This window comes from Pseudomonas sp. FP597 (assembly GCF_030687435.1).
GTDB classification, from domain to species: domain Bacteria; phylum Pseudomonadota; class Gammaproteobacteria; order Pseudomonadales; family Pseudomonadaceae; genus Aquipseudomonas; species Aquipseudomonas lactucae.
This window is the reverse complement of the sequence record NZ_CP117432.1, coordinates 2815979-2872962: the sequence shown is the minus strand read 5'-3', so window position 1 is coordinate 2872962 and position 56984 is coordinate 2815979. Positions and strand designations below refer to the sequence as shown.

General features: G+C 58.8%; 54 protein-coding genes and 2 pseudogenes (2 of these 56 running past the window's edge). 25 read left to right on the top strand and 31 right to left on the bottom strand.

Features of this window, described 5'->3' with window-relative positions; genetic code table 11:
- The 7 genes from PSH66_RS13465 to PSH66_RS13435 all read left to right on the top strand — a co-directional run.
- Positions 1–391, top strand: the 3' portion of a protein-coding gene (locus PSH66_RS13465) for a pirin family protein (RefSeq protein WP_078824347.1). 332 nt of this gene lie to the left of the window's left edge; 391 of the gene's 723 nt are visible here — the last part of the coding sequence; its start codon lies off the left edge, out of view; its stop codon occupies positions 389–391.
- 143 nt (positions 392–534) lie between these two features.
- Positions 535–960, top strand: coding sequence for a hypothetical protein (locus PSH66_RS13460; protein ID WP_305429347.1), 426 nt, complete (start codon positions 535–537; stop codon positions 958–960).
- A 173-nt stretch (positions 961–1133) separates the two neighbouring features.
- On the top strand, positions 1134–1676 hold the full coding sequence (locus tag PSH66_RS13455) for a thioesterase family protein (RefSeq protein ID WP_141064472.1): 543 nt from the start codon (positions 1134–1136) through the stop codon (positions 1674–1676).
- A gap of 304 nt (positions 1677–1980) precedes the next feature.
- Positions 1981–2709: a winged helix-turn-helix domain-containing protein gene (locus tag PSH66_RS13450; protein ID WP_078732861.1), complete on the top strand. Its 729-nt coding sequence runs from the start codon at positions 1981–1983 to the stop codon at positions 2707–2709.
- The gene (locus PSH66_RS13445) at positions 2702–3394 is read left to right on the top strand and encodes a hypothetical protein (RefSeq protein ID WP_003173494.1); all 693 of its coding nucleotides are present in this window, start codon (positions 2702–2704) and stop codon (positions 3392–3394) included. Before PSH66_RS13450 ends, PSH66_RS13445 begins: the two co-directional genes overlap by 8 nt.
- A gap of 32 nt (positions 3395–3426) precedes the next feature.
- Positions 3427–3999: a winged helix-turn-helix domain-containing protein gene (locus PSH66_RS13440; protein ID WP_003173493.1), complete on the top strand. Its 573-nt coding sequence runs from the start codon at positions 3427–3429 to the stop codon at positions 3997–3999.
- 247 nt (positions 4000–4246) lie between these two features.
- Entirely contained in the window at positions 4247–5638 is a 1392-nt protein-coding gene (locus PSH66_RS13435; protein WP_042944550.1) for an undecaprenyl-phosphate glucose phosphotransferase, read from the top strand.
- 87 nt (positions 5639–5725) lie between these two features.
- On the opposite strand, the gene PSH66_RS13430 is transcribed toward PSH66_RS13435, so the two are convergent.
- From PSH66_RS13430 to PSH66_RS13340, 19 genes are all read right to left on the bottom strand, one after another.
- Positions 5726–7816: a YjbH domain-containing protein gene (locus PSH66_RS13430; protein ID WP_305429345.1), complete on the bottom strand. Its 2091-nt coding sequence runs from the start codon at positions 7814–7816 to the stop codon at positions 5726–5728.
- Positions 7813–8544 (bottom strand): capsule biosynthesis GfcC family protein, encoded by a 732-nt coding sequence (locus PSH66_RS13425; RefSeq protein WP_370694850.1) that lies wholly within the window; start codon positions 8542–8544, stop codon positions 7813–7815. The genes PSH66_RS13430 and PSH66_RS13425 overlap by 4 nt, the downstream gene beginning before the upstream one ends.
- Before the next feature lie 32 nt (positions 8545–8576).
- Positions 8577–9236, bottom strand: coding sequence for a YjbF family lipoprotein (locus PSH66_RS13420; protein ID WP_305429343.1), 660 nt, complete (start codon positions 9234–9236; stop codon positions 8577–8579).
- Between the two features lie 14 nt (positions 9237–9250).
- Positions 9251–10363 (bottom strand): polysaccharide biosynthesis/export family protein, encoded by a 1113-nt coding sequence (locus PSH66_RS13415; RefSeq protein ID WP_017527342.1) that lies wholly within the window; start codon positions 10361–10363, stop codon positions 9251–9253.
- Positions 10364–10450: 87 nt separating this feature from the next.
- Positions 10451–10684, bottom strand: coding sequence for a hypothetical protein (locus tag PSH66_RS13410; protein WP_305429341.1), 234 nt, complete (start codon positions 10682–10684; stop codon positions 10451–10453).
- 430 nt (positions 10685–11114) lie between these two features.
- Complete coding sequence (gene rfbD / locus PSH66_RS13405) at positions 11115–12008, bottom strand: dTDP-4-dehydrorhamnose reductase (protein WP_305429340.1); 894 nt, start codon at positions 12006–12008, stop codon at positions 11115–11117.
- A 2-nt stretch (positions 12009–12010) separates the two neighbouring features.
- On the bottom strand, positions 12011–12550 hold the full coding sequence (rfbC, locus tag PSH66_RS13400) for a dTDP-4-dehydrorhamnose 3,5-epimerase (RefSeq protein WP_003173486.1): 540 nt from the start codon (positions 12548–12550) through the stop codon (positions 12011–12013).
- The gene (gene rfbA / locus PSH66_RS13395) at positions 12547–13425 is read right to left on the bottom strand and encodes a glucose-1-phosphate thymidylyltransferase RfbA (protein ID WP_305429338.1); all 879 of its coding nucleotides are present in this window, start codon (positions 13423–13425) and stop codon (positions 12547–12549) included. The genes rfbC and rfbA overlap by 4 nt, the downstream gene beginning before the upstream one ends.
- A 51-nt stretch (positions 13426–13476) precedes the next feature.
- On the bottom strand, positions 13477–14544 hold the full coding sequence (gene rfbB / locus PSH66_RS13390; protein ID WP_305429337.1) for a dTDP-glucose 4,6-dehydratase: 1068 nt from the start codon (positions 14542–14544) through the stop codon (positions 13477–13479).
- A 68-nt stretch (positions 14545–14612) separates the two neighbouring features.
- Positions 14613–16019, bottom strand: coding sequence for a mannose-1-phosphate guanylyltransferase/mannose-6-phosphate isomerase (locus tag PSH66_RS13385; protein ID WP_017527337.1), 1407 nt, complete (start codon positions 16017–16019; stop codon positions 14613–14615).
- A 53-nt stretch (positions 16020–16072) separates the two neighbouring features.
- Positions 16073–17179 (bottom strand): DUF1972 domain-containing protein, encoded by a 1107-nt coding sequence (locus PSH66_RS13380; protein ID WP_305429335.1) that lies wholly within the window; start codon positions 17177–17179, stop codon positions 16073–16075.
- On the bottom strand, positions 17172–18317 hold the full coding sequence (locus PSH66_RS13375) for a glycosyltransferase family 4 protein (protein ID WP_305429334.1): 1146 nt from the start codon (positions 18315–18317) through the stop codon (positions 17172–17174). Before PSH66_RS13375 ends, PSH66_RS13380 begins: the two co-directional genes overlap by 8 nt.
- An 18-nt stretch (positions 18318–18335) precedes the next feature.
- Positions 18336–19400, bottom strand: coding sequence for a polysaccharide pyruvyl transferase family protein (locus PSH66_RS13370; RefSeq protein WP_305429333.1), 1065 nt, complete (start codon positions 19398–19400; stop codon positions 18336–18338).
- The gene (locus PSH66_RS13365; RefSeq protein ID WP_305429331.1) at positions 19397–20572 is read right to left on the bottom strand and encodes a teichoic acid transporter; all 1176 of its coding nucleotides are present in this window, start codon (positions 20570–20572) and stop codon (positions 19397–19399) included. The genes PSH66_RS13370 and PSH66_RS13365 overlap by 4 nt, the downstream gene beginning before the upstream one ends.
- Positions 20573–20592: 20 nt before the next feature.
- Positions 20593–21618, bottom strand: coding sequence for a glycoside hydrolase family 5 protein (locus tag PSH66_RS13360; RefSeq protein WP_305429330.1), 1026 nt, complete (start codon positions 21616–21618; stop codon positions 20593–20595).
- Positions 21619–21643: 25 nt separating this feature from the next.
- A complete protein-coding gene (locus tag PSH66_RS13355) occupies positions 21644–22921 on the bottom strand; it encodes an O-antigen ligase (protein WP_305429329.1) in 1278 nt (425 codons plus the stop codon).
- Positions 22912–24075, bottom strand: a complete 1164-nt coding sequence (locus PSH66_RS13350; protein ID WP_078732847.1) for an acyltransferase — start codon at positions 24073–24075, stop codon at positions 22912–22914. The genes PSH66_RS13355 and PSH66_RS13350 overlap by 10 nt, the downstream gene beginning before the upstream one ends.
- Before the next feature lie 204 nt (positions 24076–24279).
- Positions 24280–26508 carry a polysaccharide biosynthesis tyrosine autokinase gene (locus PSH66_RS13345; protein ID WP_305429326.1) on the bottom strand — a complete coding sequence of 743 codons (2229 nt, stop codon included), beginning with the start codon at positions 26506–26508 and terminating at the stop codon, positions 24280–24282.
- A 44-nt stretch (positions 26509–26552) separates the two neighbouring features.
- Complete coding sequence (locus PSH66_RS13340; RefSeq protein WP_065878763.1) at positions 26553–26942, bottom strand: low molecular weight protein-tyrosine-phosphatase; 390 nt, start codon at positions 26940–26942, stop codon at positions 26553–26555.
- A gap of 413 nt (positions 26943–27355) precedes the next feature.
- Between PSH66_RS13340 and rfaH the strand changes: the two genes are divergently transcribed.
- From rfaH to PSH66_RS13325, 3 genes are all read left to right on the top strand, one after another.
- Positions 27356–27865, top strand: coding sequence for a transcription/translation regulatory transformer protein RfaH (rfaH, locus tag PSH66_RS13335; protein WP_141064485.1), 510 nt, complete (start codon positions 27356–27358; stop codon positions 27863–27865).
- 165 nt (positions 27866–28030) lie between these two features.
- On the top strand, positions 28031–28339 hold the full coding sequence (locus PSH66_RS13330; protein WP_305429322.1) for a phosphomannomutase: 309 nt from the start codon (positions 28031–28033) through the stop codon (positions 28337–28339).
- 206 nt (positions 28340–28545) lie between these two features.
- A complete protein-coding gene (locus tag PSH66_RS13325) occupies positions 28546–29628 on the top strand; it encodes an LLM class flavin-dependent oxidoreductase (RefSeq protein WP_003173470.1) in 1083 nt (360 codons plus the stop codon).
- 355 nt (positions 29629–29983) lie between these two features.
- Here the strand turns inward: PSH66_RS13325 and PSH66_RS13320 are convergent, their stop codons facing one another.
- Both PSH66_RS13320 and PSH66_RS13315 read right to left on the bottom strand, forming a co-directional pair.
- Positions 29984–30778 (bottom strand): class II aldolase/adducin family protein, encoded by a 795-nt coding sequence (locus tag PSH66_RS13320; RefSeq protein WP_003173468.1) that lies wholly within the window; start codon positions 30776–30778, stop codon positions 29984–29986.
- Positions 30779–30885: 107 nt separating this feature from the next.
- On the bottom strand, positions 30886–31791 hold the full coding sequence (locus PSH66_RS13315; protein ID WP_305429320.1) for a LysR family transcriptional regulator: 906 nt from the start codon (positions 31789–31791) through the stop codon (positions 30886–30888).
- A gap of 213 nt (positions 31792–32004) precedes the next feature.
- Between PSH66_RS13315 and PSH66_RS13310 the strand changes: the two genes are divergently transcribed.
- The 6 genes from PSH66_RS13310 to PSH66_RS13285 all read left to right on the top strand — a co-directional run bounded on the left by PSH66_RS13310 (position 32005) and on the right by PSH66_RS13285 (position 38797).
- A complete protein-coding gene (locus PSH66_RS13310) occupies positions 32005–32616 on the top strand; it encodes a cysteine dioxygenase (protein WP_003173466.1) in 612 nt (203 codons plus the stop codon).
- Positions 32613–34193 carry a rhodanese-related sulfurtransferase gene (locus tag PSH66_RS13305; protein WP_305429318.1) on the top strand — a complete coding sequence of 527 codons (1581 nt, stop codon included), beginning with the start codon at positions 32613–32615 and terminating at the stop codon, positions 34191–34193. The genes PSH66_RS13310 and PSH66_RS13305 overlap by 4 nt, the downstream gene beginning before the upstream one ends.
- Positions 34194–34293: 100 nt before the next feature.
- Positions 34294–35268, top strand: coding sequence for an ABC transporter substrate-binding protein (locus PSH66_RS13300; RefSeq protein ID WP_003173464.1), 975 nt, complete (start codon positions 34294–34296; stop codon positions 35266–35268).
- 11 nt (positions 35269–35279) lie between these two features.
- On the top strand, positions 35280–36635 hold the full coding sequence (locus tag PSH66_RS13295; protein WP_003173463.1) for an LLM class flavin-dependent oxidoreductase: 1356 nt from the start codon (positions 35280–35282) through the stop codon (positions 36633–36635).
- Between the two features lie 36 nt (positions 36636–36671).
- Positions 36672–37841 carry an acyl-CoA dehydrogenase family protein gene (locus tag PSH66_RS13290; protein WP_141064491.1) on the top strand — a complete coding sequence of 390 codons (1170 nt, stop codon included), beginning with the start codon at positions 36672–36674 and terminating at the stop codon, positions 37839–37841.
- The gene (locus PSH66_RS13285) at positions 37838–38797 is read left to right on the top strand and encodes a D-isomer specific 2-hydroxyacid dehydrogenase family protein (RefSeq protein ID WP_141064492.1); all 960 of its coding nucleotides are present in this window, start codon (positions 37838–37840) and stop codon (positions 38795–38797) included. Before PSH66_RS13290 ends, PSH66_RS13285 begins: the two co-directional genes overlap by 4 nt.
- Here PSH66_RS13285 and PSH66_RS13280 read toward each other — a convergent pair.
- From PSH66_RS13280 to PSH66_RS13260, 5 genes and pseudogenes are all read right to left on the bottom strand, one after another.
- Entirely contained in the window at positions 38784–39665 is an 882-nt protein-coding gene (locus tag PSH66_RS13280) for a LysR family transcriptional regulator (RefSeq protein WP_003173458.1), read from the bottom strand. The two genes, PSH66_RS13285 and PSH66_RS13280, sit on opposite strands and share 14 nt — an antisense overlap.
- A 180-nt stretch (positions 39666–39845) precedes the next feature.
- On the bottom strand, positions 39846–40463 hold the full coding sequence (gene ycaC / locus PSH66_RS13275; RefSeq protein WP_141064494.1) for an isochorismate family cysteine hydrolase YcaC: 618 nt from the start codon (positions 40461–40463) through the stop codon (positions 39846–39848).
- Between the two features lie 28 nt (positions 40464–40491).
- Entirely contained in the window at positions 40492–42330 is a 1839-nt protein-coding gene (locus tag PSH66_RS13270) for an amidohydrolase (RefSeq protein WP_003173454.1), read from the bottom strand.
- Entirely contained in the window at positions 42327–42917 is a 591-nt protein-coding gene (locus PSH66_RS13265) for an antibiotic biosynthesis monooxygenase (RefSeq protein ID WP_003173453.1), read from the bottom strand. Before PSH66_RS13265 ends, PSH66_RS13270 begins: the two co-directional genes overlap by 4 nt.
- Positions 42918–43058: 141 nt before the next feature.
- Positions 43059–43529, bottom strand: a pseudogene (locus PSH66_RS13260) (Lrp/AsnC family transcriptional regulator).
- A gap of 123 nt (positions 43530–43652) precedes the next feature.
- On the opposite strand from PSH66_RS13260, the gene PSH66_RS13255 reads away from it, so the two are divergent.
- Together PSH66_RS13255 and PSH66_RS13250 are read left to right on the top strand one after the other, a co-directional pair.
- A complete protein-coding gene (locus PSH66_RS13255) occupies positions 43653–44873 on the top strand; it encodes a methionine gamma-lyase (protein ID WP_305429313.1) in 1221 nt (406 codons plus the stop codon).
- A 52-nt stretch (positions 44874–44925) separates the two neighbouring features.
- A pseudogene (locus tag PSH66_RS13250) lies at positions 44926–45063 on the top strand (toxin-antitoxin system HicB family antitoxin); the annotation flags it as partial.
- Here the strand turns inward: PSH66_RS13250 and PSH66_RS13245 are convergent.
- The 4 genes from PSH66_RS13245 to PSH66_RS13230 form a co-directional block, all read right to left on the bottom strand.
- Positions 45064–46236, bottom strand: a complete 1173-nt coding sequence (locus PSH66_RS13245) for an MFS transporter (RefSeq protein WP_305429312.1) — start codon at positions 46234–46236, stop codon at positions 45064–45066.
- A gap of 40 nt (positions 46237–46276) precedes the next feature.
- Entirely contained in the window at positions 46277–47632 is a 1356-nt protein-coding gene (locus PSH66_RS13240; RefSeq protein ID WP_141064496.1) for an MATE family efflux transporter, read from the bottom strand.
- A 237-nt stretch (positions 47633–47869) separates the two neighbouring features.
- Positions 47870–49033 carry a hypothetical protein gene (locus PSH66_RS13235; protein ID WP_003173446.1) on the bottom strand — a complete coding sequence of 388 codons (1164 nt, stop codon included), beginning with the start codon at positions 49031–49033 and terminating at the stop codon, positions 47870–47872.
- Positions 49034–49238: 205 nt separating this feature from the next.
- Positions 49239–50057 carry an IclR family transcriptional regulator gene (locus tag PSH66_RS13230; protein ID WP_003173445.1) on the bottom strand — a complete coding sequence of 273 codons (819 nt, stop codon included), beginning with the start codon at positions 50055–50057 and terminating at the stop codon, positions 49239–49241.
- 240 nt (positions 50058–50297) lie between these two features.
- Here PSH66_RS13230 and PSH66_RS13225 point away from each other — a divergent pair, with 240 nt between their 5' ends.
- The 7 genes from PSH66_RS13225 to PSH66_RS13195 are packed head-to-tail and all read left to right on the top strand — an operon-like array spanning position 50298 to position 56737.
- On the top strand, positions 50298–51326 hold the full coding sequence (locus PSH66_RS13225; RefSeq protein WP_305429310.1) for an ABC transporter ATP-binding protein: 1029 nt from the start codon (positions 50298–50300) through the stop codon (positions 51324–51326).
- Positions 51323–52168: an ABC transporter permease gene (locus PSH66_RS13220; protein ID WP_003173443.1), complete on the top strand. Its 846-nt coding sequence runs from the start codon at positions 51323–51325 to the stop codon at positions 52166–52168. The genes PSH66_RS13225 and PSH66_RS13220 overlap by 4 nt, the downstream gene beginning before the upstream one ends.
- A 4-nt stretch (positions 52169–52172) precedes the next feature.
- Positions 52173–52967 carry an ABC transporter permease gene (locus PSH66_RS13215; protein WP_003173442.1) on the top strand — a complete coding sequence of 265 codons (795 nt, stop codon included), beginning with the start codon at positions 52173–52175 and terminating at the stop codon, positions 52965–52967.
- Positions 52967–53257 (top strand): (2Fe-2S)-binding protein, encoded by a 291-nt coding sequence (locus PSH66_RS13210; RefSeq protein WP_003173441.1) that lies wholly within the window; start codon positions 52967–52969, stop codon positions 53255–53257. Before PSH66_RS13215 ends, PSH66_RS13210 begins: the two co-directional genes overlap by 1 nt.
- On the top strand, positions 53254–54597 hold the full coding sequence (locus PSH66_RS13205) for an NAD(P)/FAD-dependent oxidoreductase (RefSeq protein WP_305429309.1): 1344 nt from the start codon (positions 53254–53256) through the stop codon (positions 54595–54597). The genes PSH66_RS13210 and PSH66_RS13205 overlap by 4 nt, the downstream gene beginning before the upstream one ends.
- Positions 54594–55691 (top strand): FAD-binding oxidoreductase, encoded by a 1098-nt coding sequence (locus tag PSH66_RS13200; RefSeq protein ID WP_305429308.1) that lies wholly within the window; start codon positions 54594–54596, stop codon positions 55689–55691. The genes PSH66_RS13205 and PSH66_RS13200 overlap by 4 nt, the downstream gene beginning before the upstream one ends.
- Before the next feature lie 14 nt (positions 55692–55705).
- On the top strand, positions 55706–56737 hold the full coding sequence (locus tag PSH66_RS13195; RefSeq protein WP_003173437.1) for an ABC transporter substrate-binding protein: 1032 nt from the start codon (positions 55706–55708) through the stop codon (positions 56735–56737).
- On the opposite strand, the gene nadE is transcribed toward PSH66_RS13195, so the two are convergent.
- A protein-coding gene (nadE, locus tag PSH66_RS13190; RefSeq protein ID WP_003173436.1) for an ammonia-dependent NAD(+) synthetase crosses the window boundary here: on the bottom strand, positions 56738–56984 show its end. It continues 563 nt past the right edge of the window; only the last 247 of its 810 coding nucleotides appear in the window; the start codon falls outside the window, past its right edge — the gene reads right to left on this strand; the stop codon is at positions 56738–56740.

Genomic DNA, 56984 nt, shown 5'->3' with positions numbered 1-56984 from the left:
GGTGCACTTTCTGCAAATCTGGATCGTGCCGTCCGTGGCCGGCGCCGAGCCGCGTTATCAACAGGAGCACTTCAGCGAGGCGCAAAAACGCGGGCGCCTGCAACTGATCATCTCGCCGGACGGCGCCGACGGCTCGCTGAGCGTACGCCAGGACGCGCGGGTGTATGCCGGGCTGTTCAACGGTGATGAAGCCGCCACCCTCGACCTGCCGCCCAATCGCCATGTGTACCTGCATGTGGCCCGGGGCAGCGTGGAAGTCAACGGTCAACGCTTGCAGGAAGGCGACGGTGCGCGCATTCGCGATGAACAACTGATCCGCCTCAGCCACGGCGACGATGCCGAGGTGCTGGTGTTCGACCTGCGCCCTCAAGAACTGCCGCAGATGCCATGACGCCCCGCGATGGCTCTTCGAAGCGGGCCATCGCTGACGTCGATAGTCACCATCAGCGCAATGAAGTTCTCTTAAAAAATGCAACGCGTAACATCAAACCCATACCCGGCAACACCTACTTAAAACACTTGGAGCACACACTCATGAAACGCCAAATCTTGCTTAGCCTTGCTTTCTCGGTACTCGCTGCAAACGCATTTGCCCACCCGGTTGTTGCAGAAGGTGGCGCGGACCGCCTGATTGAAAGTCGTGTTGCTGAAAGCGGGGCCGATCGCCTGCAAGGCAACCGTGTCGCTGAAGGCGGTGCCGATCGTCTGCAGGAACGTGGCTTGGCCGAAGGCGGCGCGGATCGTCTGCAGGAACGTGGTCTGGCCGAAGGTGGCGCCGATCGTCTGCAGGAACGTGGTCTGACTGAAGGTGGTGCCGATCGTCTGCAGGAACGTGGTCTGGCTGAAGGCGGTGCGGATCGTCTGCAGGAACGTGGTCTGGCCGAAGGTGGCGCCGATCGTCTGCAGGAACGTGGTCTGGCTGAGGGTGGTGCCGATCGTCTGCTGGACAACCGCGCCTGACCCGCCCTGTTCGCGGAGCACCCCAAACCGGCCTGATCAGCCGGTTTTTTTTCGTCTGTTCAACCGGGAATAACCCAACTGCGCACTGCGCCGTAAATATGTCATTTACGGACCTACCTCCATCACCGCCAGGTCCTTACAGTGCTGCCTTGATCAACTGGCAGGCCTCTTTTATGAATCTCTGGTTTCGTTTGCTATACATGCTGTGCCGCCGTCCATGGCGCAAACCTGCACATGGCCTCGCCACCACCGTGGTGCGCATGCGCGTGTGGCCGCTGGACCTGGACATAAACCGACATGTCACCAACGGCCGCTACTTTTCCCTGGCGGATGTCGCACGGATGGATTTCGTCCTGCGCACCGGGGCCTTTCGCGTTGCGTTACGCCACAAGGCGCTGCCCATCGTCGGCGACACCTGGGGTAAATTCCGACGCGAATTAAAGCTGTTCGAGGCGTTCGAGGTACACACCCGCATGCTCGGCTGGGATTCCAAGTGGAGCCTGATGGAACACCGTTTTGTCAGCCGTGGCCGCGTAGTCGGCGTGGTCGTGATGCGCGGACTGTTCCGCTCGGCCAAGGGCACTCTGCCTCCCGCTGAGTTTGTGCGCGAACTGGGCCTGGCGCAGGATTCACCACCGATGCCGCAATGGCTCAAGGACTGGGCTCAGAGTTGCGATGAGATGAGTGGGCAATTGCGGGCAGAGGAGCACGCCTGAAGAGACCATTCCCTGGAACGCCTGCCCTCTAACGACTTGCGCTCCGCAACGGGCAAGACTGAACCTTGCACCGTGTAAAAATCGTTGGGACTAAAATACTTAGCGAACATTCCAAGTATGCACTAGCCTATTGCTTAAGTTCAGGTAACCCCCCCTCGCAACAACCCTTTAACTTTCTCGCCCCCCGAAAAAAGCACGACAAATGTTAAAATTTGTCACTTTTTACCGTATTCAATTCGATTAGTATCTAAATGCTAGCAGCTATTGAACTGTCGGCCATGCATGCAAGAAAAGGGAGTGGGTTATGCATTTTTCCAATGTCCTCGCTATTGCACGGACTCAATCGAAATCGGAGGACTTTCGGCAGTTGATAGCTCGGACTGTACCGAATGATTTAAAAGTCGACACACGCTGCTACTGTCAACTAACTGACGCCAAAGAAAAACACGGGCATTACCATGCCGTCATTATAGAAATCGATACGCCCTCTGCCCTCAATCAAACGCTGGACATTATAAGAAAGACTCGGAGCGACAACCCGGGCTGTACTATATTTGTCGTTGTGACGTTTGCATCCACCTTGAGCAAGACAAAATACTACCTGGCCGGCGCTGATTATTGTGTCAAGGTGGTAGAAACTTCTCCTGAAAAAAAACTAAGCCTATTTGATGCTTTTCTAAGTGAAAACGCTCGTCTCAATTGCTGCGGTCTGATGCTCGACCAAGATCGCATGTGTCTTTTTGGCGAAGGCAAAAAACTGGAAATATCCTTTGTTGAAATGAAGGTACTGGAAGCCCTCATGCAGAACAGGCTCCTTAGTCACAATGAAATAGCCGAAGTCATGGGTCTTAATACCAAGCATTACGACTCCAGAGCGCTGGAAAAGTCTATCAGCCGTCTGCGCAGTAAAATCAAGGCGCACTACGGTGACAACATCATCCAGAACATTCGCGGCTATGGCTACAAACTCAGCCGAGGACTTATCCACACCAACCATTTCCAACCCATCGAGGAGAGGCCGAACCGTGAATAGCGAACAACTATCCCCTGCAGACGTTGTGCACTTCACGATAACCCGACAGGCCATCGTCGAGCGTAGCCAAGCATTGTGGGGCAGTGAAATCGCCGTATCCGGCACAGGGGATCGCGTGCAACTTGACAGCGCCTATAGCCAAGCGCTGCAACATACCCTGCCGCGCCGCAAAACACCCCAAGTTGTCAGTCATAGGCTTGTGAAGATAGATCAGGCTGCGTTAATGAACGAAGCTCTGATAAAAGACATTTTTCACGTGGCTCAGACACTGGAAAAACAAGGGCATGCCTTTACGCTCAGTATCGACAATCCGCTGGACACGCTGCCAGGGCCCGTAGAACGCAGGGCAATGGTACGCCAACTGTATAGACTCAAAGACCAGAACTGTATCAATTTGGCTTATGACAACTACACACTCGATACAAAACCCGGTGACCTTTTAACCGATCTGAAACTGTACGACTACATCAAAATGCCCCTCCCGGACTCGGCCCTTCGGCTTAGCCTGAACACCCGCTCCGGTCTGTTCGATCGGCTCTACGACCACATGCTGGAATTGATCCATGCCACCCGAGTGCGCTTTATCGCCAAAAATGTCGAGTTTTTCGATAGTGCAATGTTGGCTAAAAATTTGCCATTCGAATACTTTCAGGGTGGCTATTACTCACCTGCCGACCGTTTATAAAAACCTGCCTTTTTCCGATCTTGGTAGACACTATGAGCTCTCTCAAAAAATACGCTTTCCCCCCCACACTTCCCGCTATCGCACTGCAGGACTTTACGCCCAATGCAGAAATGTTCCACTACGACTTGAATGCGCTGGCCACGCACACCCTCACCTTGCCTTCACAGCCGTTTGACGCTATGCGGCAGGAGTCAAGAATGCCAACGCCCAAGACCGCTGATGGCCCGCCTAATACCCACACACGTCCTGCGGACAAAAAACCCGAAAGTACTCATCTATATCCCCAGGACATCTGGCTGCTTACCCAACATGATCGAATACTGGTCAAAGGCGACCTGCGTATTTCGTTGACCACCATCGAATCGGCGCTGATAAAAAAAATGCTGCACCACGAAGAACGCGTGGTCAGTAAGGAAGAGTTGATCCGTAATATAGGCCGCGAGCCGGACCACTACCGAGGCTTGGAGATGTGCCTCAGTCGTTTGCAGGAAAAGTTCAAGCGGGTCAATGATGGCGAACGCCTATTCCGCGCGGTCAGAAACCGTGGCTATTGCCTCACGCAGAAAATCAAGAAGCCGTTAGAGCTGAACCCATCGCGCCGTTAATATAATAAAAAATACAGGTCCTATCACGCACCCCACCTATTACCACCCTCTTATACCTGCCCATTTATAACACACTTCTTGATAACAGCATGTTCCTCACTTTGTTATAAGTCGTCAGCCACTGACCCCGACCGTTCATTACTATCCATGGGTACGCGCTTGCGCGTGCCTGTCGTTTTAATGCGCTTATACCGCAACTTAATTAAACCCTGCCACTACGTGCGTGGTCGCCACCGGGAGCAGAACTATGCTGAACAATACTAGAATGCATCGCAACCTGACCCCCAAGGGTCTGACGTTCTGGGGCCAATGGACGCTTGCGTCAGGCTTGGTCGTTGCAGTGTTGTTTATGTTGGTATTTTTAAAGACAGGCCAACTTGAGCACAACTATCGAGTGCTCGCCGCCTTTACAATACTGGCGTCCCTCCCAGCCTACAGCCTGTGCGATGTATACAGCAAAAGAGATGATTATGCCGTGGGCTTGGGACGGCTGTTCATGGGTTGGCTGTTGACGGTGGGCATATTATTTGCGGTGGGCATAGCCTGCGAAGCAGGCACACTGTTCCCACTGGAAACGTTATTACTGTGGGCCGCACTGAGTTATCCGTTACTAGCCCTGTGTTATATCCCCTTGCACAGCCTGTCACGCTATTACCACCGCCAACTTCATGAGCGGCAAAAGTCATTGATCGTGGGAAACGGAAAACTTGCCGTGGACCTGGCCCGAACCCTCTCTCGCCAAAAACGCTCCCCATTGGTGGGCTTGGTCGGCTGCTACGCCGAAGCGGTCGAAGGCGCGCAGCCGCAGATACTCGGTGATCTGCCGCACTTGCCGCAATTGATCCGGCAACACGGCATTCGTCGGCTCTATATCACCCACTCGCTGCAGGAAGCCACGCACATCGAGGCGTTGTACCTCAACCTGCTGGACATCAGCGTGGATGTGATCTGGGTACCCGACCTCAATAACATGCTGCTACTCAACCATTGCGTGGCCGAAGTGGATGGGCTGCCGGCGATTTTCCTCAATGAAAGCCCGTTGACCAGCCGCCCCACCGCCGCCCTGAGCAAGTCGCTGCTGGACAAGAGCATCGCCTTGCTGGCGATCATCGTGCTGAGCCCGGTGCTGTTGCTGTTCGCCCTGCTGATCAAGCTCACCTCGCCAGGCCCTGTGATTTTCAAGCAGGAACGTCATGGCTGGAATGGCGAGGTGATCAAGGTGTGGAAGTTTCGCTCGATGCGCGTGCATGACGACCATGAAGTGCGCCAGGCCAGCCGCAATGACTCGCGGATCACCCCGGTAGGCCGGTTTATCCGCCGCACCTCCATTGATGAGCTGCCGCAGTTGTTCAACGTGTTGCAGGGGCATATGGCCCTGGTCGGCCCACGGCCCCACGCTATTGCGCACAACGACTACTACTCGGGGAAAATTCTTGCCTACATGGCCCGCCATCGGATCAAGCCCGGCATCACCGGCCTCGCCCAGGTCAATGGCTGCCGGGGCGAAACCGAGACCCTGGAGAAGATGCAACGGCGCGTCGACATCGACCTGCACTACATCAACAACTGGTCGCTGTGGCTGGATATCAAGATCCTGGTGAAGACGCCGTTTACGCTGCTTTCAAAAGACATCTACTGATAACGGCCAAAGGTGGGAGGGAGCGTGCTCCCTCCCACCTTTTTTATCCGCGTTATCCGCGCGGCAGGCTTGCTCGCTTCAGCCTGTCTACTCGGTGATCTTCTCGAAGTTGTTGTAGAACCGCCCGCTGTCACGCCCCTCTGTCATCGTGTGCAATGAGTAGGCACGGTTGAGGCGTGCCCCGCCATCGCGGGTCAGGGGTGACCAGACTATATTGGCGCGACGCATCGTCGAGGTACTCATGAATTCGTCGAACGGGATGGAAATATAGATCCCTTTGTCGAAACTGCCCTCGCCGTAGTCCGCCTTCGAGGCGGTCGTGAGTGTGACCCATGCGCCAAATCTCACGCCGTTCTTGAACTCGCGCGACAGATCCACGGTGGATCCCCAATCACGCGCCAGATAACGCCCGACACTGACAGCCGCCTGCACATCACCCGGCAGTTCGGTGTAGCTGGTGACATGGCCGGTCACCGTTTGATAGTCACGCAGCCCGAACCCCTGGTTGAAGTCACGCTGGCGCACGACGTTCACGTCGGCGCCCACTGACCAGCCTTGCCCCACGGGCCGATAAAGCACTTCGCCGCCGACCCCGGCGAACATGGATTCCAGATAACCGCCGTAGACCATGCCATACAGGTTCTGATCCAACTGCACCGCATGGTTGAGCTGGAACGTCGGCATCGTTACGTCGGAGGTGGTCAGGTACTTACGCAGGTCGGTGCGCACGCGCGGCAACCCGCTCGGCGCATCGTAGGTGAACTTGTCATAGTTGTTGTACAGGTTCGCGCTGAGCATGCCGCTCCACCAGATATCGCGGGTAAAACGGTACTGCGCGTCGGCATCGGCGCTGAACTGATAGAGCAACCCGTCAGGGCCGCCGATGTTCTGTTTGTAGCCCAGGCCAACGCCATAAGTAAACGGGTCCAGGGCCTGGGTATAGAGGGTTGTCTCCCGATGGGCGAGCGCCGGATTGACCTCAGTTGCCCGGTGGAGATCCTGCAGCGGCCGATCATTTTTGAGCACCGCGCGGAAGGTGTCACGCGGCACGCTGGTCTCTTCTATCGACATGTCGTAACGCTGATCGACCAGGGTGAACCATTCGACGTCCTGGTTAACGCTGTTGTCGAGAATTCGGCTAGCCCGCCCTACCGCCTTGGCCGGGTTGAAGTAACGGGACTGTTCGCCATACACCAACAACTCCGGACCGCGCTGGGCAATGCGCTTGACCTGGTAGCCGGCGTTTTGCTGCAACCGGCTGGACACATTCGCCCAGTTCACCTGATCCAACGGGGTCGACGGCACCTGCGGCGGCAGCGGTTCGGCAGGAGAGTCATAGGTTTTGACGGGGGCCTTGCGGCTGAAAAAGTTGGTGTGCAAGGTAATGCCGAACATCGCAGTATTGCCGCGTTCCCAAGCCGCGCTCAGGTCGACGCTGTCGGCCAACTTGTAGACGACGCCGACGTTGATCGGCAGGTCTTGCTTGATCGGGTTGTCCAGCGGCTCATTCTTGTAATCATTGCCTTCGTATTCAAGTTTCAGGCTCAGCGGCTCCCAGGGGGTCTGATAGGCAATCCCGGCAAACAACGAGGGGTGGCCCCTGAAGTAAGCGTTGGTGTTCACTTCACCCGCCCTGGCCACATCCGCATCGCTTTGCGGCCGGTCGTTGAATTGGCTGCCCACTATCGCCAGCGGGTTGCTGAAATCGCCCCGGTTGCCCAAGTAACCCCAGGCAAGACCCAGGCTGAAATCAAGGTCGCCGTAACGCTTGTTGGCGACGAAATACTCGCTGGAGAACAAGCCTGTCCCGCCGATGTCACGGGCGCCGATTGCGGCTTGCGGAGCCCAGTGGCTCTCCTCCCAAAGCCGCGCTTTCACATCGATGGCCTTGTCCTTGAAGCTTTGATTGCCGCTCAACGCCTCCGGGCCGTACTGCCGGTTAGTGATCGCGGTATAGCGGAACGAACCCTCCAGCCAATCAAAGGGCTGGAAGGAAAAACTGTAGCGCGAATAGGGGTCTGTACGACTGGCGGTAGCGCTTAATTCCCCGACAGGCGCCATGCGCGCGGTGGGTGTCTGCAACAGACCGACACCGCCAAAGTCATTTTGGGTGTAGCGCGGTTCGCCATGAACCAGCCCACACGGCAAGAGCAATGCAGCAGCAAAACGTAGCTTCAAGGGGCCACCTCAGCCAAGGGTTGAGTGGCGAGAAACTCGGCCAACTGTTCATTGAGTTCAGGTGTCGGCGATTGCAGATCATCACTTCGGATAGGCACCAGGATCCGGCTGCCGGGGGCAGGCATAACACCTTCCTCATGGTTCCATGGCGCCACGCCCAGGCGCCTCACGTGGCCATCGGGCTGAATCAACCACACATAATCGCTTTGGGCGTCGCTGAGAATCGCGCAGCGCCGGGCGTACACCCAGGCTTCTTGCGCTGCGGCATAAGGCACCTGACAGGTCTGCTCCACCGCTCCCCACACTTCGACGGTGGACGGCCGAGCCGGATAAATCAGGCGGTCGCCCTCATCGAGCGGGCTATCAAGCGCAAACCCTACCTCCAAGGCGATCGGATCAAGCACCGCAACCTGGCGCCCGGTAACCGGCAACCGCTCCACTTGCTTATACAAACGCGCGCTCAATGCAGCGCGAGTGTCACGCCCTTCCAGCAAGGCGACTTGCTGCAGCAATTTCAGATCGAACAACACCCCGGCCTTCAAGCGGGCCTGCGGGCCTTCCAGGGAACGGTGCAGCCACGCGGCGCCCAACCAGTAACTTTCGGCGTTGGGCTGGGTTGCAAGGATCACGTCCCGCAGACGTGTGCCGGGTTGGATGGCGAGGTTGCCGGGGTTTCGGACATCGCCGCTGACGGTGATGTCGGCCTGGCTTACCCCCGTGGCGAACATGCACGCGCCGAGCAATAAAAGGCTTGGATACTTCACCGGACAGCCTCCCGATCAGGGCGCAATTGCACTATTTTCAGAAAAATCTGCGGCGTCAGGTGCTGCTCGCTTTGCATGATGAAACCGTCCTGGGGGTCCACCCAGTAACGATTGGTCGCGCGAAAATCCAGGCCGGGTATCGCCACCTGCTCGTCGATTCGCAGCAAGGCGTAGTCCCTGTTCAGAATCCGGATAGGTTCGATGTCGTGCCTGCTGAAACGGCTATTGACGCTAAGGCCGACGCGGTAGCCTTGGTAGATATCGATCCAGCGCGTGCTGGTATGCCCGTCGTGCAGATGCTGCAAACCGCGCTTGAACGGCGACTCACCATCAAAGCGCGTGCCATCGAGCGACACCCCCAACCCGACCGTGCGCACCACCAGGCCGTCGCGCATCAGCAACACCTGATTGCCGGATGCGAGCCAGAACTGCAGGTCGCCACGTCGACGCGCCATGGCCATCACGCCCTCGCTGGTAACGGTCGTCACCAGAATTTGCGGATACGGCACGGCCGCTATCTGGGCCGGAGTCAACTCCAGCGAGGCAGGCCCCTGGGCGGACGCTTTGAACGTGTCCCATGAAGCCTTCATCAAGGGGTTGCACCCACACAGCAGTAGCGCCGTCGTCAGAAAGGCACCGGTATGCAAAGTTTTCACGGATTGACTAAGCCTTATCTGCTGTTGGCTTCACTGAGATTGTTGACCGAACTGGCTCCGGTCCCGAGGACACTGGCCGTAGGCAGAAGCTGGCTGATCAGGCGGTTCCAGCGGGTCACGCCGGCCGGGCCGACATACACGATATCTTGCGGTTGCAGGTCGAAACGGGTGGCCAATACCAGGGCGGACGGCGATTCGGCATTCAGTTGGAACACCTGGGCCGGCTCGGTTTCCAGATTGCCCGCGCCTCGGATCACGTAAACCGCGTTGCCATTGGAGGTGGTCTGGTTCAAACCGCCCACGGTGCCCAACGCATCAGACAAGTTCATCGACTTGCTCTTGAAGCTCAACGCCCGGGGTTGGTTGACCTCCCCCATTACGTAGATCCGTTTGAGGTCGTTGTAAGGCAAGTACAACTGGTCACCGCCTTTGAGGTAGACCTTATGCAGTGGCGAATCCCGGCGATTGAGGGTGTCCAGGTCCAGCGTGTATTCGCGACCATCGCGCGTCAGTGTCAGCCCGGACAGGTCAGCATTCATCGGGTCTACCCCTGCGGCGCCGATAGCTTCCACCACGCTCAGCGCATTGGTAGTGATCGACTGTTGACCCGCTTTTGCCACGGCACCGGACACCACCACTACCTGGCTGGCAAAGCGCAAGACACTGACATCCACCTGAGGGCTTTCCACAAACTGTGACAGTCGCTCGGCGATATACGCCCGTAGTTCTTCGATGGTTTTGCCGGCGGCCGGGACATTGCCGATATAGGGGTAAAACAGCGTGCCATCCGGCCGCACCAGACGGCCGTTGGCATCCAGTTGTTGTTGCGGGCCGGAAGGCGCCGTCAACTCGGGGTGATCCCACACCGTAATAAACAACAAGTCATTGGCGCCGACGCGATAACCGCCCGGAATATACGACAGCAGTTCGGGGGCAACCGTCTCGCGAACATGCAGGGCGGCATCCATGGCAATCAGCTTCGGCGTGATGGGTATAAGCTCCACCCGGCTACTCTCGGGAGAGCCGTCACGTGTCAATTGACTGGTGTCCATATGTTGGCCAGGGGAAAACATACAGCCGTGCAAGGTAATACTTGCCAGCGTCACAGCAAAAAGCCTTCGGGTCATAATGGCACTACACTAGTCGGGGACAAGTCCAAACAAGATCACCCAGAAGGTTCTGAGTGATCTTGAACAACACACTTCGCAGGGGGTTCAACGGGTACCCGTAGTTCCGGTGGTGCCCGAGGTCCCTGTGGTTCCGCCATTGGAGCTTCCTCCGGAGCTTGATGCCGCCGCCACGGCGCCGGCTACCACCACCGCCGCCACCACGGTCTCACCGACCGTGACAGCGCCTACCACCGGGGTGCTCAAGCTTAGGGGCTCTTCAGCCGCCCATACGGCGGTGCTCATTAAAACCAGCAAGCTGGCGGTAAACAGTTTCTTCATAGCAGACTCCTCCTCAACATCAACAAGTTGATATTAAGAGACGGTAATGGAACAGCAGGTATATAGACTTTGGCGTATCAGCCGAACACACTCGGCCATGCGCCAGTCTCGTTTGGAGCATGTCATTTATAAGTGCTGCATGCCATACAACAGCACTTTCCATGCGTCACGCACAGGCCGCAGAACCCGTCGCGAACATTGAACAGTTTTACGGATATTTGCGGACGTTCAGCGCTATAACAGCGATGTTACGCGCAATGTTGCAGCCCCCAGCGTCCGAGCCAGCCGCCCCACTGTTATTATTCGTCAGCCTTACCGAAACGGCGTTCTGTTAAATAATGATATTCACGCGTACCGCGACAGAAAATAACATTCGCTCGTGAAAACCCAGTATTAACAGGCGCAAGTATCACTGCCCTGACTGGGCAGTTTAGATAACGAGTGATGCACTTCCCAGTTGTTGCAATACCTGTTGCAGCTCTACCTTCCAACTGCGCGTTGACACCCCATAATCCTGTTCGAGGGTCTGGCAATCCAGCACGGACCAGCCCGGACGTTTGGCTTGCGTCGGGAACTCGGCGGAGGTAATCGCCTTCAACCGAGGTTTCTTTTCAAGCAGCGCCTCTGACCGCGCCTGGTTGAAAATCTCTTCTGCAAAGTCATACCAGGTGCAAGCAGGCGCGCCGCTGTAGTGGTACACGCCCCATTTGAGCATGCCGTCGCGGCAAAAAATCGTCGCCAGCGCCCACAGGGTGTCGGCAATACTGCCGGCGGAAGTCGGGCAACCACGCTGGTCCGCGACGACGGCCAGCTCATCGCGTTCACGTCCAAGGCGAAGCATGGTTTTAACAAAGTTGTTGCCATGCGCGCCGAACACCCAACTCGTTCGCAAAATCACATGGCGCGAACAATGCTGCTGCAGCTGCTGCTCACCCGCCAGCTTGCTGGCACCATAAACGCCTGAAGGTGCGGTGACGTCACCCGGTGTATAGGGGAGCGTGTGGTTGCCATCGAATACGTAATCGGTAGAAATGTGCAGCACGGCAATACCCTGTGCCTGCGCTGCACGCGCCAAGTGCGCAACACCATCGCGGTTCACCGCATAAGCCCGCTCGATATCGCTCTCAGCCTTGTCTACAGCGGTATAAGCCGCCGCATTGATCAACAGTTGCGGCTTGATCCGCGCCAGGACCTCCTCGACCTGAACCGAGTCACTGATATCCAGCTCACCCGAACCATAGCCAATCACGCTGAACCCGGACGGTGCCCTGAGCAGCAGCTCGCGCCCGACCTGCCCCTGTGCTCCGGTGACGATTACACGCATGGTCATTCTCCGCTCAGCAAAGCGCGCAAGCGCGGGTGGCGCTGATCTTTTTCCGATAACAAAGGCGACCCCAGAGGCCAGGCGATGCCCAGGTCCGGGTCATTCCAAAGAAGCCCACCCTCGTCTTTCGGGTCATACAGATCGGTGCATTTGTATTGAAAGTCGGCGGTATCGCTCAACACGCAAAAACCGTGGGCATACCCTGGCGGTACCCACAATTGGAGATGGTCCTCGGCGGTCAATTCAACCGCCACGTGTTCACCACAGGTCGCAGACGCCGGGTCGATGTCTACGACCACATCGTAGACCGCGCCTCGGGTCACCCGCACTAACTTGCCTTGAGGACGGCTGCGTTGGAAATGCAGCCCACGTAACACGCCCTGTGCGGAACGCGAGTGGTTGTCTTGCACGAACGGCTGTTCAATCCCAATGTCGCGATAACGCTGCTGCTGGTAACTCTCCAGAAAGAACCCGCGGGCATCACCATAAACGCGGGGTTCGATAATCAGCACACCGGGCAACCTGGTTTTGATGACATTCATTTCGCAGGCTCCGAAGCGAGTACCTGTGCCAGGTATTGGCCATAACCGGTTTTGCGTAAATCCGTGGCTTGTCTATTCAGTTGCGCCGCCGACAACCAGCCCTGGCGGTAGCCCACTTCCTCAAGGCAAGCCACTTTCAGCCCTTGGCGTGCTTCCACGGTCTGAACGAAATGCCCGGCCTCCATCAAGGAGTCATGGGTGCCGGTGTCGAGCCACGCGAACCCACGCCCCAGCACGCTGACGTGCAAATCCCCACGCTGCATGTAAGCGTTGTTCACGTCGGTGATTTCCAGCTCGCCACGCGTTGAGGGCTTGACCTGCCTGGCAATGTTCACCACGTCGTTATCGTAAAAGTACAGGCCCGTGACCGCGTAATTGGACTTGGGACGCTCAGGCTTCTCTTCAATGCTGATCGCCTTGCCGTGGCTGTCGAAGTCGACCACGCCAAAACGCTCGGGGTCGCTGACACGGTAGCCAAAGACGGTAGCGCCGCTCTTGCGCTGGGACGCTTCATGCAGCAACGCGCTGAAGCCGTAGCCATAGAAAATATTGTCGCCCAATATCAGCGCAACATTGCTGTCGCCGATAAAGTCTTCGCCGATGATAAACGCTTGCGCCAAACCATCCGGGGACGGCTGTTCGGCATAACTGAGCTCAATGCCGAAAGAAGAACCATCGCCCAGCAGGCTTCGAAAACTGGGTAAGTCTTGCGGCGTCGAGATAATTAATATCTCGCGGATACCGGCCAGCATTAAAACCGACAACGGGTAATAGATCATCGGCTTATCGTAGATGGGCAGCAGCTGTTTGGAGACGCAGCGGGTAATGGGATGCAAGCGCGTGCCGGAACCGCCCGCCAGAACAATGCCTTTCATGGAGTGCTTCCTTTTTGAAAATGTCGATGGGTGAGGCAGTGTTTAACCAGTTCAAGCGTTCTGACCCAGGCGCTCCGGCCGGTACTGACCATTGAGTACGCGTTGCCACCACGTCTTGTTTTGCAAATACCACTGGACGGTTTTGCGTATACCGCTTTCAAACGTTTCGTGAGGCTGCCATCCCAGCTCACGCGCAATCTTGCCGGCATCAATGGCGTAACGAAGATCGTGACCTGGCCGATCTTTAACAAAGGTGATCAAGTCACGATAACGTTCCACGCCGGCCGGTTTGTCGGGCGCCAACTCTTCGAGCAGCGCGCAAAGCGTTTCCACGACTTCAATATTGGTTTTCTCGTTGTGGCCGCCAATATTGTAGGTTTCGCCGACCGCGCCCCGGCACAGGACTTCACACAGCGCACGCGCATGATCTTCAACAAACAGCCAGTCCCGCACCTGCAAACCATCGCCATATACCGGCAGCGGCCGGCCATGAATGGCATTCAGAATCACATGGGGGATCAACTTTTCGGGGAAGTGATAAGGACCGTAGTTATTTGAACAATTGGTCACCAGCACGGGTAAGCCATACGTACGCTGCCAGGCCCGAACCAAATGATCCGAACTGGCCTTGGACGCTGAATAGGGCGAGCTGGGCGCATAAGGCGTGGTTTCCGTGAACAGGCTATCGGGGCCGTCCAGGTCGCCATAGACCTCGTCTGTCGAAACGTGGTGGAAGCGAAACCGGTTTTTTTCGTCAGGCGCCAACGCACTCCAGTAGCGCCGGGCCGCTTCAAGCAACGTATATGTCCCGACAATGTTGGTCCGGATAAAGTCAGCGGGGCCATCGATAGAACGATCGACATGGGATTCCGCCGCCAGATGCATTACCGCATCCGGGCGAAATGTCATGAAAATCTGCTCCAGTGCCGGGCCGTCCCCTATATCGGTTTTAAAGAACTGATAGCGCGACGAGTTTTCGACACTGGCGAGTGAATCGGTATTGCCCGCATAGGTCAGTAAGTCGAGGTTCGCGACGCTATGGTTTTCATTTATCAGGTGGCGGACCACGGCTGATCCAATGAAACCGGCGCCACCGGTAACGAGGATTTTTTTAAACATGAGTGAAGATCCTGAGGGTGGAATAAAACTCGATCGAGCCCCGTTATTGATCATCGGATCGCCGGCGCTCACGCTCGGCCATATTTATCTTCAAAGCGCACGATGTCGTTCTCACCCAGATAGGAACCGGACTGTACTTCGATCAGTTCAAGCGGGATCACGCCCGGGTTTTCAAGCGCATGCACCTGACCGATAGGGATGTAAGTGGACTGGTTTTCAGTGACCAAGTAGGTCTTCTCTCCGTTGGTCACCTTGGCCGTACCGCTCACGACGATCCAATGTTCCGCCCGGTGATGATGCATCTGTACCGAAAGCTTGGCGCCGGGTTGCACAGTGATACGTTTGACTTGGTAGCGGTGACCTTTGTCTATCGAGTCATACATGCCCCAGGGGCGATAGACCTCGCGGTGATTGACGTACTCGTGCCGGGCGGATTGCTTGAGCCGCTCGACTATTTTCTTTACGTCCTGTACCTGGTCTTTGTGCGCGACAAGGATCGCGTCATTGGTTTCGACAATGACCAAGTTCTCGACACCGACCGTTGCAATCAGGCGGCTGTTGGCGTGAACGTAGGTGTTGAACGTATTCTGGGCAACGACATCGCCCTTCAATACGTTGCCTTCGGCATCTTTGACGAACGTATCGGCGAGCGCGGACCACGAGCCGATATCACTCCAACCGGCGTTCATCACGACCATGACCGCGTCTGCGGTGCGCTCCATCACCGCGTAGTCAATGGAGTCTTCGGGGCAAGTAGCAAACACATCACGGTCAACTCGGGTGAAGCTCGAATCCCTGGAACCGTTGTTCAGCGCCTCACTGCAAACAGAAAGGATCTGCGGGCAGAACTTCTGCAGTTCCTCCAAATAACGGCTGGCACGAAACAGAAACATGCCGCTGTTCCAGAAGAATGTTTTGGCCAACAGGTATTGTTGAGCCAGATCCAAGTCCGGCTTTTCGACAAAACGGTTCACGCGAAAGCCGCACTCGCCGACAGGCTCGCCCTTCTCGATATAGCCGTAGCCGGTTTCCGCATACGTCGGAACAACGCCGAAGGTGACTAACTTACCGTCCAGGGCCAATGGGAGGGCGCAGTTGATACTTGCTTGAAACGCTTGCACATCCTTGATGGTGTGGTCCGCCGGCAAGATCAACAGCAAGGGGTCCTCCCCATCGGCAGTGGCCTGCAATGCCGCCAATGCCAGCGCCGGCGCCGTATTACGGCCGACGGGTTCAAGCAGTATATTCGCGTCTTCCAGCCCCAACTTGCGCAGTTGTTCAGCGGCCAGAAAGCGATGTTCTTCGTTGCAAACAAGCCTGGGTGTCCGTACATCCAGCCCCTTCAACCTCTGGATAGTGGCCTGAAGAAGAGAGATGTCAGTGTCCACCAACGATAAAAATTGCTTGGGGTTTAATTGACGCGACAACGGCCACAGGCGCGAACCCGTGCCTCCAGATAAAATCACCGGAATCATGTGACACCTCATCGAAAAGTAAACGTCAGGATCAGCTTGAAATGATCAACGGCTCAGGCGGGATACCATTCAATTAACAGCTGTTCATAGGCACTCAACACCTGCTCCCACTTGAAGCATTCGGCAAACCTGGCCGCACCGGCTTGTTTCAATGCCAGGGTGCGTTGTGGGTCTTCCAATAGTTCATCGAGTAATCGAGAAAGCGCCTGGCTATCGGAAAAATACGCAGCGCCCCCACCCACTACCCAGCGGTTGAAGGGGTTGTCGTGCGCAATGATTGCGCAACCGGCGCCCAACGCCTCGACCAGAGAGGGGTTGGTTCCGCCGACACGATGACCGTGCAGATAAAAACGGCTGAAATACCTCAGCGCCTGGACGACTTTGGCGTCGTAGATAGCCCCTGGAAAGACCACTTCAGCGCTGGCCGCTTCCATCACTTTCTTATGGTATTCATTGGTACTCGGCGTGAAGTTTCCAAGCACCACCAGTTTGTGCTGCCTGACGCTCGCACTGAATGCCTGGACCATCTCATAAAAAGAATTTTCCGGTTCGGGCCTGGCGATAATAATCGAGAAGTGATTTGGCTCCAGCGCAAACGTACTTAACACCTCAGCCGCCGCCGACGTCACTTCATCTCCTCCGTAGGGAATCATGGTGATCTTGTCGGCACTGACCCGCGTCGCAAGATGTTCCTTAATTCTTGGGTGGTCGGCCACCAAGTGGTTACCGATCCAGCAACCGGCTCTTTCGTTCAACCAGAACCACGCCTTGGCTATCTTCCCCCACTTCTGCCGATGCCACTCGATACCGTCCATATTAATAATATTCACTTGGCCTTTGAGCCGCTGAAGGCTATTGAAAACAGCGGTGTTATAGCCCAGCGTCAGAAACAGGCCGCGCTCACCCAGCGCGTGCCAAACAGCCTTCAAGTCGAATATAACCGTGCCCAACGCACCCTCCCGAGACACCGGGATATGAACACGGCGGATACCGTTCCATTCTGTTTCAGTGACGCTGCCCGTGCCGCTTTCCTGGCAGTAAACCGTGATGCGCCAACCTTTAGCCTGCAAATACACCGCTAACTTTTCGGCAAATGTCTCGAAGCCGCCGTGCTGCGCCGGGATACCTCTTATTCCAAGAACCAGCAAATGCCTACTCATAGTTTTCGAACACCTTAATATGCTGACGCGCGACCAGTGACCAATCATGTTTTTCAACCATCGTGGTGCGAGCGCGCTGCGAAATGTGCCGCGCAGTGCTGGAACCCAGCGCGTTGATTATTTGTTGCGCCAAATCGTGCGGGTTATCCGTTTCAAACAGAAACCCGTTTTCATTTTCGTCGACAACCTCGACCATCGGCGGTAACCGTGAAGACACCGTAATACAGCCATACGACATGGCCATCAGCAGTACGCCACTTTGATAAATTTTCTTATAGGGAAGGACCACAATATCGGCGGCAGAATAATAAAAGTCGACATCCTCATCCTTGATGTATCGAATATGCGGAATAACCACGTCAGAGATGTTGTTCGATTTTATTAAACTCTCATAACCCTGGAATGAATCCTTCCACACCTTGCCGGCAATCAATAGCACCGCCTGGGGCTCACGCTTGGCGACGATCTGCATCGCGTTCAACAGTACATCCAACCCCTTTACTTTTTTTATCTGACCAAAAAAAAGTATGATTTTCTTATCTTCAGGCAGCGTCAGACGCCGACGCGAAATGACGCCCTCGCGCCGTTTCACGAAGGGCAGATAATTACCATGGGGAATGACGGTGATGTTCGTCTTCAGACCTTGAGCAGCAAGCACCCCCTGCAACTCGCGCCGCGAGAATTCGTTATGCACAATAAATTCCTGCGGGGCCCGCAGGATGGCCGCATGGGTGCGGGTCAGAGACGCGCCTGCAAAAGACTCGACATCATGAATGGTTGCAATGATTTTTATCCGGCTCAAGCGCAATAACCTGCAGGTGATCAACTCCAGTAGCGAATATTGAAAAAAATGCAGGTGGCAGGTTTTTCCACCCTTTTTCTTGATATCCACGATCGACCTGAGCAAGGCAACGATGAAGCGAGCGAACCTCAGGAATTTATTGGACTGACCATACACACCCTTGAAAAATTTATTGATCGTGAAATTGTTCGAACTCTGCTCCTGCGACTCGGGACACGTATACAGATTGACGCAGGCATCATTCCAAACCAGCCCTTGTCCGAGGCCGGTATTGTAGTAATTCATTCCGCCATGCCCGCCAACCGGTTCAATGATGAAATAAGCCAATTGCCCCATGAGAAAGTCCTTATCCGCTTAATTTAACAACCGATATATTTCGCTGATCGTCGACTGCGCCCGTTGCCTCTGCGTAGTGGCAACCGCACTGACACCCACCGTGTAAGTCGGTATAAATTCGTCTATCGCACCGCGCTCAATCAAATACGTCTCGGTCTGAGTCTCTGCGGTAAATTTCTTATTTTTGTCTGAGTAGTTGTATAGGGAAAACGGCGTACCTAACGAATACGCAACCACAGCAGGATGCAGCCGCGCCGTCAGTATGTGCCGAGCCCCTTTTATATACGCCATGGAGCGGTCGATATCCGAACCGACGATGTTGAAAACCGTAAAGCCACGGTCTTTCAACTCGCTTTGTGCGTACCGCGACACGCCGGTATCAACCTCTGCATCCGCATTGAATATGCCGATCCGGTTAATACGCAACCGCCAGCAAATCCTGATGGATACGTCTAGCAATTGGCTATAAATGTCGCCGCTGGATTGCTCGCCATACCCTTGCAGATCGCGCAGACACACAATGATGTAGTCCCCTGCACTCTCCAGATCGCCCCCTGCGCCGGCGTCGTCAGTACCCAGCGCGTAGGCCAGGTCCACGGATTGTTTGATTTTTTCACGGCGGGCCCAAGGATTGATTTTCCTCACCGCCAATAGCGAGGCTGAATCGCGAATATAAAAGGCTGTGGCCATGACGGTCGCAAAAAATAAAATCAAACGGGTTTTCAGCTTTTTATGATTGTCGACGCCAATACCTGCGTAGATGACATGAGCACCGAACAGGCGAGCCCATGCCATGTATTTGACCCCTCCGGTGCCGCCCTCATCCATGAAACATGTTCCGCCACCCCACACGATGGCAGAACACTTAATCACTGTTTTGTAGGCAAGCCAGCGGTTGGCCTTGTTGAGTTCCACCACAGTAATCGCGCCTTGGCGAATGAAACCCTGTTGTTTAAGTGCTTCGCCATCGCCGTAGGTCAATACCGTATACACCACACCCGCACGTCGCTCAGACAACAGCGACTTGAGCATGAGCAGATCACCAAAGTTATTGCCATAGTAGCCAATGATCACAATGTTCATACACGCATGCTCTTTTTATAAAGAATGTAATACGAGACGGCAATAAAGCATTCGCTGGCCACAATACTTGCGCCAATACCGTTCGCCTCAAAGGGCATCAACACAACAAACAAGCCCACTTGCAACGCCACGCCAACACTGGCGACCATTATTTTTTTGCTGACCCACTCTTCGCTCAATAACGCCGCCCCTAAAGGTGTTGCGAAAAACCTGAAGCCAATGGACAGCGCGGCGATTTGCAACACCTGCGCGGCATACACATAGTCGCCACCAAATACCAGGTGCACGAGGTCATGGGAATACACACTCAGGCCAATGCCAACCAGCGCCCCCGCGCCCAATGAATACCGCGCATGCTGCAGGGGCAGGTTTTTTTCAGCCCCCGAAAGTGCGTGGTACTTTTTTATTAGGTAGGTGTTAAAAATCGTATTGGGTGCGATATACAGCGCCGTGAGCAGCGTATTACAAATGGCTAAATACCCGGAATACGTCGACCCATAGATAAGCCCCAGCAACGAAATGGGGATTTGCAACTGGGCTATATTCAGCGCGCCATTCAACGAATATTTAACGGAGTCTTTCAGGAAGCTTCGCACCTTCAAAGCCACCTGTTTGCCATGCCGTGTCATCAGCATCAAACACAACATCGCACATGAAACGTTGGCAACCCCCAGGGCCATGGCGGTGTGCGCGAGGCTCGGAGTCAGCGCATAAAAAACCCCTGCAACCGCTATGATCCGGGATACCGGTACCAGCACTTGCCCCACGGAAATCCGCAGCGGGCTGCTCCTGAGCTGACCTTGAGTGATGACGATCGCCTGCGCCGCCAATGCCGCCACGCCCGTCGCCAGTGCAACGGCCACGAACCCATCCATTCCCGAACCACATAACAGCACCACACTGACTGCAAAGGCCGCCAGCGTATTGATTGACAGGCAAACATAAGCAACCCGCATCGACGGCGCATATTCGCCGGGTGCGCGGCTGACACGCCTCAACAGCAAACTATTCACACCGCTGAACGCCAAAGCGCCAAGCGTGATGGTAATAGCGTTGGCGTATGAGACCAGACCAAAGCTGGCGGCATCCAAGGCTCTACTGAGGATGACCTGAAGCAAGAACGTTGCGCCCGCAGCGCCAAACGATGAGATCAATAATTGAATCGCCTTCAAGGAAAAACTCCTGCACGCCCTCAGTCGGAGCTCTGAAATCGATCGTTCAATTTGAAATAGCGCTTCAACAGCACATATTTTTTAGAGGCTGAATCGGGGGCCAAGCCGGTGTTTGTCAGGGTAATCTGAGGGTTCCAGATATCCGCTTCTTTATAAGCGTGATAAAACCAACTCCAACGCTTTTGCTCGAACAGATCGATTAATGTCTGTATATACAACCCCGCATCGTCCACCGGGCTGTAATTCGATACGCTGAACTCCCCAACGATCACTGGTCCCGGATGTTTCAGCACCTGGGACAGTGTCTTCTTGAAGTACATACTCAAACCGCCCTCGCCTCTCAGTAAGAAGGGCAAGCGTTGATCCGCCGGAAAACCACGCACGCCCTGATGGGTAAAGTTGCCAGGGTCGTAATAGTGCAGGCTTCCTATTATTGAGTGGTCGTCTATCAACGGCGTGATTTCACTCCAATTGGACCGTTGCCCATTGGGAATACCATTGGGTTGGACCGTAATACGCGGCTGGATAAGCACAACCTTGTCCGGCGAAATCTGCAACAGGGTTGCGCTGACCTTCTTTATAAAATCCAGATAAACGCCGCGCTCGATGGGCGCCGGTTCGTTGACGATGTCATAGCCGATAACCATGCTTTCATGTTTGTAGCGCTGCGCCAGTTGCGCATAACTGGCAATCAGGTTTCCCATGAGTTCGGCGTCACGCCAATACGCGTCTTCAGTTGACCCTGAATATTTCTTGACGTTGCCGGGAAAGGTATGAACATCGACCAGAAGTAAAATATTGTACTGCTTCGCGTAGCGCACATAGGTATCAAGCACCTTGACCGCGACATCATCAAGCCCGCCCCTGTCGTCAAACAGTGGGTGGGAGGCAAACGCCACGCGCACGGCGTTCACGTTCAAGCCGTCCAACTGTTTGAAATCCTCTTCGTTCAAATTCAAATCGATATTGAAACCGCGTAACTGCTTGCCCGCGTTATAGGTGTCGGCCTGTTGGGTAGAGGCCTGGGCAACGAAACTGATCGCCAACAGACAGAGGCACAGGAAGTATCGTCTACACATGCTGTTTTGCCCTATCGTTGAGGCCGCAGATGATGCCGAAATTTATCCAGATAATCGCTTGTATACTGTCCGCTCGAAATGACCAGCCCTGAATACCGGTTATCAATATCGCGATGATCGAAACCAGCGCCGCCGCGGAAGCATTGTTAATCGACACACCGACATGCCTTTTTATCGTATTTTTGTGCAGCTTGTAGACACTCCATATAAGCAGTAAATAGCTCACAATGCCCAGCAACCCCGTCTCGGACATGACCAGCAGGTACATATTATGGGCGGGGTACCTGAAGCTCTGCGAGGCGCCGAACTCATCGTATTTATCCATCACGTCAACAAAATTATTCCACCCCACGCCAATAATCGGATGGGCAACAAACATATTCAGGGCAATCTTGGCCAAAATCAGCCTGGAGGTGGTACTCGACTCTGGCGCATCGAAAAATCGGGCATAGAGATTTTCCAGGTTATAAATGGCACCGGCCATGATGACCAGGGCAAACACCAGCGAGGTATAGATGATCTTTTTGTTTCTTAAAATAGAACGTCCATTGGGCCGCTTGAAGTAGAACAGGCACAGCCCGACCACAAAAAAATACAACACAATTTGAGTTCTGGAGTAGGTCAGGCAAATCACCAAAAAACCCGCCGCGATGGCGCTTATATACAGCAACCTGCCACGCCCATTCACTGCGCCATACACGCAAAATGGCAACAACAGTACCGTGAACAACGATAACAAGGCGGGGTGTCGTAACGTACCGGTCACTCGGGTAATGCCGTTCTCCACGAACAGTTCTTTGACCTGTTGAGCATCCTCGGTCACATCACCGGTTGCCAACTGATAAGCCGCATACAGCGTCTCAAACAGAATTAACAGCGCCGCCACCCGGGTGAATTTATCCATCGATTTCGCATCATGGAAAACCGACCGCACCACCAGAAAAAAAACAATGATTTTCCAATGGCGAGCGATTTCGTACAGCGTGAAACTCACCGCTTCCGAATTAATAATCGACACAGAAGACAGCACCACGAAAAAAATCGCCAGGGTGGTGATTCTGTCGATCTTGATTTTCTCCAGATTGATTTTTTTACTGAAAAAAACAATGGATACCAAAATCAGCAAAAGAAAAATATCGTAAGGCGCAACCGACAGTTCGGCGCCACCCAGGTGTATCTCCGCCCCGGTCAGCCGATACCGCAAGTTAAATGCCGTAGCCACCAAGAGCAGCGGAAACAAAAAATAATTTACCAGCGCGGTTACTCGCATTTCAATGCTCGCGAATACACGGACCCGGACAATCTTTTACCTATCTCAATACACGGCACTTCAAGCCATTTATGAACCGCCCATGAAACACCAGATGTCAGCCCTATCGAGAGCAGGATCAACACCCCCACCCGATCATTACTGAGATAACCGCATTTCTTCGCCACTATCAACACCCCATCGATAATCAGAATATGCATCAGATAGGTGGGGTATGACATCCCGCCCAACCTGAGCAACACAGGATTCCTAAACGGCATTTTAAGCAGTGCCAACCACCGGCCGAGCAATGGCGGGTTAAGTTTGCTATTCAACTTGAACGCTATCGCTACTATTGCCCATAACGCAATCGAGGCAAAACTGGCGAACGAACGGGTAATCAGACCCACCGCCACTACAATGCCCATGATCAACATCGCGTTACGCCATTCGCCCTCATCGCGACGAAACAGATCGTGGGTCAACATGCCGATCATGAAAACCGGTAACTTGATTAATATGAAACTGCCATAAGAGAAGGTCAGGCCCGAATATGCCAGCAGTAAAAACGCCAACACCGCCACCGTCACCAGCAGTTCCTTGGCGCGCCCAAATGCAAAAGCGGCGACCAACACAGGGGCGATCAAATAAAACTGCCATTCGAGGGTAAGGCTCCAGGCCGGCGCCAAAAACGCATCACCTGCGTGGGGCAGCCATTGATCCGGGATCACGCCCTGAAGCAGCACCAGACAAGGCGACAGGTACGCCGTGATATTACCCGCGATACTTGTCCAATACTGTTCAACTGCCGCTGCTTGGGCTGGCGTGTTCCACGGCAGGTCCATGCGGACACTCATCCGTTCATTGAATAACAGCGCGGCAAGCGCGATGGCCAATAGATAAATCGGGATGATCCTGAACGCACGTCGGATAATATAAGAACGGTAGCCGTTGCTTTTGCCGCTCAACGCCATCGCGATAAAAAAACCGCTCAAACAAATAAATATATCTACCGGGATAGCGGTCGCCAATAGAACCTTATCAATCAACGCAGGAACGTGCCCCATGGCGGGACGAAAGCAAGAGTAGAGGTGCCCAAATACAACCCACCACGCCATCACCCCACGAATGGACTCGAGTTCTACGTAGAAGCCCTGTTTATTTGCTATGGCCATCTTTTTCTCAACTATCAATCGGATAAAAACCGCCTGTATTCAACAAAACACAGGCCCGTCTCTCTCCCGTGGCCAGGTCCCAGGCGCAGACAGTGCGTCATACAAACTTAAAAATCCCACGCTACCGCCCCAGGGTTTAGCGTCATTCCCTGAGAACCCCATATTCATGACGACGTGTACTTATATCAGCCCGCCCCACAGGCCTTAATTAACATCCGACTTATATTCATACGTATAGTAACCATATGCACCATACCCGTATTTCGCCGACGCTCTTTTTTCAATGCCGTTCAAGATAGCGCCTTTCAAGTTAACCCCGTTCTGGGCGAACCGACGCATGGTGAGTTCTATTTCCCGGGCGGGGTTAAAACCGAACCGCGCCACAATCAAGTTCGTTCCTGACTGGCGCCCTACAATCGCCGCATCGGTGACCGCCAACAACGGAGGGGTATCCAGGATTACCAAGTCATACTGTTCACTGACCTGCGATAGCAGTTCCGTGAAGTTTCGATGCATGAGCAATTCCGACGGGTTAGGCGGTATTTGCCCTCGGCTGATAAAGTCGAAATGTTCGATCGCAGTTTTATGAATGGCCGTTGTCAGATCGCAGCGCTTGGTGAGCACATCGGAAAGCCCATTGGCGCTGGAGGTTTTCATGACTTTATGGATGTAGCCTTTTCGCATATCAACATCGATGACCAACACGCGCAGGCCTGTCTGAGCGATCACGGCTGCCAGATTGACCGACACGAAGGTCTTGCCCACTTGTGGGCTGGGACCGGAGATCATCAGGCGATTGTTGCTGGCTTCGTGCATCGCAAAATGCAGGCTGGTGCGCAAGCTGCGCAGCGCTTCAATCGCCAGGTCCGTGGGATGGTTGATGGCCAACAACCCGCCACTGCGAGCAGAGCGTTTTTGCGTAGTGGTAGGTTGTTCTTCCAGGTCTTTTTGAAGCGTGCTGTAGGGTATGGAGGCATAGACCGCAAGCCCCAGTTTCTCAATAGCCTCCGGGCTTTCTATGCCTCTATTCAAGGCTTTGCGCAACAGCACCAGCACAACCGCTAGGAATAAGCCCAGAAACGTTGCGACCAGAACAATCAACACTTTCTTGGGTTTGACCGGTTTGATGAGGTTCACATCCGCCGCATCGATCAAACGCACATTACCCACCGTGCCCGCTCGCATCACGTCGAGTTCCTGGGACTTGTTGAGCAGCTGCGTATAAATCGCCGTGCCGACCTCGACATCGCGGTTCAGGCTGAGCAGTTCTTGCTGTGTCGAAGGAAGGTCCTGGACCTTCTCGGACAGCCTCTGTTGCTTGCTGCTCAACTCACCGATCTGCGCGAGCAATGCACGATAGGCCGGATGCTGGCGGGTGAATTTGCGGTCCATCTCGGCTTGCTGGAGTTTCAACTGAGAGATGGCCGTATCCAGCGACACAATCTGGTCGAGGATCGCTTTGGTTTCCAGGCTGATGTCCACCGACTTTGTGCGCGTCTGGTAGGCGTTGAGCGCATTGCCGGCCTTTTCGAGGTCACTTTTGACCTGAGGTAATTGCTCTCTCAAAAACTCCAGGCTTTGCGCCGCCTCAGCCGAAGTACGCTGCACATTCTGTTCGACATAGAGCGCAGAGATCTTGTTGAGGATTTTTACCGCGAGTTCCGGCTCGGTACTCTCTAACGCCAACCCGATAATGCCCGATTCTTTTCCGCGCTCAGTGACATCCAGCGCCTCCTGATAATCCAGAATGCTGGTCAATCGAGGTTTGCGCACGATGCTGAACCGAGTCCCCGGATTGGCCTGTAGCGCTTCGACGAAGAGCGCAACGCCATGCTGCTCAACAGCCTCGCCCACCTGCCCTTGCGCCAGAAGTTCATCATCGTCATCGAGCAATGTGAACGCCCCGCCCTCACCCGTAATGAAGGTTAGTTTTTTTGCGAGCAAGTTGGGCGGGAGGTCCAGGCGGGTTATTTTCAGCAGCTCGCCTCCCCACGCGTAACGGGTCGGACCCAACCATGGGCTGGACACTTCACCCGGATTGGTATTTTTAAAACGCCGCGCAAGAAAACCGCCGATAACGGGAAAGTACTCAGGCTCGATCAGGATGGCGAGTTTGAGTTCGTCCACGGTCTTGCCGATCACTGCACGTGACTTGATCAGTTCAATTTCGGTCGCGGACGGCGACTCTTTTCCGAGCATGCTGCTGACGTCGGAGAAACCCAGCAAATCGTTCTTTTTGGCCTCGACCTGCAACAACGCATTCGCTTGGAAAACCGGCGTCGCCAGCACCGCATAGGCAACCCCCGTCAGCATAAACGCGCCCGTAATCGCTGCAATCAACCCTTTATGGTCGATCAGTGTTCCAAACAGACCAAGGAGATCAATCTCGTCGGCGTCGTCTTCTCGTAGGGTGGCTACTGGCACTTGCTGCATAAGTCGGATTCTTTGCCTTAATACGATTCAAGAAAGGGGAGTTGTCACTTTGCTAGGCGCAGCGCCCACGCGTTTACCGCTTCTTCGATCAACGCATACGCGTGTACAAAGGCAGGTTTACCTTGACGGTAGGGGTCTCTGATCTCTCGGTCGCTTTGCCACTTCCCCAGCATCAACACCTTGCCTCGCGCTTCGGGGGCCATGCCGAGCACGCCGCGGATGTGCTTTTGTTCCATCACCAGAATCAGATCAGCCTCGGTGATCGCCTGGGGCGCGAGTTGAGTCGCCTGGTGCACGTTGGGCGCATGACCATGCGCCGCCAGCACCGCAAGTGCCGTCGATTCGATGGGCTCGCCAACCAATGCGGACAGGCCGGCGGAACTCACTTCGATATCGGAACGAGTGAGCGCCTCACGCAACAGATGCTCCGCCATCGGGCTGCGACAAATATTGCCGACACAAACAATCAAGACTCTTTTAAGCAAGATAATTTCCCCGTCTTTTCAACTTTGGCGGTGACGTCGCACTTGCCGAACATAAGAGTCTTTAACCACGCACAGGCCTGCCATCGACAGGCACAGAAACAGCAAAGCCCGTTTTACAACTTCAACGCTGTACTTATTTATCACGCCCCTTGGGCGGCACCCAAGTTTTTAAACGGACAAAAAATAACACGGCGCCTGCTCGGGCACTTATTTTGTTATTAATACCCGCCACCGACAATTTCTAACATTCACGCACTGCCGGCGTTAGTTCGATCAACATGACACGACGAACAGTAAATAAATAACGCAACGCGTGGCATCCGAGTGCCGGCTGAACAGGCTCACCGCCATAAGGACATTGCATGACCGCAACGATAGAATTCGCCGCCAAAGCCTGGTATCTGGTTCAGTGTAAAGCCAGGCAGGATGAACGCGCCGAAGCGCACCTGCAGCGCCAGGGCTACACCTGCTTTCGCTCCATCTGCACACGTGAGCGCCTGTTAAAGGGCGAGCGTCGGGTCATGACTGAATCGCTGTTCCCCGGTTATCTGTTTATTCAGTTGAGCTCGCAGGACAGTTGGAGCCCTCTGCGCTCCACGCGTGGGGTTTCGCGCATCGTTGCATTTGGTGGCGATCCACTGCCGGTGGGCGATGAACTGATCGACGAATTGCAGCGACGCAATCACCAGCCCCTTGTGACACCGCTGTTGGCTCCTGGGGAGAACGTGCGTATCAATGAAGGGCCATTTGCTGAACTCGAGGGCGTATTCCTGGGTATGACAGGCGAGGAACGCGCGATTGTGCTGATCAATCTCCTGCACCGCGAGCACCGGGTCGGCTTGCCGCTCAACGCAGTCAAAAGCCTTAACTGAACGCCCACCATCAGCCATTTACAACCACACGTCGTCAACTTCAAGCGTCTGTCGTACACGTCGAAAATAACCCGCATTGGCATAGCCGACTAAAAATAACATTCCAGTACTTTTTTACCCTCGCATAATAAAGTACCTCCTGAATGCAACAGCGAGGGGACGGCCATGAACACATCAAAGTTACTGGTAGAGCGTATTGGCGTATTCCCTTCTTCGGGAAATATTCATGTCGAGGTCAATAACTCGACGCATGTCGTTGAACGCATGCACGTGTTATATGCCGACAACTCCCTGGACAGCGATGAGTCGTGCACGGGCTTGTCCATGGTTTTTGCCGACTGGCGTTTCAAGTTACAGGTCAGTGACGCCCTGTCTGTATGCCTGTGCGTGGAAAGCCGCGGCGACAGCCACTACCTGCAGGTCAAGACCGCAGAGTTGCTGGCCCACATATCCGACACCCGGGAGCGCACATGAGCGTCCAGGATGGGCGACACCCGTGCCGGCACACATGCTAAATGCATTTATCTGATCAAATATTGCCTACATGATTCTATTTTTTAATAATGAGGATAGAACCAAACGGCATTTTACACCGCCATTCGCTGCCCCTACCTTGAACGAGCATGACCGACCCCCTACCCGGCGGAGGTGTTGATCACCCTACTCGACAAGGACAGACCATGAGCATTGAATTCATCGGTTATATCGGCGGTCACCACGCCTCCGAGATCCACCCGCGCAGCGGCCCTACCCTTCAACCGGATTACGTGGAAACCGTGGCCCGCGCCCACGAAGAGGCCGGTTTCGACCGCGCCCTGGTGGCCTTTCACTCCAACAGCCCGGACAGCACCTTGATCGCCGCCCACGCTGCCAGCGTGACGAAAAAGCTGCAGTTTCTCATCGCTCACCGACCGGGTTTCGTCCAGCCGACCCTGGCCGCGCGCCAGTTCGCCACGTTCGATGTGTTCAACGGCGGGCGTACCGCCGTGCACATCATCACCGGGGGCGATGACCGCGAACTGCGTGCCGATGGCAGCCATATCGGCAAGGACGAACGCTACGCGCGCACCGACGAATACCTGAGCGTGGTGCGTCAGGAATGGACTGCCGAACAGCCCTTCGATTTTGCCGGCAGTTACTACCAGGTCGAAGGCGCGCATTCGTCGGTGAAGTCGCCGCAGCAGCCGCATATTCCGTTGTATTTCGGCGGTTCTTCCGCCGCCGCGATTGAGGTGGCCGGCAAACATGCGGATGTGTACGCGTTGTGGGGCGAAACCTATGAGCAGGTGCGCCAGATTGTGACCCAGGTGCGTGCCGAAGCGGCCAGGCATGGGCGCACGATTCGCTTCAGTTTGTCGCTGCGCCCGATCCTGGCCGAGACCGAAGAATTGGCGTGGGCGCGCGCCGAGACTATCCTGCAACAGGCCACGGAACTGGCCGAGCAGAATGGCTTTGTGCGGCGCGAACCGCCGAATGAAGGTTCGCGCCGGTTGCTCGCGGCGGCGGCGCAAGGGGCGCGGCTGGATAAGCGTTTGTGGACAGGCATTGCGGGGTTGCTGGGCGCGCAGGGCAATTCCACGTCGTTGGTCGGCACCGCCGAACAGGTGGCAGAGGCATTGGTGGATTATTACGACCTGGGTATCACCACGTTCTTGATCCGTGGGTTTGATCCGCTCAATGATGCGATTGAGTACGGCAAGCAATTGATCCCCCTCACCCGCCAACTGATTGCAGAACGCGAACAGGCTAAACAGGTCGCTTAGGCATAACGCAAACCAAAAATGTGGGAGCTGGCTTGTCTGCGATGGCCATAGGTATCTACACAACTGCGTGCTCTTGCTTCTGCGCTATTGCTGTTGCCCCCCGGTGTGGCCGTTACCGCAGGAATGGATATGTACTCGGTCTGATCCAACATCCTGGTCGGCTGTCAGGCCGCCATCGGGAGCAAGCTCCCTCGCCACAGGTTCAGGGCCACGCCAAAGTTGTGAAGATATCTACACAACTTTAAAAGCTGAAAATCCATCCTGTGGTGAGCGGGCTTGCCCCGCTCACCACGATAGCCCATTCGCCATCGCAGGCAAGCCAGCTCTCCGCAAGGGACCGTTGCCAAGCCAGCGATCAGTTTTTGTAGTCGGTATCGGTCCGCTCGAGCTGGCGAATCAGTGCATTCCAATGCCGCGCCACGCCAGGGCCTTCACCGCTGCTGTGGGCCTTGGCCTGTTCTTCCACTTTCGCCACCACCGCCTGCGGCGGGAACACCAACTCCGCGTTGCCGGCCGCCTGTGCCGCGATCTGAATGTTGCACGCACGCTCCAGACTTTGCAGTTGCTGGAACGCATGCTCGACGCTGATACCGGCCGTCAACAAGCCGTGGTTGCGCAGGATCATCACGCTCTTGTCACCCAGATCCGCGACCAGTCGCTCGCGTTCGTCCAGATCGAGGGCGATGCCTTCGTAACCGTGGTAGGCCACGCGCCCGGAAAAGGCGATGGAATGCTGGGAAATCGGCAACAGGCCGTCCTTTTGCGCCGACACCGCGATACCGTCGCGAGTATGGGTGTGCAACACCGCTTGCAGGTCATGTCGCGCGCCGTGGATGGCGCTGTGGATCACATAGCCTGCGTAGTTGATGCCCAGGCCCGTGGGGTCGTCGACGATCGTGCCGTCGAGATCGACCTTGACCAGGTTGGAGGCGTTGATTTCATCGAACAACAGCCCGAAGGCATTGATCAGGAAATGCTCCTGCGGGCCGGGCACGCGGGCGGAAAAGTGGGTGTAGATGTGGTCGGTCCACTTGTACAGGGCCGCCAGGCGGTAGGCGGCGGCCAGTTTGACGCGCACGTCCCACTCTTCTGGCGTGACGCGTTGGCGGACGGTGCTGGAAACGCTGGAAATGGAGGTGACGCTGCTCATGGCAAAACTTCCTGGATGGCCTTAAGGACTTCCAGGCAAGCCTAGGGGTTTGCCAAAAATAATAAAAAGCACATTTTAATCTAAGCTAATTATTATTTTTTTTCATATCAAGCCGCGTCCTTGATCTTCTGCAAAGACGCCGCGACCAACTGGCCGAACGCATCCACCGGCCCTTGCAGGTTGCCCAGGAAGTGCGGGTAGATCAGCCACAGGTCCATCACCGGCTTGAAGTCCTTGAGCGGCATCACCGCCAGGTATTCGCGGTGCGCGCTGCGCTCCAGCAACGGGCGCGGCACCAGGCCCAAGCCCAGGCCATCGGCGACCAGGCCCAGTTGCAGCTCGGTACCGAAGGTCTCCAGGTTGACGCGCAACGCCAGGCCCTGGTCGGACAAGGTGCGCTGCAAGCCGGCACGAAAACCACAACCGTCCGGGTTGAGGACCCAACCGTTCTGGTACACATCCGCCAGCTTGCACGGCTTTTTAGGCAGTTGCGCCTTGGCACATACCACCACCAGTTCCATCTTGCCGATGGACTCGCCGATGATGTTGTCCGGGAAGACCTTGCCCGCCGGGAACAACGCCGCCGCCGCATCCAGCTCGCCGCGCTCGATCTTGCCCACCAATTGACTGCCCCAGCCAGTGGCGACTTGCGCGCGCAGTTCAGGGTATGCCCCGCGCAAATGCTTGAGCGCATCCAGCAGCACCACGTCGCCGAGGGTCTGCGGCACACCCAGGCGCAACAGGCCGGTGGGTGGCGCGTCAGTGGCTACCAGTTCGCGCAGGGCGTCCATCTCGCGCAGGATCAGCCGGCACTGTTCATACACGCGGGTGCCGATCAAGGTGGGCTTCAAGGGTTTGGTGTTGCGGTCGAACAGCTCCACCCCCAACGCCTGCTCGAAGTTCTGCACGCGGCGGGTGATGGCCGGCTGGGTCAGTTGCAACGACTCGGCGGCATGGCTGATGGATTGGCAACGAATCACTTCGACAAAGGCATCGATATCGTCAATTTTCATTTGGGCCGCACATAGAGAACAGTCATTAAGATGTGTGCGAAGCATAGTTGCGCAAACGGCATCTGGATAGCCCGCCCTGGGATCGATAACGTCTAAGCCTAGTCCGACCGATTCTAAATTACCTTCAGCTATAAGCTAATCATTAAAAAATAGCATATTAAATATAAACATTATGCTTAGATAAACCCATCACAGCAGACCGATGGAATTCTCATGACCCAGGCCCGACACCCCGAGCGACTCAGAGCCTTCATAGGTGCCCTGGCGGAACTGATCGACGGCAACCCACGCGAAGGCGACCTGCTGCACCGTGGCGGCAAGCTGCTGGCGCAACTGGTCAGCCATGATGACTGGCTCCCCGATGAGTTTGCCCAACCCGACCCCGAGCGCTACCAGCAGTTCCTGTTGCATGCCGATTCACGCCAGCGTTTCAGCGTCGTCAGCTTTGTGTGGGGGCCGGGGCAAAGCACGCCGATTCATGATCACCGGGTCTGGGGGCTGATTGGCATGCTGCGTGGCGCGGAATTGTCCCAAGGCTTTGAACGCGCCCCCGACGGCCGCCTGGTCGCCGAGGGCAAGCCCATTGAGCTGGCGCCCGGCCAGGTAGAGGCGGTATCGCCCAAGGTCGGCGATATCCACCAGGTGAGCAACGTCCACAGTGACCAGGTGTCGATCAGCATTCATGTGTACGGCGCCAATATCGGTGCGGTGCGCCGCGCGGTGTACCAGCCCGACGGCACTGAAAAACTGTTTATCTCCGGTTATTCCAACGCCTTTCTCCCGAACATCTGGGATTTGTCCAAAGAAAAGAGCCCTGCCCTATGAGCACACCGACCCGCAGCTTCGCCCAGATCCGCCAGGCCCTGTTGGACCGCGAAGAACTCGCCCTGATCGACGTACGCGAAGAAGCGCCCTTCGCCGAATCCCACCCATTGTTCGCGGCGAATATCCCGCTGTCCAAGCTGGAACTGGAGGTGTACTCGCGCATTCCACGGCGCGACACCCCGGTGACTGTCTACGACAACGGTGAAGGCTTGGCCGACCGCGCCGCCGAGCGCCTGCTTGCATTGGGCTACACCCAGGTCAGCCTGCTTGAAGGTGGCCTCAACGGTTGGCGCAGCGCCGGCGGCGAGCTGTTTATCGATGTGAACGTGCCGAGCAAAGCCTTTGGCGAACTGGTGGAGAGCGAGCGCCACACGCCGTCCCTGGCCGCCGAAGACGTGCAGGCCCTGCTCGACAGCCAGGCCGATGTGGTGGTGCTTGATGCCCGCCGTTTCGACGAATACCAGACCATGAGCATCCCCACCGGCATCAGCGTGCCCGGTGCCGAGTTGGTGCTGCGTGCCCGTGAATTGGCGCCCGACCCGGCGACCCGCATCATCGTCAACTGCGCCGGGCGTACCCGCAGCATTATCGGCACCCAATCGCTGATCAACGCCGGCGTGGCCAACCCCGTCTCAGCCCTGCGCAACGGCACCATCGGCTGGACCCTGGCCGGGCAAAAGCTCGCCCATGGCCAGTCGCGACGCTTTGCGCCGACCGCGGAGGAACACCGCCAGATCGCGGCCCGGGACGCACGCCGCGTCGCCGACAAGGCCCGCGTCGGCCGCGCCAGCCTGGCAGACCTGCAACGCTGGCAGCAGGAGCCGACACGCACCACCTACCTGTTCGATGTGCGCACCCCGGAAGAATTCGAGGTCGGCCACCTGCCCGGCGCGCGCTCAACGCCGGGTGGGCAATTGGTGCAGGAAACCGACCACGTCGCCAGTGTGCGCGGCGCGCGGCTGGTGCTGGCGGATGATGACGGCGTGCGCGCCAACATGTCGGCGTCCTGGCTCGCCCAGCTGGGTTGGGAGGTGCACGTATTGGACGATCTGCAACCTGCGCACTTCAGCGAGAAAGGCGCCTGGGTCGCCCCGGTGCCCGCCCCGCCCCAGGCCGAACTGATCAGCCCGCACACCCTCGCCGACTGGCTGGCCCATGGCGATACCGTGGTGCTGGATTTCACCGCCAGCGCCAACTATGTGAAACGCCATATCCCCGGTGCCTGGTGGGTGCTGCGCGCGCAACTGCCCCAGGCCCTGGCCAAGGTGCCCACCACCGAACGCTATGTGTTGACCTGCGGCAGCAGCCAACTGGCGCGCCTGGCGGTGGCCGACGTCCAAGCGCTCACCGGCAAGCAAGTGTTCCTGCTGCAAGGTGGCACGGCCGCGTGGATCAACGCGCAACAGCCGCTGGAAGAAGGTGAAACCCACCTGGCCTCACCGCGTATCGACCGCTATCGCCGCCCGTACGAAGGCACCGACAACCCCAAGGAAGCCATGCAGGCCTACCTGGATTGGGAGTTCGGCCTGGTCGACCAGTTGGCCCGCGACGGTACCCATGGTTTCTATGTGATCTGACCTGTCTTCACGCCTGCACCTGACCGGTGCAGGCCGCACCGACCCCTTTCCCGGCGGAGGTAACCCACACCTTTCAAGATCTGCCTGGAGCCTATCGCCCATGACATTCGCCACGCCTTTCAAACACCTGCTATTGGGCACCGCTCTGGCCCTCGGCCTGGTGACCACTGCCCACGCCGCCGACCTGCAACCGTTGCGGGTGGCCAATCAGAAATCCACGATCAAGGCACTGCTGGAAGCCTCAGGCGAAACCAGCAATGTGCCCTACACCATCCAATGGTCGGAATTCCCCTCCGCCTCGCCGCTGGGCGAAGCCTTGAACGCCGGCGCAGTGGATATCGGTGCCCTGGGCGATGCGCCGTACGTGTTCGCCCTGGGTGCCGGGGCCACGCTCAAAGTCGTCAGCATCATCCACGCCGAAGGGCGCAACACCACGGCACTGGTGGTACCCAAGGATTCGCCGATCAAGACGGCGGCCGATCTCAAGGGCAAGAAAATCGTCACTGGGCGCGGTTCCATCGGGCATTACCTGGCAATCAAGGCATTGGCCAGCGCCGGCCTGACCAGCCAGGACGTGCAATTCATCTTTCTGCTGCCCGCCGAATCCCGCCTGGTGCTGGATAACGGCACCGTCGATGCCTGGGCCACCTGGGACCCCTACACCACCGTCGTCACCTCGCAAAGCCACGCGCGGGTACTGGTCAGCGGCAAGCAGCTGCTGAGCAATCACCTGTACTTCGCCGCCACCAGCCAAGCCATCGCCGACAAGCGCCCACAGCTGGACGACTTCGTCGCCCGTGTCGACCGCGCCTATGCCTGGGCCAATACCCATCCCGAGGAGTACGCCGCGGCCCAGGCAAAAATCACCGGCCTGCCGCTGGCCGTGCACATCGAGGTGGCCAAGGACACGCACCTGTCCCCGGTCAAGATTGACGACAGCGTGATCAGCGGCCTGCAAGCCACCGCCGACACGTACCAGAAAGAAGGCCTGTTGCCCCGCCACATCGACGTGTCCCAGGGCTTCGACAAGAGCTTTAACGCCACGCGTGCCCCCAACGATCAAGCCTCGCGCTGAAGGAGCAGAACATGAGCAAGCCACATCCATCCAAACCACGCCATTTGAAACTGGGTGCCATGGTCCATGGCGTCGGCCACGGCTGGGGCGAATGGCGTCACCCGCAGGCGCAACCGAATGCCAGCACCAATTTTGCGTTCTACAGGCAGCAGACCGAGCTGGCCGAAGCCGCCAAATTCGACTTTGTGTTCATCGCCGACAGCCTGCATATCCACGCCAAGTCCAGCCCGCATTACCTCAACCGCTTCGAGCCGCTGACCATCCTTTCGGCCCTTGCCGCACTGACGACGAATATCGGCTTGGTGGCCACCGTGACCGTCAGCTACACCGAGCCCTACCAGGTGGCGCGCCAGTTTGCCTCCCTTGACCATATCAGCGGCGGTCGCGCCGGCTGGAACGTGGTCACCTCGTGGCTCAGCGGCACCGCCGACAACTTCGGCAAAGCCGAACACCCGCCCCATGCCGTGCGTTATCGCATCGCCAAGGAACACCTGAATGTGGTCAAGGGCCTGTGGGATTCCTGGGAAGACGACGCCTTTGCCTACAACAAGCGCAGCGGCGAGTTTTTCACCCCGCACAAGCTGCACGCGCTGAACCACAAGGGTGAGTTTTTCTCGGTCAAGGGGCCGTTGAACATTGCCCGTTCACGCCAGGGCCAGCCGGCGATTTTCCAGGCCGGCACCTCGGAGGACGGGCGTAACTTCGCCGCCGAAAACGCCGACGCGATCTTTGTGCATGTCGACAGTATCGAAGAAGGCCTGGCTTATACGCAGGACCTCAAGCGCCGCGCCAAAGGCTTCGGCCGTGACGTGAACAGCCTGTCGATCCTGCCGGGCATCCGCCCGATTATCGGCCGCGACGCGGCCGAGGTGGAGAGCCGCTATCAGCAAGCGGTGGACCTGGTCACCGTGGAAGACGCCATCGTCGCCCTGGGCCGCCCGTTCAACGACCATGACTTCAGCCAATACCCGCTGGACGAACCCTTTCCGGAACTCGGCGACCTGGGCTCCAACAGCCAGAAAGGCGGGTCCGACCGCATCAAGCAACTGGCCCGCGACGAAGGCCTGACCCTGCGCGAAGTGGCCCTGCATTTCTCGCGGCCCAAGCGCGATTTTGTCGGCACCCCGGAACAAGTCGCCGATGCGATCCAGACCTGGTTCGAGACCGGCGCCAGCGATGGTTTCATCATCAACTCGGTGCTGCCGGACGGCTTGCAGTACTTCACCGAGCTGGTGGTGCCGCTGTTGCAACAGCGGGGTCTGCTGCGCAGCGAATACAGCGGCCAGACCCTGCGCGACAACCTCGGCCTGGAAGTACCGGAGAACCGCTACAGCGCGGTTGAAGCCCCTCAAAAGGCACGGGCTTGAACGGCCCCTCCCACATTTTTGACCGAGTACCTTCTTATGACCCAACCGTCTCTACGCTCCGTGGAAGTCGCCCACTTCGACGCCCTGCTCGAACGCCTCAGCCTGGAGCTGGCCGGCACCGCGCCGCAATACGATGAAAGCGGCGCCTTCCCCCATGCCAATTTCAAGCGCTTGCATGAGCACGGCCTGCTTGCCCTCACCGTGCCCAAGGCGCTCGGCGGCGGCGGCGCCAGCCTGCTCCAGGCGCGCAAGGCGATCAGTGCAATTGCCAAGGGCGAGCCGTCCACGGCGCTGATCCTGGTGATGCAATACCTGCAGCACACGCGACTGCAAGACAGCAAGAGCTGGCCTGCCTACCTGCGCACCCAAGTGGCCACGGACGCGGTACGCAACGGCGCGCTGATCAACGCGTTGCGCGTCGAGCCCGACCTCGGCACCCCGGCCCGTGGCGGCCTGCCGGCGACCACCGCCGTGCGCACCGCCGAGGGCTGGCGCATCAGCGGGCGCAAGGTTTACTCCACCGGCAGCCACGGCCTCAGCTGGTTCAGCGTATGGGCGCGCAGCGACGATGCCGACCCGTTGGTGGGCGCCTGGCTGGTGCCCAAGGACAGCCCCGGCGTAAGCATCATCGACACCTGGGACCACCTGGGCATGCGCGCCACCTGCAGCCATGATGTAGTGCTCGACAACGTGCTGGTGCCGCTGGATCACGCGGTCAGCGTCAGCCCCTGGAGCGCGCCGCAGCCGGAGCTGGATGCCGAAGGTTTGCGCTGGATGTCGGTGTTGCTGTCCTCGGTGTACGACGCCGTGGCCCAGGCCGCGCGGGACTGGCTGGTGAACTGGCTGGAAGAACGCCAGCCGTCCAACCTCGGTGCCGCGCTGTCGACCTTGCCGCGCTTCCAGGAAACCGTCGGGCATATCGACACCCTGCTGTTTGCCAACCGCTGCCTGCTCGACGCCGCCGCCGAAGGCCACACCCCGGCGGCCAATGCGGCGCAGTTGAAGTACCTGGTGACGCATAACGCTATTCACGCGGTGGAACTGGCCATCGAGGCCTCGGGCAACCCCGGCCTGTCACGCAACAGCCCGTTGCAGCGGCACTACCGCGACGTGCTGTGCAGCCGCGTGCATACCCCGCAGAACGACGCCGTGCTGCAAGGCGTCGGCAAAGCCGTGTTCGCTCAACGTCAGAAGGCCCGCACATGAGTCAGGTGATTATTGCCAGCCAGTTGGACGAAGACTTCAACCAGGTGATCCGCGAACGCCTGGCGTCGCTGCACCCCGAGGCCCAGGTGATCGGTGTGCCCGTCGGCGTGCCGAGCGACCTGGCGCCCCACGCGAATATCCTGCTGCTGCGCCCGATCAATGTGCGCGGCTACACCGCCCCAAGCACCCCGCCACCGGGCTGGCCCTATGGCACGCAGTGGGTGCATCTGGTCTCGTCGGGCATCGACTTCTATCCGCAATGGCTGTTCAACGGCCCGCCGGTCACCACTTCCCGGGGCAGCGCTGCCGATAACCTGGCCGAATTCGCCCTGGCGGCGATCTTTGCCGCGTCCAAGCATCTGCCGGACATCTGGGTGAAAGACTCACAGTGGAATTTCACCCCATTGCGCCCGCTCAAGGGCACGACGTTGGGCCTCTTCGGTTTTGGCGCGATTGGCGAGAGCCTGGCGCACAAGGCCCAGGCATTGGGCATCAAGGTGCTAGCGCTGCGACACAGCCAGGCGCCTTTTGCAGCAGGCGTGGAAGCCGCCAAGGATATCCACGACCTGTTCGCCCGCGCCGACCATCTGGTGCTGGCAGCACCGCTTAACGAGTCCACACGCAACATCGTCGACCGCGACGTATTGGGCAGCGCCAAGCCGGGTCTGCACCTGATCAACATTGCGCGCGGCGGGCTGCTGGATCAGGAGGCACTGCTGCAAGCGCTGGACAACGGCCGGATCGGCCTGGCCTCGCTGGACGTGACCGAGCCGGAACCGTTGCCGGACGGACACCCGTTGTACACCCATCCACGGGTGCGGTTGTCACCGCATACGTCGGCGATTTCGACCAACAGCCGGCAGGAGATTGCGGATACGTTTCTGGCCAACCTGCACCGCTACCTGAGTGGCCAAGCCCTGGAAAACCTCGTCGCCCGGCCGTTCAACAGCCGCTAGCCAGGCGTTCGCGCAAAAAATCCACCAGTGCCTGCACCGGCCGTGAGCTTTGCCGGTGCTGGGGATAGACCGCCGAGAGGGTCAGGGCCTCAGGCGCAAAATCATCGAGAATCGTGACCAGGCGACCGTCCTTCAACGCGTCGCCGACGATAAAGGTCGGCAAGTAGGTGACGCCCAGGCCGGCAATGGCCGTGTCGCGCAGCAGATCGCCGTTATTCACGCGCATGCGCCCGCTGACATTCAGCGCTTGCAGCTTGCCTTTGAAGCGCCACTGCACCTGGCGGCCATGGCCATAAGGCAGGCAGTCATGCTCGGCGAGGTCGTCAGGCTTGTGCGGCGTGCCCCGCAGCGCCAGGTACTCGGGGCTGGCGCAATACACCCGCGGGATGCTGGCGATGCGCCGGGCAATCAGCGTGGAATCTTCCAGCGTGCCGATCCGCAGCACCAGGTCGTAACCCTCGCCGATCAGGTCCACCGGGCGGTCGCTGAGGTCGACTTCCACCGCCACTTGCGGGTGGCGTTGCAGGAACAACGGCAACAGGCAGCCCAGGTGAGCCATGGCGAACGACAACGGCGCGCTGAGGCGAAGGGTGCCGCGCGGCTCGCTGTTCTGGCCGGCGATGCCCTGCTCCACCTGCTCGACTTCACCGAGCAGGCGCAGGGCCGACTCGTAGTAACTCTGCCCCAGGGGCGTGATATCCAGGCGACGCGTGGAGCGGTTGAGCAGACGCACGCCCAGGCGGTCTTCCAGTTGGATCAGGCGGCGACTGACGAACTGTTTGGACAGGCCCAGCTGTTCGGCGGCAGCGGTGAAACTGCCGGACTCCATGACCTGGCAGAACAGGCGCATGTCTTCGAAGGGGTTCATTGTCGCTTCTCGGTGGACATTTATTGGACTTATAACTGGATAGTCGCAACACCACAAATCAAATGTGGGAGTGGGGCTTGCTCCCGATAGCGGTGTGTCAGTCAAAACCGTGGCGACTGATACACCGCTATCGGGAGCAAGCCCCCTCCCACATTGATTATCTGCAGGCTTGAGAGCAGCTTACTTGGCAGTCAACGCCGAGTAGCTGTTCATCAGGTTGCGGTAGTTGGGGATGCGCGGCGACAGCAGGTTGGCCAGGCCTTCCATGTCGTTGCGCCAGTCAACTTGCAGCTCGCAGGCCACGGCGAACCAGTTGACCAGTTGCGCGCCGGCAGCGGTCATGCGCGCCCAGGCCGCTTGTTGCACGGTTTCGTTGAAGGTACCGGAAGCGTCGGTGACCACGAACACCTCGAAGCCTTCGTCGAGGGCGCACAGGGTCGGGAACGCTACGCATACATCGGTCACCACGCCGGCGATGATGATCTGCTTGCGGCCGGTGGCTTTTACCGCCTTGACGAAATCTTCGTTGTCCCAAGCGTTGATCTGGCCAGGACGGGCGATGTACGGCGCGTCCGGGAACAGTTCTTTCAACTCGGGTACCAACGGGCCGTTGGGGCCGCTTTCAAAGCTGGTGGTGAGGATGGTCGGCAACTTGAAGAACTTGGCCACGTCGGCCAGGGCCAACACGTTGTTCTTGAATTCGTTGGGGGAGAAATCCTGTACCAGGGAGATCAGGCCGGTCTGGTGATCGACCAACAGGACAACGGCGTCATCTTTGTTCAAGCGCTTGTAAGTCATGGGTTAACTCCTTCGTGGGTTTTAATCGTCAGAACGCAAAGCATGAGCAGCCAAACGCACCCCAGAAACCCTGGAAGTCGCTGACCGGCACGCTGGAAAGGCGCGCTTTTTCATGGCTGTGGGAATGCACGCCGCAGGGGCCACTGCATTGGTGTACTTGAGCCTGCAAGGGCGAACTCGGGCGCCAGTGCCCCGGCACCTTGACCACCGGCGACCAGTCCGGCAGCACCGGCACGCGCGACGGTGCGTAATCTTCGAAGTCGCCGGCGCCGTATACGACTTTGCCGCCGACCACGGTCAGTACCGATTCAATCCACTTGATGGCTTCTTCATCGACGCTGAAAAAATCCGCCGACAGCGCGGCCACGTCCGCCAATTGGCCGACCTTGATCTGGCCTTTCTTGCCCTGCTCGGACGAGAACCAGGCGCTGCCGTGAGTGAACAATTCCAGCGCGGTGAGGCGCGGCAGGCCTTCGGCGTGCAGTTCCAGGCCGCCGACGGTGCGGCCGCTGACCATCCAGTACAGCGAAGTCCACGGGTTGTAGCTCGACACCCGCGTGGCGTCGGTGCCTGCGCCTACCGGAACGCCTTCGGCGAGCATGCGCTTGATCGGTGGCGTGGCTTCGGCGGCCTTGGCGCCGTAGCGCTCGACGAAGTATTCGCCCTGGAACGCCATGCGGTCCTGGATCGCAATACCACCGCCCAGGGCACGCACGCGCTCGATGTTTTTCGGGGTAATGGTTTCGGCGTGGTCGAAGAACCACGGCAGGCCATTGAACGGGATGTCGCGGTTGACCTTCTCGAACACATCGAGCATGCGCGAGATGGATTCGTCGTACGTCGCATGCAGCCGGAACGGCCAGCGCTGCTCGACCAGATGGCGTACCACCGGCTCCAGTTCCTGTTCCATGGTCAACGGCAGGTCCGGACGCGGTTCGAGGAAGTCTTCGAAGTCCGCCGCCGAGAACACCAGCATCTCGCCGGCGCCGTTGTGACGCAGGTAGTCGTCGCCCTGATGCAGGGTGACGCTGCCGGTCCAGTTCTTGAAGTCGCTGAGTTCTTCCTTGGGTTTCTGGGTGAACAGGTTGTAGGCGATGCGCACCGTCAGCTGTTCATCCTTGGCCAGTTGCTCGATCACCGCGTAGTCATCGGGGTAGTTCTGGAAACCGCCGCCGGCGTCGATGGCGCTGGTGAGGCCCAGGCGATTGAGTTCACGCATGAACTGACGGGTCGAGTTGACCTGGTATTCCAAGGGCAGTTTCGGGCCCTTGGCCAGTGTCGAATACAGAATCATCGCGTTGGGCCGCGCCACCAGCATGCCGGTGGGGTTGCCGTTGCTGTCGCGCACGATCTCGCCGCCCGGCGGGTTCGGCGTGTCCTTGGTGTAGCCGGCCACGCGCAGCGCGGCGCGGTTGAGCAAGGCGCGGTCATACAGGTGCAACACGAACACCGGCGTGTCCGGCGCCGCCTGGTTGAGTTCCTCCAGGGTGGGCATGCGCTTTTCGGCGAACTGGAATTCGTTCCAGCCGCCGACCACGCGGACCCATTGCGGCGTGGGAGTGCGATCGGCCTGGTCCTTGAGCATGCGCAGGGCGTCGGCCAGGGACGGCACGCCCTCCCAGCGCAGTTCGAGGTTATAGTTCAAGCCGCCCCGGATGAGGTGCAGGTGCGAGTCATTGAGGCCCGGGATGACGGTGCGGCCTTTGAGGTCGATCACCTGAGTACCGCTGCCCTTCAGGGCCATGGCTTCACCGTCGGTGCCGACGGCAACGAAGCGGCCCTGGTGGATGGCGACGGCCGTCGCGCGCGGGTTTTCACGGTCCACGGTGTGGAATTGGCCATTGAACAGAATCAGATCGGCGTTCATAGGGTTTCCTTTACAGAGGCTTCGAGCCAGGGAGCGAACAGGCGGGTGGCGGCCGGCATCAGCAGGTAGACCACCAGCAGGACGATGGTCAGGGTGACCAGAAAGGTGGAGACCACGTAGTTGGACAGAAACGGGTGCAACCGCAGGATCGGTCCCCAGATAAAGGGCAGCAGCAGGGTTTGCGGCAAAATCACACACAGGCTGACCACCGCCTGCTTCCAACGGGGCGGCTTGGCGGCGCTGTCGGCCAGGGGCGAGAACCAGAACTCATTGGCCGCGCCGATTTCGGTCTTGTCGCCGTCGGCCAGCATGGGCGTGGCTTCGGCGATCAGGGTTTTGCGTTCGGCGGAGTCGAGCCAGGTTTGCAGGTCATCGGTGGAGCGGTAGCGCAATACACAGGTGAACAACGTCAGGTTGCTCTGTTTGCTGCGTACCACATCGACACCGAGGTGGCCCGGGCGCTCGCCGGCGATGCGCACGATGCGGCGCAACCAGGCTTCATAATGGGTTTCCTGGCCCTGTTTTATCAGGTGTTTGACGACCAGGGTGACGACTTCGTCGGGCCCTGTTTTTGCTGCTGGGTCCATGGGGTGCCCCTCTGCCTTGATGTTTCAGCGACGAGGGGAGTTTGCGGGGGATGGGGGTGGGGAAAATTGGATGTACGTGCTGTTTGGGGTTCAGCCTGCATATCCCTTCAGCTAACGGGATGTACGTGCTAAAAACCACGGCTACTCCGGCAGCGGAATCACTCGCAACGGCCTCACCGACTTATAGGAAAAACTCGAATAGATCTCCTTGACGCAAGGCAGTGTCTGCAGCACCTAACGCGCAAATTCTCCAAACGATTCCAGATCCCTGGCCACCACTTCCAACAGGAAATCATACCGTCCCGACACGTTATGACACGCCACAATCTCGGGAATTTCCAACAGCCGCTGCTCGAACGCCCGGGCGATTTCCTGGGTGTGGCTCTCCATCATGATGCTGACAAACGCCGTCACCCCGTACCCCAGCGCCTTGGGCGAGAGGATCGCCTGGTACCCGCTGATCACCCCACTCTCCTCCAGATGGCGCACCCGTCGCCAGCACGGCGAGGTAGTCAGGGCGACGCGGTCGGCCAGTTCGGCCACGGTTAGACGGGCATTGCCTTGCAGGGCGTTTAATAAGGCTTTGTCGGTACGGTCCAGAGTGACGGGCATGATTTGCCTCTATTCGTGATTGTTTGCGCATTTTCATCCCGATATACCGGAATTGTCGGCAAAGTTTGCAATGATCATCTGCGGTTATGAGCATAGCATTGTAGGAAATAAGGAGCGTCCGACATGAACAATAAACACCATGCATTCGGCTTTTCCACTCGCGCCATCCACCACGGTTACGACCCCAAGGATCACCACGGCGCACTCGTGCCGCCAATTTACCTGTCGGCGACGTTTGCCTTTCCCACCGTCGAATATGGCGCGGCCTGTTTTGCCGGTGAAGCCAGTGGCCACTTCTATACGCGCATTTCCAATCCGACCCTGGCGCTGCTCGAATCGCGCATGGCGGCGCTGGAAAACGGCGAAGCCGCGGTGGCATTCAGTTCCGGCATGGGTGCGATTGCGGCGACGTTCTGGACGCTGCTGCGCCCCGGCGATGAAGTGATCGTCAGCCAGACCCTCTACGGTTGCACGTTCGCTTTGCTGCACCACGGCATCGGCGAGTTCGGCATCAAGGTGCGGCATGTCGACCTCACCGACCTGGCCGCGCTGCAAGCCGCGCTCTCCCCCGCCACCCGCATGATCTATTGCGAAACCCCGGCCAACCCCACCCTGCAACTGGTGGACATCGCCGCGATCGCCGCCATCGCCCATCAGCAACCGAAGGTGACCGTGGTGGTCGACAACACTTACTGCACCCCCTACCTGCAGCGCCCCCTGGAACTGGGCGCCGATGTGGTGGTGCATTCGGCCACCAAGTACCTTAGCGGCCATGGCGATATCACTGCCGGTATCGCCGTGAGCAACCAGGCCCTGGCCCAGCGTATTCGCTTGCAGGGCCTCAAGGACCTGACCGGCGCGGTGATGTCGCCCCAGGACGCCGCGCTGTTGATGCGCGGCCTCAAGACCCTGGCCCTGCGCATGGACCGCCATTGCAGCAACGCCCAGCGGGTGGCCGAAGCCTTGCAGGCGCATCCAGCCGTAGCCTGGGTGACTTACCCCGGCCTGCGCTCTTTCGCCCAATACGCTTTGGCGGCGCGGCAGATGAGCCAGGCCGGCGGCATGATTGCCTTCGAGCTCAAAGACGGGATCGCCAGCGGACGACGCTTCATGAACGCGCTCAAATTGTTCACCCGTGCCGTCAGCCTGGGCGATGCCGAATCGCTGGCGCAGCACCCGGCGAGCATGACCCATTCCACCTACACCCCCGAAGAGCGCGCGCATCACGGCATCAGCGAAGGGCTGGTGCGCTTATCGGTCGGGCTCGAAGACGCCGCCGACCTGCTGGCGGACGTGCAGCAAGCCCTGGCCACCTGCACCCGCGCCTGTGCGCTGACGCTTTAGACGCATGGAGCGAGGTGTCATCAGGGGTTACATCAAACTCAGGAACGACTCACAAACCGGCCATGACCTGCACCTGGCCGCGGCCCTGGCGGCGAGCCGAAAGAAAGTGACGCTCAATGATCTGACTCGCCAGGCGTTGAATGAGTTTTTGCAGCATCACTGCGCGGATGCACACCCAGCCGCTGGCTGATTATCCCAACCGCCGATAACCCAACACCGCCGCCCCCAGCACCACCGCCCCCGCAACCAACGCTACCCAGAACCCGCTGGCGGCGCCGGAATGGTCGATCATCCAGCCGGAGCTGGCGGCCCCGATGGCCACGCCGATGCTGAGGCCGGTGATCAGCCAGGTCATGCCTTCGGTCAGGCGGCTCGGCGGCACGATCCGCTCCACCAAGGCCATCGACACAATCAGGGTCGGGGCGAAGAACAGCCCGGAGACGAAGATCGCCACCGCCAGGCCCGGAATGTGGGTGACCAGCAGCAGCGGCAAGGTGGTCAACGCCGTGGCCACGCCACAGAACAGGAACTGCCGAGGCAGCGACGCCTTGAGCTTAAGGGTGCCGAAAGCCAGGCCTGCCAGGCATGAGCCGATGGCGTACACCGACAGCACAATGCTCGCCGCCGCCGGTTGGCCTTGATGCTGGGCAAACGCAACGCTGACCACATCCACCACGCCGACGATCATGCCCATGGCCAGCAGCAGGATCATCAGGATCAGCACCGAAGGCGACGCGATCAGCCAGCCCGCGTGCTCATCCTGATGCACATGCACCGGCGGCTCGGTCGCTCGCTGCATCACGAAGGCGGTCACGCCCACCGCCAGCAACAGCGCCGCCACCAGAGGCCCGGCTTCGGGGAACAGCACCACACTCAGCCCCACTGAAATCGGCGGGCCGATGATGAAGCACACCTCATCGAGCACCGACTCCAGCGCAAATGCGGTTTGCAGCCTGGGCTGGCCGCGGTACAACTGCGTCCAACGCGCCCGCACCATGGCTGACATAGTGGGCATGCAGCCGGCCAGGGCGGCGCACAGGAATAATGTCCAGTTCGGCGCCTGCAGGCGGGTGCACAGCAACAACAGCAACAATGCGCCACCGCCGATCAGCGCCGCTACGGGCAACACCTTGCCCTGGCTGTAACGGTCCACCAGGCGCGACACCTGCGGCGCACAAAACGCCGTGGCCAGGGCAAACACCGCCGCCACCGCGCCCGCCAGGCCATAGCCGCCATGCACTTGGGAAAGCATGGTGATCAGGCCGATACCGGTCATGGACACCGGCATGCGCGCAAGCATGCCGGCCAGCACAAAGGCACGCGCGCCGGGCGCCTGGAACAACTCGGCGTAAGGGTTTGCCATGATTTGAACGCCTTTTGTCCTTAAATTGCGCAACCTTGTATCACAGCAACCGCTTGATCTGCTTATGCCGCCATACCAACCGATAATAAGCGGTCTGCAAGACCAGCATGGCCAGGTAGGTTACCGGAAACGCCATCCACACCCCTTCCAGGCCCAAGTGCGCGTTGAACAGGTAGGCCATCGGCAGTTCGACGCCCAGCACGCAGAAGATCGAGATCGCCACCGGCATCAACACCACGCCGCTGGCGCGCATGATGCCGCCAATCACCGCCTGGAAACCAAACACCAGAATGCTCCAGAGCATGATGTGCAACAGGTGCTCGGCGTTGACCCGCGCCGCGTCGTCGGTGATGAACAGGCCGAGCAGCCAGTGCGACAGCGTGTACCCCAGCACGATCAGGCCACCGGTGAGGCAGGTGTTGATCACGAGCCCGGTGCGCAGGATCGGCCCAATGCGCTCAAGGCGCCCCGCACCAATCGCCTGGGCACCCAGGATCGAGGCGGTGATCGCAATCGACAGAGCCGGGAACTGCACGTAGTTGACGATCTGCGTCACCGCGCCATAGGCCGCCGTGGCTTGGGAGCCGTGGCCGTTGACCAGCGCCAGGATGACCAGTTCCGAGAGTGACAACACCACCATCTGCAAGCCCGTGGGCAAGCCGATGCGCAGCACTTTGCCAAGAATGACGCGGTCCAGGCGCAAGGCGGCAAGCAACTCGCGATCCGGCGCCATGACGTGATGTTTATGGCGCAGGCGCAGTACCAGGAACAGCATCGCCGCGGCGTTCCCCACCAAGCCCGCGTACACCGCGCTTTGAATACCCAGGGTCGGCAGGCCGAGCCAACCGCGAATCAGCGCCGGCGTCAGCAACAGACCGACCAGGGTCGAGACCATCAGCGCCAACAACGGCGAAATCGTATCGCTGACCCCGCGCAATAACTGGGTGTACAGGATAAAGACCAACAGCAGCGGCATGATCAGCATCATCATCTGCGCATACCCCACCGCATCGTCGAGCACATCGAGCGGCGTACCCAGGGCCTGCAACGCGGGTCTCGCGAACACGCTGCCCAGCACCGCCGCCAGCAAACCCACCAGTGCGCCGAGGGTCAGGGTCGCACCGGTGATCTTCTTGACCAAACCTGTTTCCTGGGCGCCCCACGCCTGGCCGATCAGCACCGAGGCGCCCGCCCCCAGCCCGATCACCAGGGCGATAAAGAAAAATACGATGGGAAACATCCCCGACACCGCCGCCAGCGCCTGGGTGCCGAGCATCTGCCCGACGTAGATGCCGTTGAGGGTGCCGGAAAAGCTCTGCAGGAAATTGGACAGCACCATCGGTGCGAGAAAGATCAGGTAGACCTGCCACAGCGGACGTTGCAAAGGGCTTTGCATGAAATACGGGGCCTCGAAAAACAAAAGCGTCCGAGGGTTATACCGTAATTGGATCCGATTTAGCTGCGCTTTATCCAGCAGTGGCCGCTGCGAGGGGGCGGGCGGGTTAACGGCGCGAGCGACCTGTGGGTCAACTCGCTTTTCATAAAGGCGCGCTTGCCTGAAACGGCGACGACTCAATCCAACAGGGGGTTCAAGTTGTACCCGTCGCAGACAAGTCGAGAAAAAAACGGTTGGTTATCGCCTCTTTTCCATCAGGAAATCGATATTGTCGATATCGAACCGCTGATCTTTAATACCTTTACCGCCGTAGCCGTTAGTACCGATGTCCAACTCATTCAGCAGAGGCTGGCGCTTGAGCAGCTCCTGGGCAAGTTCACGCACCTGCGGACTATAAGTGGCATCACTTGCCATGACTCCTGCTGCCTTTCTCACTTCGTCAAAGTTGACATAGCCATTGTAAGTACCCTGGCTTATTTGACCGAAGTTCTCCTTAAGATTTTGCAGAAGATCGTGATCACTCATGGTCCGGAACGTGTTCGACGCATCACCCAGATCCTCCCGGGAAAAACGTCCATCCAGGGTGCCTGTTTTACCTTGGTCGAGCTGTTTGAATAGCCCGCCACGGTTCTGCATCTCCCGGGAGAGATCCATTTCATCTTGCGTGGCCGGTCGGCCGTCCAAATGGTAGCCGCTCGCGATCGAACCGAGTGAGTTGTCAGTGATGAAGCCTGGTGTATTGGGGTCTTCCAGGGCGCCAAAGCGAGTCAGTACTTTATTGGCGAAATCCTCATTACTGTCCTTGGCATAGGGCCCAAGCGCAGACATCGAACCCTGGCCATACTGGGAATAATCAGCCGAAGAGTTCTGCAAGGCTGCTCGTTCGGTAAACGCTGACGGCTGGCCAGCGTTTTGCGCAAACGGTGGATTCATCAAGGGATGCCGCATGCCACCGTTGTCCCCGTTGTGGTCTGCCCAAGACTGTTGCCTCTGAGAGGGGCCGCTGAAGGGCATCTCCTGGGCTTGCAGATACGCGAGCGTGTGGTCTGCATCGCCTTGGCTGATAAGCCCGTCTTGTTGGCCACCCTGGTTGATGCCGTCCAACATCGAACTCATTTGAGGATTACGGGTTATCTCCCGAGCCAGCATTGTCATTCGATCATGGTAAGGATCGCCCGTCATTGGACGATCGGCCGCATGTTCAAGTGAATCACGCGCGACAAAAGAAGAACCCGGCGTCTGGAAGTAACTGAAGCTGGAGACAAACTCTTGCGCCACTTGAGAGGCAGGCAGCCCGCTACCGTTATATGCGGGCTGGCCGGCGCCACGGCCTGGGTAATTGCAGAAAGCATCAACGTTCATGTCGAACGGGGGCGTAAGTCTCATAAATGGTCCGGCCATAGCATCACCTTAGATAATAGAAATACTCAACTATCAACCCGGTAAAAAACCCCCACCGGGTTAACGCTACTTCTGTGGTGACGTCTCTATGGGCGGTTCCAAAAAAAGCAGGTAGATATACAGTTATTCGTACGAAGGCCGCGTCCAGTACCGTGTAAAAGAACCATGCCGGTGGATGAAGTCACCCACCAAATACGTAGGAATACTACCCGCCAAAGGTCTGCGAAGGCCGGCGCAACGTCGGATCAAACGGATTGATCCGTGGCCCGATCGCCGCCGCTTCACGCTTGAGCAACTCCACCACCATCGGCAGCCGACCCGGCCCCAGCCGATCGCTGATGGTTGCCACACTCAACGCCGCCACCGCGTGCCCATCCCGATTGAGAATAGGCACCGCCAGGCCGGCCATGCCTTCAAGCACGCCGGTATTGCGCGCGGCATAGCCCAGGCGCCGCACGTTTTCCACTTCCGAGCGCAGCAGCACTTCGTCATACAGGTGAAAATCCTTGAGCCGAGGCAGGTTGTAGCGAATCACGGTTTCACGCTCCTCTTCCGGCAGGAATGCCAGGATCGCCAGGCTGCCCTGCCCCACCCCGAGCGCCACCCGCCCACCGATATCGCCGGTGAACGTGCGGATGGGGTATGGCCCTTCGCTGCGATCCAGGCAGATCGCGTCAAACCCGCTGCGCGCCAGCAAAAACAGCGAGTCGCCCAGCGAAGCACTCAGACGCAACAGGCTCGGGCGTACCACATCACGCAGGTTGCCGGTCTTGCCCGCATTAGCCGCCAGGGCGAAGAACTCAAGGCTCAGGCGATAGCGCTTGCTGCGTGCGTCCTGCTCCACCATGCCTTCGTCCATCAGGCTGCGCAGCAGGCGGTGGGTGGTGGGTTGGGACAGGCCGACCTGTTGGGCGAGCTGGGTCACGCGCTCACCGCCCTCGGGGATATCACCCAGAGCCCGCAACAAAGCAAACAGACGTGACACCCCACCCGAACCGACTTCATTCCGCTCAGTGGAATTCATAACGCTTTATTCCTGCATGGATTCTAGTGAATGAATAAAACTGAAATTAGCAGTCCATTCAATGAAATTTGATCTTCCGCGCATCCTAGTCTTCGTCCTAATCTGCGTCCACAGGGGCGAAATGAACAACAACCGGCAGCCGACTTGAGATCGAGCGCCAACGCACCGGCAAGACCTTTTCGCATCTGCCCAAAACAAAAAAGCGCGTCTCGACGCGACTCAAAAAGGTGGAACGCAGGCATGGCATTTCTCCAACTCAACGCCTTGAGCAAACGCTACGGCGCCGTCGATGCAGTGGTCGCCACCGACCTTGCCGTGGAAAAAGGCGAGTTCCTCTCCCTGCTCGGCCCCTCGGGCTGCGGCAAGACCACCACCCTGCAAATGATCGCCGGCTTCGTCGACGTGAGCGGCGGGCAGATCCTGCTCGACGGGCGCGACATCACCCACGCCAAGCCCGCCAGCCGCGGCCTGGGCGTGGTGTTCCAGAGCTACGCGCTGTTCCCGCACATGACGGTGCGCGACAACGTCGCCTTTGGCCTGAAAATGCGCAAGGTGTCGGCCGCCGATATCGCCAGCAAGGTCAAGACCGTGCTGGAACTGGTGCGCCTGGCCCCACATGCCGACCGTTACCCGCGCGAGCTGTCCGGCGGCCAACGCCAGCGCGTGGCCCTGGCCCGCGCACTGGTGATCGAGCCGCCGGTGTTGCTGCTCGATGAACCGCTGTCCAACCTCGACGCCAACCTGCGTGAAGAGATGCAGTTCGAAATCCGCCGCATCCAGTGCGCCGTGGGCATCACTACCTTGATGGTCACCCACGACCAGGCCGAAGCGCTGTCGATCAGCGACCGCGTGGTGGTGATGCAGGCCGGGCGTGTGACCCAGATCGACGCGCCCTACACGCTGTACGAACACCCGCGCACACGGTTCATCTCGGACTTCGTCGGCAAGGCCAACCTGCTGCCCGGCGATTACGATCAACACGGCATCCCGCAGGTGCGTCACGCAAACGGTGACGGCGAGCTGACCCTGAGCCTGCGCCCGGAAAAAATCACCTTGGTCGACGCAGGTTCGGGTCGCCTGCAAGGCAGGGTGCTCGACCGCTACTTCTTCGGCAGCCAATGGCTGTACCGCATCCACACTGACCTTGGCGAAATCACCGTAGTGCGCGGTAACGACGGCAACGCGCCGCTGGCCAACGGCGCGGCGGTCGGCCTGGAGTGGCAGGCGCAGTTGCTGCGGGTGTTGGCCGCGGACGAGGTGCCGGCATGAGCCGGGGTTATCTGCTGTCACTGCCGGCGCTGGTACTGTTCGCCGGGCTACTGATGCTGCCGCTGGGCCTGACGCTGGTGCTGTCGTTCAACGTGTTCGACTACCAGGTGGGCGTGAAGGCCGATGAATGGACCCTGGCCCATTACCTGTCGTTGTTCAGCGACGCCTACTTCTACGAAATCTTCTGGCGCACCTTCTGGATCAGCGCGCTGGTGACCTTGCTCTGCGTGGTGATCGGGGTGCCGGAGGCTTACATCCTCAGTCGCATGGGCACCCCGTGGCGCTCGATTTTCCTGATTCTGATCCTCACCCCGTTGCTGATTTCGGTGGTGGTGCGCGCGTTTGGCTGGAGCCTGCTGCTGGGCGCGGACGGGCTGGTCAACCAACTGATCCAACTGCTCGGCGGGCGTCCGGTAAAACTGCTGTACACGCCGTTCGCGGTGATCATCGCGCTGGTGCACGTGATGCTGCCGTTCATGATCATCCCGGTGTGGACCTCGCTGCAAAAGCTCGACCCGTCGGCCGAACAAGCCGCCTTGTCGCTGGGCGCGAGCCAGGCCACGGTGATGCGCAAGATCGTGTTGCCCCAGGTGATGCCGGGGGTACTGTCCGGCACGTTGATCGTGTTCGGCCTGGCCGCCAGCTCGTTTGCGATCCCCGGCCTGCTGGGCGGTCGGCGCCTGAAAATGGTCGCCACCGTGGTCTACGACCAGTACCTCTCGGAACTCAACTGGCCCATGGGCGCGACCATCGCGGTAGTGCTGCTGTTGGTCAATCTGTTGATCATGCTGAGCTGGAACCGCGTGGTCGAAAGCCGCTACAAAAAGTCCCTGGGGGTTTAAGCGCATGTCCAGAAACGGTCCTTTGGCCTTGGGTTTTCATGGTTTGGTGGTGCTGTTCATGATGGCACCGCTGGTGGTGGTGTGCCTGGTGGCGTTCACCCCGGAAAACACCTTGAGTCTGCCGACGTCGGGCTTCTCCCTGCGCTGGTTTCGCGCGGTGTTCGAGCGTGCCGACTTTATCCAGGCGTTCTACAACAGCCTGATCCTGGCGTTTACCGCTGCAAGCCTGGCGACGCTGATTGCGGTGCCGGCCGCGCTGGCGATCAGTCGCTATCAATTTGCGGGGCGCAATTTTTTCAGCGCGTTGTTCCTCTCACCGATCATCATCCCGCACCTGGTGCTGGGGGTGGCGATGCTGCGCCTGTTTGCGCTGATGGGCGTGAACGGCAGCTTTACCTGGCTGATGCTGGCCCATGTGGTAATCATCACCCCGTATGTGCTGCGCCTGGTGCTGGCCGCCGCCATCGGCATTGATCGCAGTGCCGAACAGGCGGCCGAATCCCTCGGCGCAGGGCGCTTTACCCTGTTTCGCCAGATCACCCTGCCGATGATCCTGCCCGGCGTGGCCGGTGGCTGGCTGCTGGCGTTCATCAACAGTTTCGATGAAGTGACGCTGTCGATTTTTGTCAGCTCGCCGGCCACGCAAACCCTGCCGGTGCGCATGTATGTGTACGCCACCGAGTCTATCGACCCGATGATGGCGGCGGTGTCGGCGCTGGTGATTGCGCTGACGGCGGCGACCATGATTCTGCTCGACCGGGTCTACGGCCTGGACCGCGTGCTGGTGGGGAAACACTGATGGCCTTGTTCAAACGCTTGGCCGAGACCCAGCGCCCTGCCCTGGCGTTCACGCTGGACGGGCAACCCGCCGCCGGCCTGCTCGGCGACACGGTACTGACCGCCGTGCTGACCTGCGCCGAACACCTGCGCGGCAGTGATTTCAGTGCCGAGCGCCGTGCGGGGTTCTGCCTGATGGGTGCGTGTCAGGATTGCTGGGTACGGCTGGCGGATGGGCGGCGGGTTCGCGCCTGTTCGACCTTGCTGGAAGCTGGCCAGGCGATCAGCCGCGATCCGGGGCGCCAGGTATGAAACCGATTGTGATTGTGGGCGCGGGCCCGGCCGGCATCAGCGCGGCGCGTACCTTGCTCGACCATGGCCTCAAGCCCTGCCTGGTGGATGAGAGCCTGCGCGGTGGCGGGCAGATTTATCGGCGCCAACCCCAGGGTTTTCAACGCACCGCCAAGCAACTCTATGGTTTTGAGGCAAGCAAGGCCGAGGCTGTGCATCGCACCCTGGACGAGCTGGCGAGTTTGATCGACTACCGCCCCGACACCCTGGTGTGGAATGCCGAGGACGGGCGTCTGGACATGCTCAATCACGGCCGCGCCGAGAGCGTCGAGTATGCACAGCTCATCGTGGCCACCGGCGCCACCGACCGCATCCTGCCGGTACCGGGCTGGACCTTGCCCGGGGTCTACAGCCTGGGCGCGGCTCAGATCGCGCTGAAGTTCCAGGGCTGTGCGATTGGCGAGCGTGTGGCGTTCTGCGGCAGCGGACCGTTGCTGTACCTGGTGGCTTACCAGTACGCCAAGGCCGGCGCCACGGTGGTGGCGGTACTCGACAGCGCACCGTTCAGCGCCCAATGCCGAGCGTTACCGGCCCTGCTTGGGCAACCCGCAACCTTGGCCAAGGGCTTGTACTACCGCGCCTGGCTGACGGCCCATGGGATTCCGGTGCATCAGGGCGCGACGCTTGAACGGATCGATGGTGAGCAGCGGGTCAGCGGCATTCGTTTTGGTGAGCGCAGCCTGGACTGCGACGCCGTGGCGTTCGCCCATGCGCTGCGCAGCGAGACGCAACTGGCGGATCTGCTCGGCTGCGAATTTGCCTGGAACGCATTGAACCGCGCCTGGCTGCCTCAGCGCGACAGCGCCGGGCGCAGCAGTATCGACGGGGTGTACCTGGCAGGCGACGGCGCCGGCATCATGGGCGCGGATGCCGCGCAAATGGCCGGTGAGCGCGCGGCACTGGCGGTGCTGGAGGATACGGGCATCGTGAGCGACCCTCGTCGCCCGGCCGTTCTGGAGCGGCAATTGGCAAGCATCCAGCGCTTTCGCCAGGGCCTGGAAACCGCGTTCCCCTTCCCTGAGCAATGGGCGGCGCGGGCGCCGGATACGCTGATTGTGTGCCGCTGCGAAGAAGTCAGCGCGGGCGATGTGCGCACGGTGGTGGATGAAGGCCATTGGGAAATCAACCGGGTCAAAGCCCATTGCCGGGTGGGCATGGGCCGCTGCCAGGGCCGCATGTGCGGCTTGGCGGCGGCGGAGATTGTGGCCGAGCGCAGTGGTCGTGCGATCGAAAGCGTGGGTCGCCTGCGCGGCCAGGCGCCGATCAAGCCGCTGCCGTTTGGCGTGCAGGTGCAGCCATGATCGACGTGATCGTATTGGGCGGCGGGATTGTCGGCGCGTCGGCGGCATTGATGCTGGCGCACAAAGGCCAGCGTGTGGCGCTGGTCGAGCGGGACTTCTGTGGCTCGCACTCCAGCGGCGTGAACTACGGCGGCGTGCGCCGCCAGGGACGGCCGTTGCACCAGTTGCCGCTGTCGCAGCGCGCCCATCAGCTATGGGCGGACTTGCCGGGGTTGATCGGCATCGACGGTGAATATGTGCGCTCCGGGCATTTGAAGCTGGCGCGCAGTCATGCGGATTTCGCCGCGCTGCAGGCCTACGCCGAGCAGACCCGCGGCTATGGCCTGGGCTTGCAACTGCTGGATCACGCCGAGCTGCGCGCACGTTTCCCGTGGGTCGGGGATGTGGCGGTTGGCGCCTCGCTGTGCCCTGAAGACGGGCATGCCAACCCGCGCCTGGTATCGCCCGCCTTTGCTCGCGCGGCCCGCCGACACGGCGCGTCGATTTTCGAACAGGCCGAAGTCATCCGAATCGAACACCACGCCGGCCTGTTCCAGGTGCATTGCGCCAACGGCCTGCACCTGCAGGCGCCGTGGCTGCTCAATTGCGCCGGGGCCTGGTCCGGTGCTGTCGCGGCGCAGTTTGGCGAGCCGGTGCCGATCACCTCGGCACACCCGGCGATGCTGGTGACCGAGCCGTTGCCGGTGGTGATGGACGTCAGCACGGGCGTTGAAGGCGGCGGGATCTATGCGCGCCAGGTCGCCCGGGGCAATTGCATCCTTGGCGGCGGTCGCGGCTTTGCCCTCGGGGCCTTGCAGGCTCGGCCGGGCCAGGTGGCGGTCCTGGAGATTCTGCGCAACGCCGCCGAGCTGTACCCGTTTCTCAAGGGCGCCCAGGCCATTCGGACCTGGAGCGGCACCGAAGGTTACCTGCCCGATCACGAACCGGTGATCGGTCCCAGCAGCACCCAACCTGGCCTGCTCCACGGTTTCGGCTTTGCCGGCGCCGGGTTCCAGCTGGGCCCGGCCGTCGGCGAAGCCCTGGCAGAAATCGTCTGCGAAGGCGCCAGCCGCCAACCCATCGAAGCGTTTTCCATCCGTCGTTTCCAAGCCTGAGAGGAAGAACATCCATGAGTACTCGTATTGCGTTGTCCTGCTTGTCCCTCGCTTTGCTCGCGTCCACCGCCCACGCCGCGCCGACGCTGTACCTGGGCATGAACGGCGGCACCATGGAACGGGTCTACGCCGACAAGGTGCTGCCAGCGTTTGAAAAAGCCAATAACGTCAAGGTGGTGATCGTGCCCGGCACCTCGTCGGACATTCTCGCCAAGGTCCAGGCCAACAAGGACAACCCGCAGATGCACGTGATGTTCCTCGATGACGGCATCATGTACCGCGCCATCTCCATGGGCCTGTGCGACAAGCTGGCGCCCAGCCCGTCCCTGGCGCAGATCCCGGCCAAGGCAAAAATCAAGGACGAAGCGGTGGCCGTGACCCTGGGCGTCACCGGCCTGGGCTACAACGCCAAGATGTTCAAGGAAAAAGGCTGGGCCGCGCCGACCTCGTGGATGGACCTGGCCGACCCGCGCTTCAAGGAAAAAGTCGTGTTCCAATCCCTGGCCTCGTCCACCTTCGGCCTGCACGGCTTCCTGATGTTCAACCGCCTCCAGGGCGGCGATGAAACCAACGTGGAACCGGGGTTCAAGGCTTGGCCAAACACCGTCGGCCCCAACGTGCTGGAGTACATCGCCAGCTCGGCGAAAATCTCCGAGATGGTGCAGACCGACGAAGCGGCGATCTTCCCGCTGACGCCGACCCAGGTCACCACCCAGAAGCTGCTCGGCGTACCGATGGAATATGCCCAACCCAAGGAAGGCGCCGTGGTGCTCAACGTGGCCGAATGCGTGATCGCGCGCAACGACCAGCCGGAACTGGCGCAGAAACTCGCGGCGTTCCTGATTACCGCCCAAGCCCAGGCGCCGGCGCTGGAAGAAGGCGACCAGATCCCGTCCAACCCGACCACGCCCACCACCGACAAGACCCGTGCACGGGTGGAAGCGATGCAGGGTTACTTGCAGACGGCGATTTCGATCGATTGGGACCAGGTGAACCAGGCACGGCCGGAGTGGAATGCGCGGTGGAGTCGGTCGATCGAGCGCTGATTAAACCGGAGCAATCGGCAGCGCGCGCTTGTGCGCTGTCTTGCGGTATGCGCCCTCGACAATCGCCCGGACCCGCTCGCTCACCGGCTCGCCCATCAGATATGCATCAATCTCGTCGTACGAACAGCCATAGGCATGCTCATCCAGCTTGCCCGGCGCCAGTTCTTCGAGGTCGGCGGTGGGGTGTTTGCGCACCAGGGTCGCCGGGGCACCGAGGGCGCTGGCCAGCAGGCGCACCTGGGTTTTG

What these genes read in the sequence shown, in the direction of transcription:
- PSH66_RS13415 (WP_017527342.1), bottom strand. Translation starts at nt 10,363, where the DNA reads ATGACCCGAAGGCTTTTTGCTGTGACGCTGGCAAGTATTACCTTGCAC.
- PSH66_RS13255 (WP_305429313.1), top strand. Translation starts at nt 43,653, where the DNA reads ATGAACAATAAACACCATGCATTCGGCTTTTCCACTCGCGCCATCCAC.
- PSH66_RS13410 (WP_305429341.1), bottom strand. Translation starts at nt 10,684, where the DNA reads ATGAAGAAACTGTTTACCGCCAGCTTGCTGGTTTTAATGAGCACCGCC.
- PSH66_RS13240 (WP_141064496.1), bottom strand. Translation starts at nt 47,632, where the DNA reads ATGCAAAGCCCTTTGCAACGTCCGCTGTGGCAGGTCTACCTGATCTTT.
- PSH66_RS13315 (WP_305429320.1), bottom strand. Translation starts at nt 31,791, where the DNA reads ATGAAAATTGACGATATCGATGCCTTTGTCGAAGTGATTCGTTGCCAA.
- PSH66_RS13355 (WP_305429329.1), bottom strand. Translation starts at nt 22,921, where the DNA reads ATGCGAGTAACCGCGCTGGTAAATTATTTTTTGTTTCCGCTGCTCTTG.
- rfbD (WP_305429340.1), bottom strand. Translation starts at nt 12,008, where the DNA reads ATGCGTGTAATCGTCACCGGAGCACAGGGGCAGGTCGGGCGCGAGCTG.
- PSH66_RS13325 (WP_003173470.1), top strand. Translation starts at nt 28,546, where the DNA reads ATGAGCATTGAATTCATCGGTTATATCGGCGGTCACCACGCCTCCGAG.
- PSH66_RS13220 (WP_003173443.1), top strand. Translation starts at nt 51,323, where the DNA reads ATGAGCCGGGGTTATCTGCTGTCACTGCCGGCGCTGGTACTGTTCGCC.
- PSH66_RS13205 (WP_305429309.1), top strand. Translation starts at nt 53,254, where the DNA reads ATGAAACCGATTGTGATTGTGGGCGCGGGCCCGGCCGGCATCAGCGCG.
- PSH66_RS13235 (WP_003173446.1), bottom strand. Translation starts at nt 49,033, where the DNA reads ATGGCCGGACCATTTATGAGACTTACGCCCCCGTTCGACATGAACGTT.
- PSH66_RS13380 (WP_305429335.1), bottom strand. Translation starts at nt 17,179, where the DNA reads ATGAGTAGGCATTTGCTGGTTCTTGGAATAAGAGGTATCCCGGCGCAG.
- PSH66_RS13330 (WP_305429322.1), top strand. Translation starts at nt 28,031, where the DNA reads ATGAACACATCAAAGTTACTGGTAGAGCGTATTGGCGTATTCCCTTCT.
- PSH66_RS13435 (WP_042944550.1), top strand. Translation starts at nt 4,247, where the DNA reads ATGCTGAACAATACTAGAATGCATCGCAACCTGACCCCCAAGGGTCTG.
- PSH66_RS13285 (WP_141064492.1), top strand. Translation starts at nt 37,838, where the DNA reads ATGAGTCAGGTGATTATTGCCAGCCAGTTGGACGAAGACTTCAACCAG.
- PSH66_RS13455 (WP_141064472.1), top strand. Translation starts at nt 1,134, where the DNA reads ATGAATCTCTGGTTTCGTTTGCTATACATGCTGTGCCGCCGTCCATGG.
- PSH66_RS13225 (WP_305429310.1), top strand. Translation starts at nt 50,298, where the DNA reads ATGGCATTTCTCCAACTCAACGCCTTGAGCAAACGCTACGGCGCCGTC.
- PSH66_RS13270 (WP_003173454.1), bottom strand. Translation starts at nt 42,330, where the DNA reads ATGAACGCCGATCTGATTCTGTTCAATGGCCAATTCCACACCGTGGAC.
- PSH66_RS13375 (WP_305429334.1), bottom strand. Translation starts at nt 18,317, where the DNA reads ATGGGGCAATTGGCTTATTTCATCATTGAACCGGTTGGCGGGCATGGC.
- PSH66_RS13350 (WP_078732847.1), bottom strand. Translation starts at nt 24,075, where the DNA reads ATGGCCATAGCAAATAAACAGGGCTTCTACGTAGAACTCGAGTCCATT.
- rfbA (WP_305429338.1), bottom strand. Translation starts at nt 13,425, where the DNA reads ATGAAAGGCATTGTTCTGGCGGGCGGTTCCGGCACGCGCTTGCATCCC.
- PSH66_RS13385 (WP_017527337.1), bottom strand. Translation starts at nt 16,019, where the DNA reads ATGATTCCGGTGATTTTATCTGGAGGCACGGGTTCGCGCCTGTGGCCG.
- PSH66_RS13425 (WP_370694850.1), bottom strand. Translation starts at nt 8,544, where the DNA reads ATGTTCGCCACGGGGGTAAGCCAGGCCGACATCACCGTCAGCGGCGAT.
- PSH66_RS13310 (WP_003173466.1), top strand. Translation starts at nt 32,005, where the DNA reads ATGACCCAGGCCCGACACCCCGAGCGACTCAGAGCCTTCATAGGTGCC.
- PSH66_RS13200 (WP_305429308.1), top strand. Translation starts at nt 54,594, where the DNA reads ATGATCGACGTGATCGTATTGGGCGGCGGGATTGTCGGCGCGTCGGCG.
- PSH66_RS13290 (WP_141064491.1), top strand. Translation starts at nt 36,672, where the DNA reads ATGACCCAACCGTCTCTACGCTCCGTGGAAGTCGCCCACTTCGACGCC.
- PSH66_RS13195 (WP_003173437.1), top strand. Translation starts at nt 55,706, where the DNA reads ATGAGTACTCGTATTGCGTTGTCCTGCTTGTCCCTCGCTTTGCTCGCG.
- PSH66_RS13450 (WP_078732861.1), top strand. Translation starts at nt 1,981, where the DNA reads ATGCATTTTTCCAATGTCCTCGCTATTGCACGGACTCAATCGAAATCG.
- ycaC (WP_141064494.1), bottom strand. Translation starts at nt 40,463, where the DNA reads ATGACTTACAAGCGCTTGAACAAAGATGACGCCGTTGTCCTGTTGGTC.
- PSH66_RS13230 (WP_003173445.1), bottom strand. Translation starts at nt 50,057, where the DNA reads ATGAATTCCACTGAGCGGAATGAAGTCGGTTCGGGTGGGGTGTCACGT.
- PSH66_RS13305 (WP_305429318.1), top strand. Translation starts at nt 32,613, where the DNA reads ATGAGCACACCGACCCGCAGCTTCGCCCAGATCCGCCAGGCCCTGTTG.
- rfbC (WP_003173486.1), bottom strand. Translation starts at nt 12,550, where the DNA reads ATGAATGTCATCAAAACCAGGTTGCCCGGTGTGCTGATTATCGAACCC.
- PSH66_RS13460 (WP_305429347.1), top strand. Translation starts at nt 535, where the DNA reads ATGAAACGCCAAATCTTGCTTAGCCTTGCTTTCTCGGTACTCGCTGCA.
- PSH66_RS13215 (WP_003173442.1), top strand. Translation starts at nt 52,173, where the DNA reads ATGTCCAGAAACGGTCCTTTGGCCTTGGGTTTTCATGGTTTGGTGGTG.
- PSH66_RS13340 (WP_065878763.1), bottom strand. Translation starts at nt 26,942, where the DNA reads ATGGCGGAGCATCTGTTGCGTGAGGCGCTCACTCGTTCCGATATCGAA.
- PSH66_RS13265 (WP_003173453.1), bottom strand. Translation starts at nt 42,917, where the DNA reads ATGGACCCAGCAGCAAAAACAGGGCCCGACGAAGTCGTCACCCTGGTC.
- PSH66_RS13370 (WP_305429333.1), bottom strand. Translation starts at nt 19,400, where the DNA reads ATGAACATTGTGATCATTGGCTACTATGGCAATAACTTTGGTGATCTG.
- PSH66_RS13210 (WP_003173441.1), top strand. Translation starts at nt 52,967, where the DNA reads ATGGCCTTGTTCAAACGCTTGGCCGAGACCCAGCGCCCTGCCCTGGCG.
- PSH66_RS13300 (WP_003173464.1), top strand. Translation starts at nt 34,294, where the DNA reads ATGACATTCGCCACGCCTTTCAAACACCTGCTATTGGGCACCGCTCTG.
- PSH66_RS13440 (WP_003173493.1), top strand. Translation starts at nt 3,427, where the DNA reads ATGAGCTCTCTCAAAAAATACGCTTTCCCCCCCACACTTCCCGCTATC.
- PSH66_RS13295 (WP_003173463.1), top strand. Translation starts at nt 35,280, where the DNA reads ATGAGCAAGCCACATCCATCCAAACCACGCCATTTGAAACTGGGTGCC.
- rfbB (WP_305429337.1), bottom strand. Translation starts at nt 14,544, where the DNA reads ATGTTTAAAAAAATCCTCGTTACCGGTGGCGCCGGTTTCATTGGATCA.
- PSH66_RS13245 (WP_305429312.1), bottom strand. Translation starts at nt 46,236, where the DNA reads ATGGCAAACCCTTACGCCGAGTTGTTCCAGGCGCCCGGCGCGCGTGCC.
- PSH66_RS13280 (WP_003173458.1), bottom strand. Translation starts at nt 39,665, where the DNA reads ATGAACCCCTTCGAAGACATGCGCCTGTTCTGCCAGGTCATGGAGTCC.
- rfaH (WP_141064485.1), top strand. Translation starts at nt 27,356, where the DNA reads ATGACCGCAACGATAGAATTCGCCGCCAAAGCCTGGTATCTGGTTCAG.
- PSH66_RS13320 (WP_003173468.1), bottom strand. Translation starts at nt 30,778, where the DNA reads ATGAGCAGCGTCACCTCCATTTCCAGCGTTTCCAGCACCGTCCGCCAA.
- PSH66_RS13345 (WP_305429326.1), bottom strand. Translation starts at nt 26,508, where the DNA reads ATGCAGCAAGTGCCAGTAGCCACCCTACGAGAAGACGACGCCGACGAG.